Annotated in this window: 55 protein-coding genes and 3 pseudogenes (1 of these 58 only partly in view); 35 read left to right on the top strand and 23 right to left on the bottom strand. The window is 60.5% G+C overall.

Annotation, left to right across the window (positions count from 1 at the left end):
- From TX24_RS28435 to TX24_RS28390, 11 genes and pseudogenes are all read left to right on the top strand, one after another.
- A partial coding sequence (locus TX24_RS28435) for a DNA cytosine methyltransferase (RefSeq protein ID WP_057711928.1) occupies positions 1 to 1,516 on the top strand: 1,516 nt, incomplete at its 5' end.
- Between the two features lie 155 nt (positions 1,517 to 1,671).
- A pseudogene (locus tag TX24_RS28430) lies at positions 1,672 to 1,962 on the top strand (DNA cytosine methyltransferase); the annotation flags it as partial.
- Positions 1,959 to 2,279 carry a hypothetical protein gene (locus TX24_RS28425; protein ID WP_244175945.1) on the top strand — a complete coding sequence of 107 codons (321 nt, stop codon included), beginning with the start codon at positions 1,959 to 1,961 and terminating at the stop codon, positions 2,277 to 2,279. The pseudogene TX24_RS28430 and the gene TX24_RS28425, both read left to right, overlap by 4 nt.
- On the top strand, positions 2,279 to 2,704 hold the full coding sequence (locus tag TX24_RS28420; RefSeq protein ID WP_057711925.1) for a hypothetical protein: 426 nt from the start codon (positions 2,279 to 2,281) through the stop codon (positions 2,702 to 2,704). Before TX24_RS28425 ends, TX24_RS28420 begins: the two co-directional genes overlap by 1 nt.
- Positions 2,701 to 2,874, top strand: coding sequence for a hypothetical protein (locus TX24_RS32230; protein WP_167348435.1), 174 nt, complete (start codon positions 2,701 to 2,703; stop codon positions 2,872 to 2,874). Before TX24_RS28420 ends, TX24_RS32230 begins: the two co-directional genes overlap by 4 nt.
- Positions 2,875 to 2,906: 32 nt before the next feature.
- Positions 2,907 to 3,563: a hypothetical protein gene (locus TX24_RS28415; protein ID WP_057711924.1), complete on the top strand. Its 657-nt coding sequence runs from the start codon at positions 2,907 to 2,909 to the stop codon at positions 3,561 to 3,563.
- Positions 3,564 to 3,614: 51 nt separating this feature from the next.
- Positions 3,615 to 3,845, top strand: coding sequence for a helix-turn-helix transcriptional regulator (locus TX24_RS28410; protein ID WP_057711923.1), 231 nt, complete (start codon positions 3,615 to 3,617; stop codon positions 3,843 to 3,845).
- A 436-nt stretch (positions 3,846 to 4,281) separates the two neighbouring features.
- Positions 4,282 to 4,464, top strand: coding sequence for a type II toxin-antitoxin system HicA family toxin (locus tag TX24_RS28405; RefSeq protein WP_003189411.1), 183 nt, complete (start codon positions 4,282 to 4,284; stop codon positions 4,462 to 4,464).
- A 21-nt stretch (positions 4,465 to 4,485) separates the two neighbouring features.
- The gene (locus tag TX24_RS28400; protein ID WP_003189409.1) at positions 4,486 to 4,896 is read left to right on the top strand and encodes a type II toxin-antitoxin system HicB family antitoxin; all 411 of its coding nucleotides are present in this window, start codon (positions 4,486 to 4,488) and stop codon (positions 4,894 to 4,896) included.
- 147 nt (positions 4,897 to 5,043) lie between these two features.
- Entirely contained in the window at positions 5,044 to 5,313 is a 270-nt protein-coding gene (locus tag TX24_RS28395) for a hypothetical protein (protein WP_244175943.1), read from the top strand.
- A 99-nt stretch (positions 5,314 to 5,412) separates the two neighbouring features.
- Positions 5,413 to 5,946: a methylated-DNA--[protein]-cysteine S-methyltransferase gene (locus TX24_RS28390; RefSeq protein ID WP_057711921.1), complete on the top strand. Its 534-nt coding sequence runs from the start codon at positions 5,413 to 5,415 to the stop codon at positions 5,944 to 5,946.
- A 53-nt stretch (positions 5,947 to 5,999) separates the two neighbouring features.
- On the opposite strand, the gene TX24_RS28385 is transcribed toward TX24_RS28390, so the two are convergent.
- The 3 genes from TX24_RS28385 to fos form a co-directional block, all read right to left on the bottom strand.
- The gene (locus tag TX24_RS28385) at positions 6,000 to 6,527 is read right to left on the bottom strand and encodes a DUF4142 domain-containing protein (RefSeq protein ID WP_003189402.1); all 528 of its coding nucleotides are present in this window, start codon (positions 6,525 to 6,527) and stop codon (positions 6,000 to 6,002) included.
- 119 nt (positions 6,528 to 6,646) lie between these two features.
- Positions 6,647 to 7,288, bottom strand: a complete 642-nt coding sequence (locus TX24_RS28380) for a LysE family translocator (protein ID WP_057711920.1) — start codon at positions 7,286 to 7,288, stop codon at positions 6,647 to 6,649.
- Positions 7,289 to 7,335: 47 nt separating this feature from the next.
- The gene (fos, locus tag TX24_RS28375; RefSeq protein WP_057711919.1) at positions 7,336 to 7,752 is read right to left on the bottom strand and encodes a fosfomycin resistance glutathione transferase; all 417 of its coding nucleotides are present in this window, start codon (positions 7,750 to 7,752) and stop codon (positions 7,336 to 7,338) included.
- Between the two features lie 101 nt (positions 7,753 to 7,853).
- On the opposite strand from fos, the gene TX24_RS28370 reads away from it, so the two are divergent.
- Positions 7,854 to 8,093: a CopG family ribbon-helix-helix protein gene (locus TX24_RS28370; protein WP_032900450.1), complete on the top strand. Its 240-nt coding sequence runs from the start codon at positions 7,854 to 7,856 to the stop codon at positions 8,091 to 8,093.
- Complete coding sequence (locus TX24_RS28365) at positions 8,083 to 8,367, top strand: type II toxin-antitoxin system RelE/ParE family toxin (RefSeq protein ID WP_057711918.1); 285 nt, start codon at positions 8,083 to 8,085, stop codon at positions 8,365 to 8,367. The genes TX24_RS28370 and TX24_RS28365 overlap by 11 nt, the downstream gene beginning before the upstream one ends.
- A 7-nt stretch (positions 8,368 to 8,374) precedes the next feature.
- Here the strand turns inward: TX24_RS28365 and TX24_RS28360 are convergent, their stop codons facing one another.
- Positions 8,375 to 9,280, bottom strand: a complete 906-nt coding sequence (locus TX24_RS28360; protein WP_420865862.1) for a LysR family transcriptional regulator — start codon at positions 9,278 to 9,280, stop codon at positions 8,375 to 8,377.
- Positions 9,281 to 9,357: 77 nt separating this feature from the next.
- On the opposite strand from TX24_RS28360, the gene TX24_RS28355 reads away from it, so the two are divergent.
- Positions 9,358 to 9,834 (top strand): DMT family transporter, encoded by a 477-nt coding sequence (locus TX24_RS28355; protein ID WP_057711916.1) that lies wholly within the window; start codon positions 9,358 to 9,360, stop codon positions 9,832 to 9,834.
- On the opposite strand, the gene TX24_RS28350 is transcribed toward TX24_RS28355, so the two are convergent.
- Positions 9,806 to 10,480, bottom strand: a complete 675-nt coding sequence (locus tag TX24_RS28350) for an NAD(P)H-binding protein (protein ID WP_003189392.1) — start codon at positions 10,478 to 10,480, stop codon at positions 9,806 to 9,808. The genes TX24_RS28355 and TX24_RS28350 overlap by 29 nt on opposite strands.
- Before the next feature lie 690 nt (positions 10,481 to 11,170).
- Positions 11,171 to 12,319: an L-threonine dehydrogenase gene (gene yiaY, locus TX24_RS28345; RefSeq protein ID WP_003189389.1), complete on the bottom strand. Its 1,149-nt coding sequence runs from the start codon at positions 12,317 to 12,319 to the stop codon at positions 11,171 to 11,173.
- Between the two features lie 123 nt (positions 12,320 to 12,442).
- Here yiaY and TX24_RS28340 point away from each other — a divergent pair, with 123 nt between their 5' ends.
- A complete protein-coding gene (locus TX24_RS28340) occupies positions 12,443 to 13,459 on the top strand; it encodes a DUF4917 family protein (protein ID WP_003189387.1) in 1,017 nt (338 codons plus the stop codon).
- A 123-nt stretch (positions 13,460 to 13,582) separates the two neighbouring features.
- Here the strand turns inward: TX24_RS28340 and TX24_RS28335 are convergent, their stop codons facing one another.
- The gene (locus TX24_RS28335; protein WP_057711915.1) at positions 13,583 to 14,110 is read right to left on the bottom strand and encodes a helix-turn-helix domain-containing protein; all 528 of its coding nucleotides are present in this window, start codon (positions 14,108 to 14,110) and stop codon (positions 13,583 to 13,585) included.
- Between the two features lie 160 nt (positions 14,111 to 14,270).
- Between TX24_RS28335 and TX24_RS28330 the strand changes: the two genes are divergently transcribed.
- The 5 genes from TX24_RS28330 (at position 14,271) to TX24_RS28310 (ending at position 20,344) form a co-directional block, all read left to right on the top strand.
- On the top strand, positions 14,271 to 15,053 hold the full coding sequence (locus TX24_RS28330) for an aldolase (RefSeq protein WP_003189384.1): 783 nt from the start codon (positions 14,271 to 14,273) through the stop codon (positions 15,051 to 15,053).
- A 29-nt stretch (positions 15,054 to 15,082) separates the two neighbouring features.
- A complete protein-coding gene (locus TX24_RS28325) occupies positions 15,083 to 15,955 on the top strand; it encodes a dihydrodipicolinate synthase family protein (protein ID WP_057711914.1) in 873 nt (290 codons plus the stop codon).
- Between the two features lie 199 nt (positions 15,956 to 16,154).
- Entirely contained in the window at positions 16,155 to 16,694 is a 540-nt protein-coding gene (locus TX24_RS28320) for an RNA polymerase sigma factor (RefSeq protein ID WP_003189381.1), read from the top strand.
- Positions 16,691 to 17,659, top strand: coding sequence for a FecR family protein (locus tag TX24_RS28315; RefSeq protein WP_003189379.1), 969 nt, complete (start codon positions 16,691 to 16,693; stop codon positions 17,657 to 17,659). The genes TX24_RS28320 and TX24_RS28315 overlap by 4 nt, the downstream gene beginning before the upstream one ends.
- 126 nt (positions 17,660 to 17,785) lie before the next feature.
- On the top strand, positions 17,786 to 20,344 hold the full coding sequence (locus TX24_RS28310) for a TonB-dependent receptor (protein WP_057711913.1): 2,559 nt from the start codon (positions 17,786 to 17,788) through the stop codon (positions 20,342 to 20,344).
- Between the two features lie 621 nt (positions 20,345 to 20,965).
- Here TX24_RS28310 and TX24_RS28305 read toward each other — a convergent pair.
- The 4 genes from TX24_RS28305 to TX24_RS28290 form a co-directional block, all read right to left on the bottom strand.
- A complete protein-coding gene (locus TX24_RS28305; protein ID WP_057711912.1) occupies positions 20,966 to 22,183 on the bottom strand; it encodes a class I SAM-dependent methyltransferase in 1,218 nt (405 codons plus the stop codon).
- Between the two features lie 207 nt (positions 22,184 to 22,390).
- Entirely contained in the window at positions 22,391 to 23,008 is a 618-nt protein-coding gene (locus tag TX24_RS28300; RefSeq protein WP_003189374.1) for a TPM domain-containing protein, read from the bottom strand.
- 31 nt (positions 23,009 to 23,039) lie between these two features.
- Positions 23,040 to 23,768 carry a TPM domain-containing protein gene (locus tag TX24_RS32775; RefSeq protein ID WP_057711911.1) on the bottom strand — a complete coding sequence of 243 codons (729 nt, stop codon included), beginning with the start codon at positions 23,766 to 23,768 and terminating at the stop codon, positions 23,040 to 23,042.
- Positions 23,769 to 23,786: 18 nt separating this feature from the next.
- Positions 23,787 to 24,398 (bottom strand): LemA family protein, encoded by a 612-nt coding sequence (locus tag TX24_RS28290; protein ID WP_057711910.1) that lies wholly within the window; start codon positions 24,396 to 24,398, stop codon positions 23,787 to 23,789.
- 241 nt (positions 24,399 to 24,639) lie between these two features.
- Between TX24_RS28290 and bglX the strand changes: the two genes are divergently transcribed.
- Positions 24,640 to 26,931, top strand: coding sequence for a beta-glucosidase BglX (gene bglX, locus TX24_RS28285; RefSeq protein WP_003189369.1), 2,292 nt, complete (start codon positions 24,640 to 24,642; stop codon positions 26,929 to 26,931).
- A 115-nt stretch (positions 26,932 to 27,046) separates the two neighbouring features.
- Here bglX and TX24_RS28280 read toward each other — a convergent pair whose 3' ends face one another.
- The 6 genes from TX24_RS28280 to TX24_RS28255 all read right to left on the bottom strand — a co-directional run bounded on the left by TX24_RS28280 (position 27,047) and on the right by TX24_RS28255 (position 33,879).
- Positions 27,047 to 28,204 (bottom strand): phospholipase D-like domain-containing protein, encoded by a 1,158-nt coding sequence (locus TX24_RS28280; protein WP_057711909.1) that lies wholly within the window; start codon positions 28,202 to 28,204, stop codon positions 27,047 to 27,049.
- A 1-nt stretch (position 28,205) separates the two neighbouring features.
- Complete coding sequence (locus tag TX24_RS28275) at positions 28,206 to 28,787, bottom strand: YceI family protein (RefSeq protein WP_057711908.1); 582 nt, start codon at positions 28,785 to 28,787, stop codon at positions 28,206 to 28,208.
- A 172-nt stretch (positions 28,788 to 28,959) separates the two neighbouring features.
- Entirely contained in the window at positions 28,960 to 29,718 is a 759-nt protein-coding gene (locus TX24_RS28270; protein ID WP_057711907.1) for a helix-turn-helix domain-containing protein, read from the bottom strand.
- A 63-nt stretch (positions 29,719 to 29,781) separates the two neighbouring features.
- Positions 29,782 to 31,224, bottom strand: a complete 1,443-nt coding sequence (locus TX24_RS28265; RefSeq protein ID WP_057711906.1) for an amidase — start codon at positions 31,222 to 31,224, stop codon at positions 29,782 to 29,784.
- On the bottom strand, positions 31,221 to 32,531 hold the full coding sequence (locus TX24_RS28260) for a citrate-proton symporter (RefSeq protein ID WP_057711905.1): 1,311 nt from the start codon (positions 32,529 to 32,531) through the stop codon (positions 31,221 to 31,223). Before TX24_RS28260 ends, TX24_RS28265 begins: the two co-directional genes overlap by 4 nt.
- 169 nt (positions 32,532 to 32,700) lie before the next feature.
- Complete coding sequence (locus TX24_RS28255) at positions 32,701 to 33,879, bottom strand: M20 aminoacylase family protein (protein ID WP_057711904.1); 1,179 nt, start codon at positions 33,877 to 33,879, stop codon at positions 32,701 to 32,703.
- Positions 33,880 to 34,795: 916 nt separating this feature from the next.
- Between TX24_RS28255 and TX24_RS28250 the strand changes: the two genes are divergently transcribed.
- Complete coding sequence (locus TX24_RS28250) at positions 34,796 to 35,089, top strand: DUF3077 domain-containing protein (protein WP_003189358.1); 294 nt, start codon at positions 34,796 to 34,798, stop codon at positions 35,087 to 35,089.
- Positions 35,090 to 35,271: 182 nt separating this feature from the next.
- Here TX24_RS28250 and TX24_RS28245 read toward each other — a convergent pair whose 3' ends face one another.
- On the bottom strand, positions 35,272 to 35,586 hold the full coding sequence (locus tag TX24_RS28245; RefSeq protein WP_057711903.1) for a hypothetical protein: 315 nt from the start codon (positions 35,584 to 35,586) through the stop codon (positions 35,272 to 35,274).
- Positions 35,583 to 36,656, bottom strand: a complete 1,074-nt coding sequence (locus TX24_RS28240) for a serine hydrolase domain-containing protein (RefSeq protein WP_057711902.1) — start codon at positions 36,654 to 36,656, stop codon at positions 35,583 to 35,585. Before TX24_RS28240 ends, TX24_RS28245 begins: the two co-directional genes overlap by 4 nt.
- A 185-nt stretch (positions 36,657 to 36,841) precedes the next feature.
- Here TX24_RS28240 and olsB point away from each other — a divergent pair, with 185 nt between their 5' ends.
- On the top strand, positions 36,842 to 37,597 hold the full coding sequence (gene olsB, locus TX24_RS28235) for an L-ornithine N(alpha)-acyltransferase (protein ID WP_003189352.1): 756 nt from the start codon (positions 36,842 to 36,844) through the stop codon (positions 37,595 to 37,597).
- The gene (locus TX24_RS28230; RefSeq protein WP_057711901.1) at positions 37,597 to 38,388 is read left to right on the top strand and encodes a lysophospholipid acyltransferase family protein; all 792 of its coding nucleotides are present in this window, start codon (positions 37,597 to 37,599) and stop codon (positions 38,386 to 38,388) included. The genes olsB and TX24_RS28230 overlap by 1 nt, the downstream gene beginning before the upstream one ends.
- Positions 38,389 to 38,507: 119 nt before the next feature.
- Here the strand turns inward: TX24_RS28230 and TX24_RS28225 are convergent, their stop codons facing one another.
- Complete coding sequence (locus TX24_RS28225; RefSeq protein WP_057711900.1) at positions 38,508 to 39,086, bottom strand: acyl carrier protein phosphodiesterase; 579 nt, start codon at positions 39,084 to 39,086, stop codon at positions 38,508 to 38,510.
- A 155-nt stretch (positions 39,087 to 39,241) separates the two neighbouring features.
- Here TX24_RS28225 and TX24_RS28220 point away from each other — a divergent pair, with 155 nt between their 5' ends.
- Genes TX24_RS28220 through TX24_RS28210 form a run of 3 tightly spaced genes read left to right on the top strand, consistent with a single transcriptional unit; the run spans position 39,242 to position 41,821 of the window.
- Positions 39,242 to 39,553, top strand: a complete 312-nt coding sequence (locus tag TX24_RS28220) for an ArsR/SmtB family transcription factor (RefSeq protein ID WP_057711899.1) — start codon at positions 39,242 to 39,244, stop codon at positions 39,551 to 39,553.
- 18 nt (positions 39,554 to 39,571) lie between these two features.
- Positions 39,572 to 40,738, top strand: a complete 1,167-nt coding sequence (locus tag TX24_RS28215; protein ID WP_003189348.1) for an MFS transporter — start codon at positions 39,572 to 39,574, stop codon at positions 40,736 to 40,738.
- Between the two features lie 27 nt (positions 40,739 to 40,765).
- Complete coding sequence (locus tag TX24_RS28210; protein ID WP_057711898.1) at positions 40,766 to 41,821, top strand: alkene reductase; 1,056 nt, start codon at positions 40,766 to 40,768, stop codon at positions 41,819 to 41,821.
- 260 nt (positions 41,822 to 42,081) lie between these two features.
- On the opposite strand, the gene TX24_RS28205 is transcribed toward TX24_RS28210, so the two are convergent.
- Positions 42,082 to 42,714 carry a TetR family transcriptional regulator gene (locus TX24_RS28205; RefSeq protein ID WP_003189343.1) on the bottom strand — a complete coding sequence of 211 codons (633 nt, stop codon included), beginning with the start codon at positions 42,712 to 42,714 and terminating at the stop codon, positions 42,082 to 42,084.
- A 265-nt stretch (positions 42,715 to 42,979) separates the two neighbouring features.
- Between TX24_RS28205 and TX24_RS28200 the strand changes: the two genes are divergently transcribed.
- The 3 genes from TX24_RS28200 to adeC are packed head-to-tail and all read left to right on the top strand — an operon-like array spanning position 42,980 to position 48,747.
- Positions 42,980 to 44,128: an efflux RND transporter periplasmic adaptor subunit gene (locus tag TX24_RS28200; RefSeq protein ID WP_034134944.1), complete on the top strand. Its 1,149-nt coding sequence runs from the start codon at positions 42,980 to 42,982 to the stop codon at positions 44,126 to 44,128.
- 3 nt (positions 44,129 to 44,131) lie between these two features.
- Entirely contained in the window at positions 44,132 to 47,293 is a 3,162-nt protein-coding gene (locus TX24_RS28195; protein WP_057711897.1) for an efflux RND transporter permease subunit, read from the top strand.
- Positions 47,290 to 48,747, top strand: coding sequence for an AdeC/AdeK/OprM family multidrug efflux complex outer membrane factor (adeC, locus tag TX24_RS28190; protein WP_057711896.1), 1,458 nt, complete (start codon positions 47,290 to 47,292; stop codon positions 48,745 to 48,747). The genes TX24_RS28195 and adeC overlap by 4 nt, the downstream gene beginning before the upstream one ends.
- A gap of 82 nt (positions 48,748 to 48,829) precedes the next feature.
- Here the strand turns inward: adeC and TX24_RS28185 are convergent, their stop codons facing one another.
- Entirely contained in the window at positions 48,830 to 49,285 is a 456-nt protein-coding gene (locus TX24_RS28185; RefSeq protein WP_034134941.1) for a hypothetical protein, read from the bottom strand.
- A 251-nt stretch (positions 49,286 to 49,536) separates the two neighbouring features.
- On the opposite strand from TX24_RS28185, the gene TX24_RS28180 reads away from it, so the two are divergent.
- The 3 genes and pseudogenes from TX24_RS28180 to TX24_RS32040 all read left to right on the top strand — a co-directional run.
- On the top strand, positions 49,537 to 50,787 hold the full coding sequence (locus TX24_RS28180) for an OprD family porin (RefSeq protein WP_003189333.1): 1,251 nt from the start codon (positions 49,537 to 49,539) through the stop codon (positions 50,785 to 50,787).
- Between the two features lie 328 nt (positions 50,788 to 51,115).
- Positions 51,116 to 52,615: a M91 family zinc metallopeptidase gene (locus tag TX24_RS28175; protein ID WP_003189329.1), complete on the top strand. Its 1,500-nt coding sequence runs from the start codon at positions 51,116 to 51,118 to the stop codon at positions 52,613 to 52,615.
- A gap of 22 nt (positions 52,616 to 52,637) precedes the next feature.
- Positions 52,638 to 52,775, top strand: a pseudogene (locus TX24_RS32040) (polysaccharide deacetylase family protein); the annotation flags it as partial.
- 131 nt (positions 52,776 to 52,906) lie between these two features.
- Here TX24_RS32040 and TX24_RS31715 read toward each other — a convergent pair.
- Positions 52,907 to 53,083: pseudogene (locus tag TX24_RS31715) on the bottom strand (carboxymuconolactone decarboxylase family protein); the annotation flags it as partial.
- Between the two features lie 209 nt (positions 53,084 to 53,292).
- Here TX24_RS31715 and TX24_RS32035 point away from each other — a divergent pair.
- Both TX24_RS32035 and TX24_RS32770 read left to right on the top strand, forming a co-directional pair.
- Positions 53,293 to 53,868, top strand: coding sequence for a calcium-binding protein (locus TX24_RS32035; RefSeq protein ID WP_157255574.1), 576 nt, complete (start codon positions 53,293 to 53,295; stop codon positions 53,866 to 53,868).
- A gap of 18 nt (positions 53,869 to 53,886) precedes the next feature.
- Positions 53,887 to 54,182 carry the 5' portion of a M91 family zinc metallopeptidase gene (locus tag TX24_RS32770; protein ID WP_003189321.1) on the top strand. It continues 112 nt past the right edge of the window, so the window shows 296 of its 408 coding nt (coding positions 1–296); the start codon lies at positions 53,887 to 53,889; its stop codon lies off the right edge, out of view.

Below are 54,182 nucleotides of genomic sequence, written 5' to 3'. Positions count from 1 at the left end.
AGCTGCAACACAAGCGTGGCACCCGCTGGGCATGCGCGCCGCCTGGTTCGCCGAGATTGAGCAGTTTCCGTCGGCGGTCCTGGCCTACCGCTACCCTGACGTGCCGAACCACGGCGACATGACCAAGCTGGCCGCCCTGGTGCTGGCCGGCAAGATCCCGGCGCCGGACGTGCTGGTCGGCGGCACCCCATGCCAGGCATTTTCGGTCGCCGGTATGCGCGAAGGCCTCACTGACCCGCGCGGCGCACTCACCATCAAATACGTGGAGCTTGCAGATGCAGTTGACTATGTTCGCGCCGGCCAGCGAAAGCCCGCCAGCGTCATCGTCTGGGAGAACGTCCCCGGCGTCCTCAGCGACAAAGGGAACGCCTTCGGATGCTTTCTTGGCGCGCTTGCTGGGGAAGACTGCGAGCTGCAGCCTTCAGGGAAGAAATGGCAGGACGCTGGTTGTGTGTATGGACCCAAAAGAACAATCGCGTGGCGGGTCCTGGACGCCCAATATTTCGGCCTGGCCCAACGACGCCGTCGTGTGTTCGTTGTCGCAAGTGCTCGAGACGGGTTCGATCCCACCGAGGTACTTTTTGAGCGAGAAGGCGTGCGCCGGGATACTGCGCCGCGCCGAGGCCAGGGGCAGGACGTTACCGGAACAGCTCCTTTCGGCCCTGCACAGCGGTTCGGACCAGTCGCAGCCCTAACCGCGAATGGTGTTGGAACATGTGGCGCAGATGACAACCAAGCTCAGGCAGGACATCTGCTTGTCTTCGGCGGGAACGACACCCGTGGGCCAATCGATGTGGCTCCGGCGCGCAATGCATGCGGAAGCGCCAGTGGGCGGATGGATTTTGAAAGCGAGGCATTCGTTGTCACGGGTACGCTTCAAGCCGGCGGCAAAGCAGCCGGTAGCGCTACTCAGCAAGACGCAGAGTCCGGCCTGCTGGTAGTGCACGGCACCCAAGACCCTGGTGTCAGCAACAAACTTGCCTTCGCCCTAGGCAGGAACAACGGCCAGGAAAACGCGGTGCTGGCATTTTCCTGCAAGGATCACGGTGCTGACGCCGGGGCGATCGCCCCTACCCTGCGCGCAATGAACCACTCAGGCAGCCATGCCAACGCCGGCGGCCAGGTCGCTGTATGTATCACCGGCGACATCACCCATACGCTGAAAGCTGAAGGGTTCGATGGGAGCGAGGACGGAACAGGCCGTGGGCAGCCGATAGTTGCATGCCGCGATGTAGCCCAGACCTTGACCAGCAACTACGGCAAGCAAGTCGACAACACAGACTCATCCCTGGGCCCCAACGTTGTGTCTTCCACCAGTGCTGTCCGTCGACTCACTCCCCGCGAGTGCGAACGCCTTCAGGGCATGGCCGACGACTACACGCGCATTCCTTGGCGCGGCAGGGTTCTGGGTTTATGCCCAGACGGCCCCCGCTACAAGGCGATCGGCAACAGCAAGGCCGTTTCTGTGGTTTCCTGGATCGGCAGAAGACTTTTGAAGGCGATGAACAATGGGTGACATCAGGGCATTTACCAACAGGAAGAAGTGGACTGAAGCCGAGATAACTTTGCTCTCGCAAATTTATGAGTCATCCACGCGAAAGACGCTTTCCGAGTCCTTTCCTGGTAGGACGATGTCATCCATTGAAAGCAAAGCCAGCATGCTCTCTATCGCAAAGCCTCGACGGCACCTGGCACCGCCCTTTTACCACCCTGGAACTGGCGGCACTGCAAAGCTTGGTTGAGCCAGAGGAAATGTTTGAGCTGGACGGCCTGAGCGACCAGGCCTGGCGGGAGCGTATCGGTAACGCTGTCCCGCCAGCAGCAGCCGAAGCCATTGCCCACGTGATGGGCACCACCCTATTGCTGGCCGAGGCCGGCGAGACCTTCATGCTCAACAGCATGCCGATATGGGTTCAACCCGTCGCGGTGGCGCTGAGCGTATCCCAGCAGGTGACACCATGAACCCAACAGCATTTAAAGCGCTGGCGGACGCGCTCGACCGCCAGTTCCAGGCGCCCGCGCGCGCTTCCAAACTTCTCCCACCCGTCATGGCCAACGAGCCGCTGCCCGAGCTGGTCATCACCGGCCCTATCAACCGCGTCATGGAGCTGGAGGGCAAGCGCTGGGCCACCGAATTCGTGCAGGCCCTGGGCGCGTCCATCCGCAATCCGAAGGTGGTGGCCAAGGCCATAGCAGACCTGACCCGGTACGCGGCGCAACAACCGGCCAGCGTGGCCAGCGGCGTGAATATCGTTATCGACTTGTTGAAGGAGGCGTGATGAACAAGCCACCACTCGGCGAACGCGCAGTCGCCGCACTGATCCGTTACGAGTCAGCAGCAGCAGAGCTGACCAGGATCAAGAAAGCCATTGTGACCACGCTTGAAAAGTGCCCGATCACCATCGAGGCCTACAAGACTTTCGACGACAAGTCGCCCCTTTGGGACAACAGCCGCGTCAACCACCACCTGCATCAGGCCCTCACCGCAACCGTGAGCGATTACTGCTCTGAGCGCCGCCTTGACCAAGAAGAAATCACGGATCAGCTCACGGGCTGGGATGATGAATCGGAAGGTGCTTGCCCGCACTGCCTTGCAGCCTGGGGTTTGATTCTCGCCAGAAAGGACGCTCGCCAAGAGTTCGGCAACGCGAAACGCCTTGTTCGGGCTATTGGCAAACTGGCCATCAAGGCATCGCAGCCATGACCGCCCTACGCCGCACCACCAAGATACGCGGCGCGCCGATGCGCCCGCTGGATCTGCAAACAATCTGTGACAAGTGCGGGTACTCCCGCGCCCACGGCAACCACGACAAATGCAGCAAGGCCCGGCAGGCGGAAATGGCCGAGCTGCGTGCGCGGGAGAAGCAATCATGAGCACACCAACAAGAGAATCAACTGATTCTGAAATGTCGCGGCTCTACACCGAGCGCGACCAACTGCAGCGTGACCTCAACGAGCGCGACGAACAGTTGCACGACCTGGAGCAGCGGCGCCGTGGGGAGTTCGACGCGGGTCAGGCGGCGGAACGGCGGGCTATGACAGCAACTTCCCTGATCTGTCGGCTTGTAGCCAACTTCGATACCGAAATCGAGTACCACGAAGACGTTGAGCCCAACGATCTGGAGCATGACCAGGTTCTTACTGAAATGCGCGAGTTCTTGGCCGGAAGCAAGCCAGCCGCCCGGCCCCAGGGCGGACCACTGTCAGAGCTTGAAGTGTTGCGCGCAGCGGTGACCGAACTGGAAGCCCTGCGAGACGCCCGGGTTGACGCGAAGCTGTCCCAGGGCGAGCCGGTGGCGCGTGTCGAGATTGGCGCCGACCGGAATGCAGCGCTGACCATCACCGATGACAACTGGCTGCGCTCGCTTAAAGACCGTGGCGCCCACCAGTTGGTGCCGCTCTACGCCGATCAGCCCGCGCCGGTAGCGGTGGTGATGCCTGAGCAATTGATTGCAGCCATTGAGGCTGAGCAGGAACGACTATCCCAGGAAGATTACCTGATGGATTCAGAAGACTGCGTAAAGGTCATCCGCGAAGAAGTAACCCGCCTCAACACCAAGTAACCCCTCCCCCTTCAATCAATCCACCCGGCAACGGCGTGGCGAGGTATTCCCATGGAACAACAACACACCGCCCTGGTGGGCAACAAAGAAGTCCTAAAGATGCTGGGCATGCAAAGCGTGTCGGGCCTGAACAAGCTGCGGGTTCGTGACAAGACGTTCCCGGCGCCGATCAAGAGCAGTGACGCACGGGGCGCCCGGTGCCGCTTCGATCCTGCCGAGGTCGAACAGTGGATCGAGGACAAGAAAGCCGCTCGAAACAAACAAGCCAACGCCGACGAATAAGTGTCGGCACTTCATCACTACGGGGCTGGGCAATCCGCTACAGCCCCAAGCGTTCTGTATGGACGCTTGTATGGTGAAACCATAAAACCTCTTGCAAGCCACGCAATCCGTGAGCAGTCACAAGTCCTCTACCCGCTCCACTCAGATTTGCACTTGCGTCAGAAGGGTTCTGGCGCAGGATGCACAAAAAACCGGTCCTTGGTGACCGGTTTTTTTATACCAATAATTTAGCCTCCAGCGCTCATCTGCTGCTCGGCAGTCGAGCCTGAGGGCGTGAAGCACCTCGTAATACCTCCAAGCGGCGCCATTTCTGTGCGCCCATACACTTCATTCAACACCTATCGAAATCTCGGACATCAACCGTTGGTAGGTAGAGTGTTGATAATTTTATACCAGTGGTTATAGTCTCCACCAACACACACCACAAGGAGGTGATGTGGATAGCCGGTATTTGATAGGACACATCGTTGCAGACGGTTGGTATCTGGTGCGCATCCGAGGTAGCCATCATCACTTCAAGCACCCGACAAAGCCGGGGCTCGTGACGATCCCTCACCCCAAAAAGGACCTGCTGGATAAAACCGCCAAGAGCATTTTGAAACAGGCTCTGCTGAGCTAACCGTCCCTGGAGGGCAAGAGCATGCTTTACCCCATCGCAATTTCAACGGGCGACGCGGACCACGCCTGGGGCGTGGAAGTCCCGGATATTCCTGGCTGTTATTCAGCCGGCGATGATCTGGACGATGCCATGGCCATGGCCCGCGAAGCCATCGAAGGGCACTTCGAGATCCTCGCAGAAGATGGCGCGCCGATCCCCAGCGCGCAGAAAGTCACCGTGCACGCCGCCAACCCTCAGTACGCCGGTTGCACGTGGGCTGTGGTGGACATCGACGTGACCAAATATCTGGGCAAAGCTCAAAAGCTCAACATCACCCTGCCCGGCTATCTGTTGAATCGCATCGATGAGTACGTGTTGAATCATCCACAGGAAAAAAGCCGCTCGGGATTCCTGGCGTCCGCTGCGCTCAAGGTATTGCAACAGGAACGGTAGTTACGCCTAAACAAAATCTTACGGCAAGGACGGCAACACCCCGCGATGATGTAGGCTCATCGGCCAAGAGTTCGGACACATGGCAATGCTGGACACCCAAAAAACACACCCAAGATCATCCTGCGCCAAGTCGTCGGCTGGGTGTTGGTGTTGCCACTGCTGGCCTCGTTTGCAGGGCTGCCCTTTCCTCTCGGATTACTCTTGGAAATAGGCGTGATTGCCGCGTCGGCTTACGGGGTGAGCCTGGCCTGGCGTCATGCGAGCCGCCGCGTGGCAGTATTGGCTTTGATTATCACCCTGCTCAATATCATTTCTGCGTTCATGCTAAGCACTGCATCTGCGCTGAAGGCGCTCTACATAATCTCGTGGCTTTACTGGTACCCCTACTACGCCGATTGGGTTTACTGGAATTTCTAGACGAGCGCAAAATTTGACCGCAAGAAACGTAGTTTCCAGGCACTCTGATGGAACTACAGTGACGTCGTCCCCCTTCACGCCCCTTCAAGGAGCCTGCCGATGACTTACCACTACAAGCTCATGCCTTCCCCCGTCGGTGAGCTCACCCTGGTGGCGCGCGATGGCAAACTCAGCGCCATCCTCTGGGAAGTGGAACGTGCGAATCGCGTACGCCTGGGTGAATTGATCGAGGCCAACGACAGCCCGGTGCTGCGAGAAACCGAACGCCAATTGAAGGAATACTTTGCCGGAACACGTAACCAGTTCGAGCTGGAGCTGGACTTCACGGGCACTGACTTCCAAAAGCAGGTCTGGCAGGCACTGCTGACCATCCCCTTCGGCGAAACCCGCAGCTACAGCCAGATCGCCGAGCAGATCGGCAACCCCAAAGCCGTGCGCGCTGTCGGCGCGGCGAATGGGCGCAACCCCATCTCAATCATTGCGCCCTGCCACCGGGTGATTGGTGCTTCTGGCGGCTTGACCGGTTTCGCGGGCGGGCTGGCGGCCAAGCAGTATTTATTGGCGCTGGAAGGCACCGGTCAGGGGGAACTGGCGTTACAGGCCGCGTCCAGAACGGGCCTGAACTCGGCATAAAAAACGGCGGCTGGATTCTCTCCAACCGCCGTTTTTCATATCAGGCAGCAGCCTCAACCGTCGCCTTGATGGCCCTTGCCATAGGTCGAGGCCAGGGCGCGGGCTTTTTGCAGGCGCTCTTCAAGCTTGGGCAGCGTCTCATCCACCAGTGCCTTTATCTCCGGCACATCCGACGCGGCGCCCTCTTTCTGGAACAAGGCGATGGCGTCTTCGTTCTCCTTGACCTGCTGCGCGGTATAGGCAGCGTCAAACGAATCGCCGTCCTTGAGTTCAGGCATCAGGGTTTCGGCCTTATCAACGATCTTCTCCCGTGGGGCCACAGGCAAATCAAGCTTCTTGGCAATCGCCGCCAAGTGCTGGTTGGCCAGGGTGCGCTCGTTGATGACCTCGATGGTGTAGTCCTTGATCTCTTGGGACGAGGTCTTGGCGTGGGCCATGCGGCTGGTTTCGATATCGGCCATGCCTTTGGCCGAAGCCTGCTCGATGAATTCTGCAGGCGACTGGGCGAAAGCATTGCTGGCGCCGAGGCCCAGCAGCATCGCGAAACTGGCGGTGCGTAACCGGATAGCCATGCGGCTCATGATGGGTTCCTCCAGGGCAAAAATAGGCGCGGGAGTATACTCCTCGCCCTGAATTGGAATTTTCAGGGCGGCAAAGGTTTAGAAAAAACTTCCCTGTGCGACGAACGGCAGTCGTCGCCTCAGGCCGGTTTGCTGCCAAACAGGCCCGGCAATGCGTGCGCCAGGGCATTGAGGGCGAAGCCGATAAACATCACGCCGCAGAGCCTGGTGATGAGAATTTCGTGGCGTTGATACAGCGTCCGCACCCGTTGGGCGCCCACCACACCGATCAGGATCGCGTAGGCCAGCAAGCCACCGATAAAGCTCAGCAGAATAAAGGTCGGCAGCATCGACCAAGTCAACAGCTCGGCCCGGCTGGACAGCAACGCAGTGAAGGTCGCCACGGCCACCGGATACGCCTTGGGGTTGGTCAAGCCAAACAGAATGCCGTGCCAGAACGGATGACGCGCCGCGCCCTGAGGGGCATCGCTGTTGCGGCGTTGGGTGCGGATCGCACGCCAGCCGAGCCAGAACAAATACACCCCGCTGAGTACGCCGAGCACATCAAAGGCACTGCTGCCGACTTCCCGCGCACCGACGATGGCAATCAGCGCCGTGCTGCACCACACCACATCGCCGAGCAAATGACCGCACAAGAATCCTGCCCCGGCACGCCGGCCACGGGCCGCACCGATGCCGAATACGGCCAGGACACCGGGGCCAGGGGTAATGCCGTAGATAAAACCCGAAGCCAGCACGGCGAACAGCAAGGATGGAGTCATGGATAGACGCTCCGACAGACGCTAAAAGGTGATTGATTCTGCATGCTTCACCGCGACGGGTAAAACTTCATTCCAGCATAGGGCTTGGCACGACAGGCTTGCAGGCGCGAGGCCAAATCGCCGACATGAGCCTCCAGCTTATGGCCGTCGGGATCGAGAAAATAAAACGATGCGCCTTCGCTGCGGTTGTCTCGCCACTCCCGTACGCCGGCAGCACGCAGGCGTTCGACCAAGGCAGTGAAATCGGCAGCATCGACAGTGAAGGCATAGTGGGTGTAATCCACCGCCGCATTAGTCGAACGCAACGGGTCGAGCGACAGGCACAGCCAAAGCCCAGGCAGTGAGAGGTAGGCACCGTGGTCCCAGGTTGCGTCGAGCTGCAGGCAGAGCAGGTCGTGATAGAAACTGACGCTGAGCGGCACATCGGTGACGGCCAGGGTCAGGTGGTTGAATCCAGAAAGCATGACTGTTCTCCTTGATCGTCATACGCCTGACGAGCGGGGCAAACCGTGGCGGTAATGACGAGGTAGTATGTTGCACTACACATCACTACATCGAGGTTCATATGTCTGTTATGTCCCTACGTATACCGGAAGACGTCGCCGATACCCTCGCCAGTCTCGCCAAGGCTACCGGTCGCAGCAAATCCTTTCTGGCCGTTGACGCATTACGCGAATACCTGGCCCGCGAAGCCTGGCAAATCGAAGAAATCCAGAAAGCCGTGAAAGAAGCGGATGCGGGGGATTTCGCCACGGCTGCCGAGGTAAAGGCTGTCGCTGATAAATGGCGCGCCAATGCAGGTTGAGTGGCTGAGGGCAGCCCTCAGAAATCATGACGATGAAGCGGCTTATATTGCCGAAGAAAACCCCAAAGCAGCCCATGAATTTGTCCAGGCAATTTTAAGTGGCCTGGAACAGGTCGCCGCGTTTCCCGCGATGGGGAAAGAGGGACGAGTGCCGGGGACCCGAGAGTGGGTCGTGCCTCGATGGCCCTACGTTGTTCCTTACCGAATCCGGGAGGGGCGGCTACAGGTAATGCGGATTTTTCATACCCGACGTCAGCCTCCGAAAGCTTGGTGACGGAACTCTACCCGACCAGCCCCACCAGCCGCGCAATCAACCACTGCAACCCTGCATCCCCACCCCGCCGCGTATGCCAGGCCAGCTCAAAGGCAAACGACGGGATATGAAAGGGCGGTGGCACGGCCAGCAATTGCCGAGCGTCGATATTCAATAAACCCCGGGACGACACCGTCAGAATCAAATCCGTGCCCTGGATCAACTGCGGCGCCACCCCCCAATGCGGCAGGCTGATCGCCACATGGCGGCGTTCACGAATGGCCGTCAGTGCCCGTTCGATTTCCGGTGTGCCGCTGCCGCGCATCTCCAGCAGTACATGGGGGCGCGACAGGTAGCCCGGCAGGTCCAGCACCCCACTTGGCGTAAGGCTGTCGCGGTCGACCAGGCAGGTGTACTGCTCTTCGAACAGCGGCGTGGTGCGCAGTTCGGCGGGCATGTCGGGAAATACACCTGCCGCCAGGTCGAGGTCGCCATTGAGCACACCGTCGACCATGCCTTCGCGGCTAGCCTGGATGATCTGCAAGTCGATACCGGGCGCTTCCTGGCGTAGGACGCGAACCAGGCCGGGTAGGAAAATCGCTGCGCTGTAATCCGACATCGCCACGCGAAAGCGGCGTTTGGCAGAAGTGGGATCAAAACGATTCGGCGTCAATAAGGCCTGCACCTGCGCCAGGGTTTCGGCCAAGGGTGCCGCCAACTCCAAGGCGCGCGCGGTTGGCACCAGTGTGCCGCCCTGACGCATCAGCAGCGGGTCGCCCAGCATATCGCGCAGCCGCGCCAACGCATGGCTGACCGCCGGCTGGCTCAGGTGTAGGCGCTCGGCGGCGCGGGTGACGTGCTGCTCGCTGAGCAAGGCGTCGAGGACCACCAACAGGTTAAGGTCGATGCGGCGCAGATCATTCATCAGCTGCATGCCCAGCATAAGAATTTGGAATTTAAATTTGCTCGACGAATAACCTAGAGTCCAGCAAAACTTCTGGGAGCGTCGAGATGACGGTGTTGCATTGGGTAGGTTTGTTGGCGCTGGCGGTGTTCGCCGGTGCAGTGGTGCCGTTTCAAAGTGCGATCAACGCCAACCTCGGGCGCGGGCTGGGCCATCCTTTGTGGGCCACCTTGGCGTCGTTGCTGGTAAGCATCATCGTGCTGCTGCCGGTGATTGTGGCGCTGCGTTTGCCTCTGCCGAGCCTGGCCTTTATCAACAAGTCACCGTTGTGGATGTGGGCCGGCGGTGCCTTTGGCGTGTGTTTCATTTCATTGGCGCTGATGCTGCTGCCCAAGCTCGGCGCATCAGGCTTCATTGCGCTGGCCATGGCCGGGCAGATCCTCGCCTCGTTACTGCTGGACCATTTCGGCCTGTTCGGCCTGGCGGAACGTCAGCTGACAACCTCGCGAGTACTGGGCGCGCTACTGCTGATCGGTGGCGTGGCGTTGATTCAGTTCAGCGGCGCTCAGCCGCCAGGCGATTAATCTGCGCCTGCTCCACCACCGGCTGCGGCGCGCCTTGGCTGGCCGCCTGCAACATCGCACGGCCGACGGTCTCGGTGCTCACCACCCAGTCCGGCTTTAGTCGCCGCACAAACGAAAGCACCGGCCCGAGCACGCTATAGAAAGATTGATACAACGGCGTCTTCGAACGCACACCGTGCAACGGCTGGATGATCCCCGGACGGAACAGATACACCGCCTTGAACGGCAAGCGCAGCAAGGCATTTTCGGTCTTGCCCTTGACCCGCGCCCACATCGACTTGCCGGCTTCGGAGCTGTCCGTGCCAGCGCCGGACACATAGATAAAGGCCATCTGCGGATTGAGCCGCGCCAGGGTACTGGCCGCCACCAGGGTCAGGTCATAGGTGAGGTGGGTATAGCGCGCTTCTTTCATGCCCGCCGACGAAACACCCAGGCAGAAGAAGCACGCATCAAAACCTTGCAACAGGTTTTCCAGGGGTTGGAAATCCAGCATGTCGCTGTGCAACACCTGGTGCAGCTTGCCGTGCTCCTGGGTCAAGGGCGTGCGGCCCACGGCCACCACTTCCTGCACATCAGGCGCCAGCAGGCACTCGCGCAGCACACCCTGGCCCACCATGCCGGTGGCGCCGAATAACAGAACTCTCATGAAAGGACCTCAGCGGCACGCCGCACGCTTGATGCTTGAATGCATTAGGCGTGTAGCTTAACGCGTGCCGCTGGAGGCTGCGCCTATCAAAACTACACAACTTTGTAAGTTGTCGCAGCCGACGGTAACCACGATGCGAAGCGAGCCGCTCTTGATCTTGATCTGCTTGTGATCTTGATCTCAGGCGCCCCGTTAAACCACGCTGGCCGGAATTCGACAGGGATTTGGGGGGTAAACCGGCAGGGATGCCGGTTTAGCCGCCCCGCGCCATGGATGGCGCGTGGCGGCGGCCCCCCCAAATCACTGGCGGATTACGGGCACACCGAGCCTAAGCGAGGTGCCGAGTGGTGGGGCAAGAGCCTTTTGCTTACTTTTGGCTGGGCCGGCATTCCGGCTCTTTTCAAAAGTGAGCCGCTGTCAGAGCGGAACCCTAGGTGGCCGTTACCGCAGCAATGGATATGTACCCAATCCAACTGTGATGACTGCCAGGCCGCCTTCGCGAGCAAGCCCCCCCCCAGTTGGATTGCGGGGTGTCAGGTAGATTGGCGTCGGCTGTCAGGCCGTCTTCGCAGGCAAGCCAGCTCCCACAGTTTGATCGCGGATAAGCATCGGCTGTCAGGCAGTCACGGGAGCAAGCTCCCTCGCCACAGGTCCAGCGTCGCGCCAACGTTGTGTAGGTACCTATGCCTATCAAAAAGCGCTACGAAAGATCTCCTCAATCTGACGCTGATCCGCCCGCCGAGGGTTAGTCAGCCCGCAGGCATCCTTCAGCGCATTGCTGGCCAGCAACGGAATGTCCTGCAACTTAGCGCCAAGCTCACGCAAACCAGCAGGAATTTCCACGTCTTGGGACAACCGACGAATCGCCGCAATCGCGGCCTGGGCGCCCTCTTCAGCGGTAATGCCCTTGATATCCGCACCAAGAGCCCGGCCCACGTCGCTCAAGCGTTTGGCGCAGACACTGGCGTTGAAGCTTTGTACGTGAGGCAACAACACCGCGTTGCACACACCGTGGGGCAGGTCGTACAAGCCGCCCAATTGGTGGGCCATGGCATGCACAAAACCCAGGGACGCATTGTTGAAGGCCATGCCAGCGAGGAACTGCGCATAGGCCATGTTCTCCCGTGCAGCCTTGTCAGTGCCGTCGCGGACCGCCAGGCGCAAGTTGGCGCTGATCAACTCGATGGCCTTGATCGCGCAGGCGTCGGTGATCGGTGTTGCGGCGGTGGACACGTAGGCTTCGATGGCGTGGGTCAGCGCATCCATGCCCGTGGCGGCGGTGAGGCCCTTGGGCATGCCGACCATCAGGGCCGGGTCGTTGACCGACAGCAGCGGCGTGACGTTGCGATCGACGATGGCCATTTTTACGTGGCGGCTTTCGTCGGTGATGATGCAAAAACGTGTCATCTCGCTAGCCGTGCCAGCCGTGGTGTTGATGGCCACCAGCGGCAGTTGTGGCTTACTCGATTGGTCGACGCCTTCGTAGTCGCCGATACGCCCACCGTTAGTGGCGCACAGTGCGATGCCCTTGGCGCAGTCATGGGGCGAACCGCCGCCCAGGGACACGACGAAATCGCAGGCGCTCTGTTGCAGCAATGCCAGGCCTTTTTCGACGTTTTCCACGCTGGGGTTGGGCTTGGCGCCGTCGTAGATCACCGAGTCGATATCCTGCATCGCCAGCTTCTCGGCGATCATGCCAGCCACACCGGCTTTGGCCAGACCGGCGTCGGTGACGATCAACGCCTTGCCAAAGCCGTAGTTGCGAATGGCGGTCATCGCTTCGTCGAGGCAATCAATGCCCATGATGTTGACGGCGGGGATGAAAAACGTGCTGCTCATGATCGATCCTCAAAGGCTTTATGCCGACAGAATCAACCTGTACCGCGTAGCGCATCTTGATCAGGATCAATGCCGGCTCGTGATAAAGTCACCCCCCAGCCGATTTCGAGTAGACCCGCCGCAATGAAGGATTTCCAGGATATTGACGCCCACCTTGAAGACTGGAGTGCCCTGCGCGCTGCCGTCGACTTCAGCGGGATTCTGATCGGTAACGGCGCCAGCCGCACGATCTGGGAAGACTTCGCCTACGACTCGCTGTTCGAAAACGCCCGTACCGTCGAAGAAAAGCCCCTGACCCCCTCCGAACTCAGCGTGTTCGACGCCTTGCAAACCCGCAGTTTCGAGCAAGCTCTGGGCGCCTTGAAAACCACCAGCCGGGTCAACAAGGCCCTGGCGGTCAGTTCGGCGGCACCGCGTAACCGCTACTACGCGATCAAGGAAGCGCTGATCAACACCATCCATACCGTGCACATTCCCTGGCGCCTGGTGCAGCCGTCGACGCTGGCGACGATCCACGCAGAATTGGCCACCTACGCCACCGTCTTCACCAGTAACTACGACTTGCTCAACTACTGGGCGACCCTGCACGCACCGGGCATCGACGACCTGTTTCGCAGCACCGACTCAAGCTTCGACCTGCGCAATACGCGCACCGACATCACCCGCATCCTGTACCTGCACGGCGGCTTGCACCTGGTGCGCAACCTTGACGGCACGGCGCGCAAATTGCCGTCCACTGACAGCACCCTGCTCAGCAGTTTTGCCATCAATAACACGATCAAAACCCTCGACGATGTGCCGCTGTTCGTCAGTGAAGGCAAGGTGCAGGAGAAGCTCAAAAGTATCCGCAGTTCGGATTATCTGTCGTTCTGTTATGAACAACTGTTGAGCCATGAAGGCGCACTGTGCATCTTCGGCCATGACTTGGGGCCGCAGGATAAACACCTGGTGGATGCTATTGGCCAGGCCAGCATCAGCACCCTGGCGATCTCGGTGTCGGGGCGCAGTGATGGGTTTATTCGTCAGCAGAAGCGGCGATATTCGGAGCTGTTCGAGGGCAGTGGCGTAACGCTGAAGTTCTTTGCGGCGCGTACGCATCCGCTGGGCAATCCGGCACTATCAGTCCCTGTGGAACGCTGATCAAAATGTGGGAGCTGGCTTGCCTGCGATAGCGGCCTGTCTGTTGGCCCATCTGGCACTGATACACCGCTATCGCAGGCAAGCCAGCTCCCACATTGACTGCATTTCAATGAGTAAGAAGGCTCACTCCTCAGCGCTGTGCACCACCACCAGCAACTGCGCCTGCACCTCTCCCACCGAGCGAATCCGGTGGGGTTTCTGCGCGTTGAAATGCAGCGCATCGCCGCGCTCCAGCAGCACGCGCTCGTTCATGAAATCCACTTCAACCTGGCCTTCATGCACGAATAAAAACTCCTCCCCCAGGTGCTCCTTGAAGGTCTTGTCGGTGAACTGCGCCGGTGGGTAGATGATGAACGGCAACAGGCTGCGCTCGCTGACTTGATGAGCCAGCACCGCATAACCCGGCGAGGTGTCGGGCCGCTCGTGGCTGCGCACCAGGCTGTAGCTGTCGAGGCTGACGTTGTCTTCGCTGAACAGCTCTTCGACCTTCACGTTCAATGCCTTGGCCAGTTTCAACGCCGCAGCGATGGAAGGCGTATTGAGCCCGCGCTCGACTTTCGACAGGTAACTCTTGGTCATCCCGGATTTTTCGGCCAGGGATTCCAGGGTCACGCCAAGTTTTTTTCTTAATATTTTCAAGCGGATAGACATTTGCTGCGGTTAATCCATGCAGAAAGCGATGAGACAGGCTTGCCAATGACACAAAGTGTCATATAGCATCTTTAGTGTCATTTGCATTCACCCAACGACCTTGCGAGCAGCGGGCGACCAGCAAATCCGACGTCCATTGAACCACCCAAAGGACACCGATATGGCCAAGACATTAGCACTCCCAAAAGACCAACTGGTCAAGCAAGCACTGAGCCAGATGCAAAACAGCCTGGCAGATAATACGTGGACCGACCGGCAAAAGCTGGCGCTGACCTGTCGAATCCTGTTCGAGTACGGCCACGACTCCGGCCTGGCCGGGCAGATCACCGCACGTGGGCCGGCGCCCGGCACCTACTACACCCAGCAGTTGGGCCTGGGTTTTGACGAAATCACCGCCAGCAACCTGCTGCTGGTCAACGAAGACTTGGAGGTGCTGGAAGGCCACGGCATTCCCAACCCCGCCAACCGTTTTCACACCTGGGTGTACCGCGGTCGACCGGATGTAAACTGCATCATCCACACCCACCCCACGCACATCGCCGCGCTGTCGATGCTGGAAGTACCGCTGCAGGTGTCGCACATGGACCTTTGCCCGCTGTACGAAGACTGCGCGTTCCTGGAAGCCTGGCCCGGCGTGCCGGTGGGCAATGAAGAAGGGGAAATCATCACCACGGCCCTGGGCGACAAGCGCGCCATCCTGCTCTCGCACCACGGGCAGTTGTCCACGGGGGCCAACATCGAAGAAGCCTGCGTGATTGCGCAGTTGATCGAACGGGCTGCCAAGTTGCAGTTGCTGGCGATGTCTGCGGGCACGGTCAAACCGATCCTGCCGGAGCTGGGGCGCGAGGCCCATGACTGGATCTCCAAGCCCAAGCGCCACGGCGCCGCGTTCAACTACTACGCCCGGCAAAACCTGCGCAAGCACGCCGATTGCCTGAACTGATTGCCCCTTTTTCGACCGGAGTTTTCCCCATGTCCAACCCAACCATTCACGGCATCATCGGCTACACCATCACCCCCTTCAGCGCCGACGGCCAACGCGTTGACCTCGACGCCCTCGGGCATTCCATCGACCGCTTGATCAACAGCGGCGTCCACGCCATTGCGCCCTTGGGCAGCACGGGTGAAGGCGCTTACCTGAGCGATGCCGAGTGGGATGAAGTCAGTGCCTACAGCATCAAGAAAGTCGCCAAGCGCGTGCCGACTATTGTCAGCGTGTCCGACCTGACCACCGCCAAGGCCGTGCGTCGCGCCCGCTACGCCGAAGAACACGGCGCCGATGTGGTCATGGTGCTGCCGGCCTCGTACTGGAAACTCAGTGAAGCGGAAATCCTCGCTCACTACGCCGCCATCGGCGACAGCATCGGCGTGCCGATCATGCTCTACAACAACCCGGCCACCAGCGGCACCGACATGTCGGTGGAGCTGATCCTGCGCATCCTCAAGCAGGTCGAGAACGTGACAATGGTCAAGGAGAGCACTGGCGACATCCAGCGCATGCACCAGTTGAAACTGCAAAGTGACGTGCCGTTCTACAACGGCTGCAACCCGCTGGCGCTGGAAGCCTTCGCGGCTGGCGCCAAAGGCTGGTGCACCGCCGCGCCGAACCTGATCCCGCAACTGAACCTGAGCCTGTATCAGGCCGTACTGGCCGATGATTTGAACAAGGCGCGCGAGCTGTTCTACCGACAGTTGCCATTGCTGCAATTCATCCTCGAAGGCGGGCTGCCGGCGACGATCAAGGCCGGGTTGCGCTTGACCGGGCTGGAAGTGGGTAATCCACGCCTGCCGGTATTCCCTCTGGGCGAAGCAGGGATCGAGCAACTGAAAACACTTCTGAAGTAAACCCCCGCCCCTGTAGGAGCGAGCTTGCTCGCGAAGAACGCCAACGATAACGCAGCACATCGGGAGTTCGTGTCGCCTGTTGGTTTTTCGCGAGCAAGCTCGCTCATACAAAAGAGGGCACATTAACAGAGACAAATGACAATAGTTCTCGATATCATTCACGACTTTTCCAAGCCGTGCTTCGTCAAGAAGGATATCCATGTCTCGTCCCCAGCCCGACCCGTCGTCGGCCGATGCCTGTCGCGGGTTTTATGCAGACATTCTGTATTTCCTGCGTAAACGCACGGACAACGCCAGCGACGCGGCGGACATGGCCCAAGATGTGTTTACCCAATGGCTGGGCTACCGCGACCGCGCCAAGGTCGAGCAGCCGCGGGCGTTTCTGTTCCAGATGGCGCGCAACCTGCTGCGCGATCACTGGCGCAAACAGAAGGTACGGCAAACCGCCCACCCTGATCACGCCGAAATGGATGCCGAGCCGGTCACCGACGAGCACAACGACCCCATGGCCGCCGCCCTGCGCCTGCAACGCCTGGAACAGTTGAAAGAAGTCCTCGCCGAACTCTCGCCCCGCCGCCGAGAAGCCCTTATGCTGCACCGCTTCGAAGGCTTGAGCCAGGCACAGATCGCAACGCGCATGGGCATCTCCACCAGCATGGTGGAAAAGCACATCGCCTTTGCCCTGCTGCACTGCAAGCGACGCCTTCAACCCGACACCGGCACGGAGCAGCCAGAATGAACCGCCCGAGCGACACCGACGCGCTGGACAGCCAAGCGAGCGATTGCATCGACGCCCAAGCCGCCAGTTGGTTTGCACGCAACCGCAACGAAGTCAGCCGCGCCGACCGTAAAGCCTTTGCCGCCTGGCAAGCGGTGCCCGCGCACGCGCGCGCCTATGCCGAATTCGAACAGCTGTGGGCCGACCTCGCCCAATTGCAACAACTGAACAAACCGTTGGCACTGCCCAAGCGCAAGCCCAGCCTCTGGCGCCCTGCCCTGGCGGTGGCCGCCGCCGTGCTCTGCGCCGTATTAGCGACCTCCATCGGCGCGCCGCGCGAGCTGTTTCACAGCCAGGTGGCCACCCAAGCCAAGGGCATGCGCACGTTGACTCTGCCCGATGGCAGTACCTTGTATGTGAATGCCAACACCCATATCCGCGTGGACTTCAGCGCCCATCATCGGGTGCTGCACCTGGACACGGGCCAGCTGTATATCGAAGTGGCCGCCGACAAGGAGCGCCCCCTTTACGTGCAAGCCGGCGAGTCGAGCGTACGGGTGGTGGGCACTGCTTTGGATGTGCGCCGCGGGCAGCAACAATTGGTGGTCAGCGTTGCCCATGGCCAGGTCGCTTTCGAGCCAAATGGCAAAAGCCCCGTCACCCTGCTCGGCGCCCAGCAACGCGCCTCCTACAACTACGCCAAAGGCACCGTGCAACACCAAACCCTCAACGCCGAAGAGGTCGCCGATTGGCGCAGCGGGCACTTGTCATTTCGCAATCGCGAACTGGCCAGCCTGATCGACGAGCTGAGCCTGTACCGCCCGCAGACGTCGTTGCAGGTGAGCAAGGCCGTCGCGCAGCTCAAGGTATCGGGCAACCTTGACGTGAATGACCCAGACGCCCTGCTCAAGGCATTACCCGCGTTGTTGCCGGTGAAAACCGTGCTCTCGGCTGACGGCACTATCAGAATCGAGCCGAGCAAATAGGCCGCAACATCACACATGAGAATATTTTGCATTCGCATGTGTGGTTTTTTTTGCCTGCCCCGTCTTCCTCCTGTCTGTGTTTGATACGCACACCTTTTTGGCTATTTAGCCGCTCCGGGGGATTTCATGTTTCGCGCGCCTTGCCACGCTTCGCACCTGTTTCTTCGACCGACACTCATGGCTACGTGCCTGGCCTTGAGCCTCAGCGCCGAAGCCGAGTCGTTCAAGCTGCACCTGCCGGCCCAGTCGCTGGCCACATCCTTGAGCCAGGTGGCCCAGCAGGCGAAAATCCAGCTGCTGTTCGATGAAACCCTGCTCAAGAACGTGCAGGCCCCGGCGCTTAACGGTGACTACACCCCGGAAGTGGCCATTCGCTCCCTGCTCAAAAACGGCGAACTCATCCTGCTCAAGGTCGGCAGTACCTACGTGGTGCGCCCCGATGCGGGTAAAACCACCAGCGGTGGCGCGATCCAGTTGGACACCCTGAGCGTGATCGGCACCGGCAATGAGGTGAACGCCAGCACCGTCAACCGCTCCACCCTGACCCAGGCCGACATCGACCGCTACCAGTCCAATAACATCCCCAGCCTGTTGCAGACCTTGCCCGGTGTCAGCCAGGGCGGCTCCTTGAAACCCGGTGGCCAAACCATCAACATCCGCGGTTTCGGCGATGCCGAAGATGTACCGCTGACCGTCGACGGCGCCACCAAGACGGGCTTTGAGCGTTACCAGCAAGGCACGGTGTTTATCGAGCCCGAGCTGATCAAGCGCATCGAAGTGGAAAAAGGCCCCAACTCGCCTTTCACCGGTAATGGCGGCTTCGGCGGCACGGTCAACATGGTCACCAAGGACGCTCCGGACCTGCTCAAGGACGGCCGCAACAGCGGTGCGATGCTCAAATATGGCTACTCCAGCAACGACCATGAGCAGGTCTACAGCAGTGCCGTGTATGGCCGTACCGACGACGGCCGTTTCGATGCGCTGGCCTACCTGACCCAACGCGACGGCGGCGATATGAAAGTGGCCGCCAAGTTACCCAACGACAACAATGAGTACCCGATCAACCCCCAGCGCCTGCCCAACAGCGCCCAGGATGTGGACGGCAAGCTGTTCAAGGTCAACGCACACTTTACCGATGAGCACAGTGTCGGGCTGTCGTACTCGCGCTCCCACAGCAACCGCTGGACCCCGTTTTCCGCCGCCAGCTACCCCACGCCGCCGACTCAGTTCAACATCGACCGCTACGGCTACGAAGGCGCGTTGAAGCGCTTCCTCGCCCACCGTGACACGGTCGACACCACCTGGTCGGGCAAATATGAATACCAGCCGCTGGACAACCCGCTGGTGGACTTGACCATCAAGTACTCCCAGTCCAACACCGAGCAGACCGATGAGCGTGACGCCACGGCGTTTTTCCAGTTGGCCACTGGCGGGCGCAAGATGGACACCGCCTACACCGACAAGCTCCTGGATATCCGTAACGTCAGCCTGTTCGACACCGGCCCCTTGCAGCATGCCGTGACGGTCGGCGGGCAAATCCGCAAGCACACCCGCGAAACCGAAATGTGGATGCCCGGCGCCATCTACAACACGCCGCGCTACAACTACGGGCACTTCCAGCCGGGCTTCATGCCCCACGGCAAAGTCGATACCAACAGCTTCTTTATCCAGGACGCGGTGACGTTGGGCGATGTGACGATCACACCGTCCCTGCGCTATGACCATGTGCGCAACCGCGGCGAAGGCAACGATGCGCCCTACTACAACAACCCCAACCCGGCAGTGGGTCACGACTACAGCGACCGCACCTACACCGGCTGGTCGCCACGCCTGGCGCTGTTCTGGACCGTGACGCCGAATGTGGGGCTGTTCGCCAACTGGAGCCAGACCTGGCGCGCCCCGGTGATCGACGAACAATACGAAGTGCAGGGTGTGGGCAGCCGCACCGCCACCAGCGTCGACCTGGACCCGGAGCGCATCACCTCCATCACCCTGGGCAACATCACCAGCTTCGACAACCTGATCGCCCAGGACGACAACCTGCAACTGCGCACCACCCTGTTCCACAACAAGGTCGAAGACGAGATCTTCAAGGCCACCGGCGTAGGCTGCCAGAACCAGGCCATCAACGGCGGCAGCATCGCTTCAGCTTGCCCGCCTGGGCCGATGTCCAACTACCGCAATATCGGCAGCCTGACCATCAAGGGCGTTGAGCTCGAATCGATCTACAACTCCACCTACCTGTTTGGCTCGGTGTCGTTCGCCTATGCCAAGGGCCAACACCAAGGCGCCTACACCAACCCTTGGGGCCCGGACGTGGCAGCGCGGGACATCCCGCCGACCAAATGGGTGCTGGTACTGGGCACCCACATCCCGGCCTGGGATGCCCAAGTGGGCTGGATGGGCCAATTCATCGGCGCCACCGACCGCCTGCCCAGCGACAAATACTCCGGCGGCCCAGGCTCCAGCATCGGCGATCTGTTCTACGACCAGTACGGCAACAAGCGCTACAACACCCAGGGCCTGTTCGCCAAATGGACACCGCAGCAGGCGTACCTCAAAGGCACCGAGGTGAACTTCACGGTGGACAACCTGTTCAACAAAAACTTCCGCCCGGCCTTGAGCGGCGACCGGGCGTACACCAAAGGGCGTGATGCGAAGATCAGCGTGACGCGGTTCTTCTAAGCACACACGCATTCCAACTGTGGGAGCGGGCTTGCCTGCGATAGCCATGAGTATCTACACAACGCTGTAACGGTCGACGGTAACCACGATGCGAAGCGAGCCGCTCTTGATCTTGATCTGCTTTTGATCTCAAGCGCCCCGTCAAACCACGCTGGCCGGAATTCGACAGGGATTTGGGGGGTAAACCGGCAGGGATGCCGGTTTAGCCGCCCCGCGCCATGGATGGCGCGTGGCGGCGGCCCCCCAAATCACTGGCGGATTACGGGCACACCGAGCCTAAGCGAGGTGCCGAGTGGTGGGGCAAGAGCGTTTTGCTTACTTTGGCCTGGGCCGGCATCCCGGCTTTTGCAAAGTGAGCCGCCGTCAGGGCGGAACCCTAAGTGGCCGTTACCGCAGCAATGGATATGTACACAATCCAGCTGTGTTGACTGTTAGGCCGCCTTCGCAGGCAAGCCAGCTCCCACAGTTGGATTGTGGGGTGTCAGGTGGATAGGTGTCGGCTGGGAGGCCGCCATCGCAGGCAAGCCAGCTCCCACATTTGGATCGCGGGGCGTCAGGTAGATATGCGCTGGCCGCCGGGGCCGTCACGGGAGCAAGCTCCCACAGCGAACCGCGTCCATTTCAGGCCAGGTAGCCATCCCCGCGCAACAGGGTTTCCAGGCAGTGTTCGGTGATGTGATAGAACGCCTTGAGCTCCTGGATTTTTGCCAGTAGCTGCGCGTTGTCCACAGGCTCGGCACGTTTGACCGCAAGGATCATCTTGTTCTTGTTGGTGTGCTCCAGCGAGATGAACTCGAACACCTTGGTCTCATAGCCACAGGCTTCAAGGAACAACGCACGCAGGCTGTCGGTGACCATTTCCGCCTGCTGGCCCAGGTGCAGGCCGTATTGCAGCATCGGCTTGAGCAACGCCGGGCTCTGGATCTGCAGGCGGATCTGTTTGTGGCAGCACGGCGAACACATGATGATCGACGCACCGGAACGGATGCCGGTGTGGATCGCGTAGTCGGTGGCGATGTCGCAGGCGTGCAAGGCAATCATCACGTCCAGCTCACTGGGCGCCACGCTGCGCACGTCGCCGCATTTGAACACCAGCCCCGGATGCTCCAGGCGTGCGGCGGCGCTGTTGCAGAGGGTGACCATGTCTTCACGCAACTCTACACCGGTGACCTCGCCCTCGGCCTTGAGGGTATTGCGCAGGTAATCGTGAATGGCGAAAGTCAGGTAGCCCTTGCCCGAGCCGAAATCGGCGACCCGCACCGGGCGGTCGAGCTGCAACGGCGACGACGTCAGCGCATGGCTGAACACTTCGATGAACTTGTTGATCTGCTTCCACTTACGCGACATCGAGGGGATCAGCGCCTGCTTGGCGTCGGTCACGCCCAGGTCGGCGAGGAACGGCCGGCTCAGGTCGAGGAAGCGATTTTTTTCACGGTTATGCTCGGCCGAAGGTGCCTCGCGCAGTTGCTGCGGCTTGCTTTTGAACAGCGAGCTTTTGTTCTTCTTGCTGTACTCCAGCTGGGCTTCGTCGGTCAGCGCCAGCAAGTGCGCGTTCTTGAACGAGCTGGGCAACAGCTCGGCAATCGCCGCCACACCGTCGGCCACGGGGAAGTTCTTGGTGATGTCGCGGGTCTTGTAGCGATAGACGAACGACAGGCAAGGCTGGTCCTTGACCACCACCGGCTTGATGATCAGCCGCTGCAACTCGGCTTCCTCACCGACGTACTTGGCCAGCACCAGCTTGATAAAAGCGTTCTGGGCCAAGCTTGCGCTCAACAGTTCGATGAACTGGGCATGATGATCCGGCGCAGGGCGGGCAGGTTGAGCGGTGACGGACATGAACAAAAACGCCTCGGGTAAAGAATGCCGGGCATTTTAGGCGGGATGGGGGTTCAGGGCACGGGGTTATTTGATCAACGGTCAATCAACCCGAATAAGGATGCTGCCTTGTGTGGTAGCTGGCTTGCCTGCGATGCAGGCAACTCGTTTAATCAGGCAAACCGAGGCGATGCCATCGCGGGCAAGCCCGGCTCCCACAGAAAGCAGTTATTCGAGCACGACCAGGCGATTGGGCAGTTCGTTGCGGGTTTGGGTAACGGGCACATGCACCTTGAGCAACTCGCCACAAGCTTCAACGCAGGCGATGAACCCGGCGAGCGTCTGCCCCTGTCTCACCTGCTGAGTAAACGCCTGGACAATGGCGTCCCAATTGCTGTCATCCAGGCGCTTGGAAATCCCGTCATCCACCAGGATCTCCACATACCGCTCGGCCTCGCTGACAAAAATCAGCACCCCGGTGCTGCCCACTGTGTGGTGCAGGTTCTGCTCCAGAAACTGGCGCCGCGCCAGGTTGGACGCACGCCAGTGGCGTACCGAACGCGGAATCAGCCGGGTAGTGACCTTGGGCAAGCGGAACACCAGGCACAGCACAATGAACGTCGCCCACTGCGCCACCAGCAAGGTGTACATGGTCAGGTAGCCCGACAGGTAATGCACCACGCCCGGCACCACCAACGCGATCAAGCTCGCCCACAGCAACGGAATGTAGGCGTAGTCGTCGGCGCGCGCCGCCAGCACGGTGACCAACTCCGCGTCGGTGGTTTTCTCGACCCGGGCGATCGCTTCGGCGACTTGGCGCTGCTCGTGTTCAGTCAGTAATGCCATGGTTGTAGATGCTCTATTCTCGTTATTGTCATTACCAGCTGCCAGAAGCCCCGCCACCGCCAAAGCCACCGCCGCCGCCGCGGAAACCACCGCCACCGCCGCCCCCACCGCCGCCGCGCCCGCTGCTGTTGAGAATCGCCAGCAGGATGGCGCCCACCGGCAAGCCCATGCGATTGCACAACCACAACACGCCGATCAGCAGAATAAACAGGCCGATGGAAAAGCCGGGATTATCCATGGCGAAGTTCGCATCCGCCACATGGGCCGGCACCGCCAACGGCTCCCCGCCCACCACCTGAATCATCGCAGCCACGCCATCGCTGATGCCCTGGCTGAAATTGCCGGCCTTGAACTTGGGCAGGATCACCTGGTTGATGATCACCCAGGATTGCGCATCGGTCAGCACGCCTTCCAGGCCATAGCCGACTTCGATGCGCAACTGGCGGTCATCACGGGAGACGATCAACAGCGCGCCGTTGTCCTTGCCCTTCTGGCCAATGCCCCACTGGCGGCCCAACTGATAACCGTAGTCCTCAATGGGCACGCCTTGCAGGTCAGGCACGGTGACCACCACCAACTGGTCGCCCGAGGTTTGCTCCAGCGCCTGCAATTGCTGGGTCAGTTGCTCGCGCACCGCTGGGTCGATCATCTGCGCGCTGTCTACCACCCGCCCGGTCAGCGCCGGGAAGGTCAGCGCCGCCTGGGCCACGCCCAAGCAGGCCAACAGCCACAGCGCCAGGCCTATCCGTAATAAACGCATCGACACCTCAGTGCAGCCTTATTTGAACTTCACTTGCGGCGCTTTATCGGCATCGGCGCTGGTGGCTTCAAACGTGGCGCGGATCGGCAAGTCGCTGTACATCACGCTGTGCCACAGACGGCCTGGGAAAGTGCGGATCTCGGTGTTGTACGCTTGCACGGTCTGGATGAAATCCCGACGGGCCACGGAGATACGGTTCTCCGTACCTTCAAGCTGGGATTGCAAGGCCAGGAAGTTCTGGTTGGCCTTCAGGTCCGGGTAACGCTCGGACACCACCATCAAACGGCTGAGTGCGCCGCTCAGGCCATCCTGGGCTTGCTGGAACTGCTTGAGTTTCTCGGGGTTGTCCAGGGTGCTGGCATCCACCTGGATCGAGGTGGCCTTGGCCCGCGCTTCAATCACCGCGGTGAGGGTTTCCTGTTCGTGGGCGGCATACGCCTTCACCGTTTCCACCAGGTTGGGGATCAGGTCGGCACGGCGCTGGTACTGGTTCTGCACCTGGCCCCAGGCGGCCTTGGCCTGTTCGTCCAGCGTGGGGATGTTGTTGATGCCGCAACCGCTCAGCACGCTGCTGATCAGTAACAGCGCCGCAGCCTTGAAGCCCCAGCGGTAATGTTGTGCTGCTTGCATGGTGTTTCTCCTGCCCGATCTGATGGAATGTGACGACTAACCCTATAAACCACGCGCTTGGGGCATAATCCGCCACCACTGGAATGCTTCGAGCCAATCAGCTACAAAGATGCCCAGCGCGAAAAAGAGTTCAGAGTGTGCTGCATTTATCTGAACAACACCCGAACAACAATAGACGTTCCCCACATTTTGGCCGACAGCATCGCTTTGAATGCTGCGCAGTAGCCGAAAAAGGATATTCATGAAAAAGCTGTGTTTGCTCGGCCTTGTTGCAACGCTGGCCACCCACCCCGTCTGGGCAGAAACAAAGCCTGCTGCGCTTAACGACAAGGACGCCTTTGTCAGCGACCTGCTCAAGCAAATGACCCTGGATGAGAAGATCGGCCAATTGCGCCTGATCAGCATCGGCCCGGAAATGCCCCGCGAGCTGATCCGCAAGGAAATCGCCGCCGGCCGCATCGGTGGCACGTTCAACTCCATCACCCGCCCGGAAAACCGTCCGATGCAGGACGCGGCCATGCGCAGCCGCTTGAAGATCCCGATGTTCTTCGCCTACGACGTGATCCACGGCCACCGCACCATTTTCCCGATCAGCCTGGCCCTGGCCTCCAGCTGGGACATGGACGCCATCGGCCGCTCCGGGCGCATCGCCGCCCAGGAAGCCGCTGCCGACAGCCTCGACATCACCTTTGCGCCGATGGTCGACATCTCCCGCGACCCACGCTGGGGCCGTACCTCCGAAGGTTTCGGTGAAGACACCTACCTGGTGTCACGCATTGCCGAAGTGATGGTCAAGGCGTTCCAGGGCACCAGCCCCGCGAATGCCGACAGCCTCATGGCCAGCGTCAAGCACTTCGCCCTCTATGGCGCGGTGGAAGGCGGGCGCGACTACAACGTGGTCGACATGAGCCCGGTCAAGATGTACCAGGACTACCTGCCGCCCTACCACGCAGCGATCAAGGCTGGCTCCGGCGGCGTGATGGTGGCGCTCAACTCGATCAATGGCGTGCCTGCCACGGCCAACACCTGGCTGATGAACGACCTGCTGCGCAAGGACTGGGGCTTCAAGGGCCTGACCGTCAGCGACCATGGCGCGATCTTCGAGCTGATCAAGCACGGCGTGGCCAAGGACGGGCGTGAAGCCGCCAAGCTGGCGATCAAGGCCGGCATCGACATGAGCATGAACGACTCGCTGTACGGCAAGGAATTGCCGGGGCTGCTCAAGTCCGGCGAAATCCAGCAGAGCGACATCGACAACGCCGTGCGCGAAGTGCTTGGCGCCAAGTACGACATGGGCCTGTTCAAGGACCCGTACCTGCGCATCGGCAAGGCCGAGGATGACCCGGTCGACACCTACGCCGACAGCCGCCTGCACCGGGCCGAGGCCCGCGACATTGCGCGCCGCAGCCTGGTGTTGCTCAAAAATCACAACGACACCCTGCCGCTGAAAAAATCCGCGACCATTGCCCTGGTCGGCCCGCTGGCCAAGGCCCCCATCGACATGATGGGCAGTTGGGCTGCTGCCGGCCGGCCTGCGCAGTCGGTGACCCTGCTCGACGGCATGAACGCCGTGATCGGCGAAAAAGGCAAAGTGATCTATGCCCGTGGCGCCAACATCACCGGCGACAAGGCAGTGCTCGACTACCTCAACTTCCTCAACTTCGATGCCCCGGAAGTGGTGGACGACCCGCGCCCTGCCCAAGTGCTGATTGACGAAGCGGTGAAGGCGGCGAACAACGCCGACGTTATCGTCGCGGCGGTGGGCGAGTCCCGTGGCATGTCCCACGAGTCATCGAGCCGCACCGACCTGAACATCCCGCAAAGCCAGCGCGACTTGATCAAGGCCCTCAAAGCCACCGGCAAGCCGCTGGTGCTGGTGCTGATGAACGGCCGTCCGCTGTCGATTCTGGAAGAAAACCAACAGGCCGATGCGATCCTGGAAACCTGGTTTTCCGGTACCGAAGGCGGCAACGCCATTGCCGATGTACTGTTCGGCGATTACAACCCATCGGGCAAGCTGCCGATCACCTTCCCTCGCTCCGTTGGGCAGATTCCAACCTACTACAACCACCTGACCATCGGCCGGCCATTCACCCCAGGCAAGCCGGGCAACTACACTTCGCAGTACTTCGATGACACCACAGGCCCGCTGTTTCCCTTTGGTTATGGCCTGAGCTATACCCAGTTCAGCCTGTCGGACATGGCGCTGTCGTCCACCACGCTGAACAAGACCGGCAAGCTCGACGCCAGCGTCACGTTGAAGAACACCGGCAAGGTCGATGGCGAAACGGTTGTGCAGTTGTATATCCAGGACGTGGCCGGTTCGATGATCCGCCCGATCAAGGAGCTGAAGAGCTTCCAGAAGGTCATGCTCAAGGCCGGCGAAGCGCGCACGCTGCACTTCACCATTACCGAAGACGACCTGAAGTTCTACAACAGCCAGCTCAAGTACGCGGCCGAACCGGGTGAGTTCAATGTGCAGATCGGGTTGGACTCCCAGGATGTGCAGCAACAAACCTTCGAACTGCTCTGATCTGAAGCTGTAAACACGGTCTGGGTGGGAGCTGCCTTGCCTGCGATAGCGGTGGAATATTCACCACCGCCATCGCAGGCAAGCCAGCTCCCACATTGGACTTGAGGTGAACCGACTAGCCGCGCCGATCCAGCAGGTTCACCACCAACCGATCAATCCAGCCCCACACCCGCTGCTTTACCCGCCGCCACAATGGCCGCGCCTTCCATGCCTCCAGACTCACCGCCTGGCTCTGGGCAAAGTCCGCTTCGAAACTGCCCACCACCGCCGCCGTCAATCCCGGGTCCAGCGCTTCAAGATTGGCTTCCAGGTTAAAGCGCAAATTCCAGTGGTCGAAATTGCAGGAGCCAATGCTCACCCAATCGTCCACCAGCACCATCTTCAGGTGCAGAAAGCACGGCTGGTATTCGAAGATCTGCACCCCTGAACGCAGCAGACGCGGGTAATAACGGTGCCCGGCGTAACGCACCGACGGGTGATCGGTGCGCGGGCCGGTGAGCAACAGACGTACATCCACACCGCGCCCAGCCGCCCGGCGCAAGGCGCGGCGCACGCTCCAGGTGGGCAGGAAGTACGGGGTCGCCAGCCAGATACGCGATTTGCTGCTGTTCAAGGCACGAATCAACGATTGCAGAATGTCGCGGTGCTGACGCGCATCGGCATACGCAACCCGACCCAGTCCCGGCCCGGTGGCGGGCACCTTGGGCAAGCGGGGCAAACCGAAATGGGTCGCCGGTTTCCATTCACGGCGCGCGGCGTTAGCGTGCCATTGCCGGTCGAACAGGGCCTGCCAGTCCAGCACCAGCGGGCCGCTGATCTGCACCATCACTTCATGCCAGTCGGCGGTGTCTTGGCCCGGCGTCCAGAATTCGTCGGTGACGCCCGTACCACCGACCACGGCGACACGCTGATCAATCAGCAGCAACTTGCGGTGGTCGCGATACAGGTTGCGCATCCAGCGCCGCCAATTCAGGCGGTTGTAAAAGCGCAACTCCACACCGGCATCGGTCAAGCGCTTGCGTAGCCCCAGGGTAAACGCCAGGCTGCCGTAATCATCGAACAGGCAACGCACCTGCACGCCGCGTTCGGCGGCCAGCACCAGTGCCTGCACCATGGCCTCGGCGCAGGCCCCGGCTTCGACCAAGTACAACTCAAGGTCAACCTGCTGCTCGGCCCGGGCGATGCCCACCAGCATCTGCGGGAAGAAATTCGGCCCGTCGATCAGCAATTCGAACTGATTGGCGCTGCGCCATGGGAACACTGCGCCGCTCATGTCAGCGCGCCGTGAAGATCAGCACCGCACCCACCGGCACCGACAAACTGATCGACTTGAGCCCCGCCGCCTTGCGCAAGGTCGCCACACCGGGCGCCAGGTCAAAATCCTCGGCATGCAATACCACAGGCTCAAGGGTTACCACTTGGAAGCGTCGATCATCCAGGCGCGTGGCCAGCAGTTCGGCGCTGTAGGTCTGGGTCTTGCCGTGCAGCGTGACGCTCAGGGGCAGGCGCAATTCCAGCTGCGCGCCGGACGCCAGGTCATTGATGGGTTGCAGATTGATCTGCGCACTGATCTGCGCTTCGGGGAAGGTCTTGATCTCGAACAGCGCTTTACGCATGCGCTCGTCGCGCAACGGAATACCGCTGTTGATCGACTCCAACTCCACTTCCAACTGAGCCGCGCCCTTGGCGTCGACCTTGCCATGCAATACCAGGAAGCGCTGGACTTCAGCCACCTCGGTGTTTTTAGTGGTGACGAAGGACAGGCGTGAGGATTCGTTATCCAGGTACCAGTCGGCGTGGGCGGGCACGGCAGCACAGGTCAGCAGCGCGAAGACCAGAGGTTTGACATTGAACATAAAGACTCATGGGGCAAAAAACCTGGGCGAACCTTAAGCGCAATCTCACAACCGGCGCAAATTCAAATGTGGGAGCTGGCTTGCCTGCGATGGCGGTGTATCAGTGAACCATTTCTCGCCTGGCACACCGCCATCGCAGGCAAGCCAGCTCCCACAGGGTTTTGCGGTGTTTTTAATCCAGCGTTCGCTGCACTTCGCACACCGCCTGTTCAAGGCTGCCCATATGCAAATTCAACACTCGCTCCACCGGCGCCTGATGCATTGGCCAATGCAGCGCCATGCTCCCCACCAGGCGGCCATTGGCGCGCACCGGCAGCGCCACCGCCCGGATCAGGAACGGCAAACGCACAGGATATTCCCAATAGCCCTCGGTACGCTGGCCAAAGCCCTGGTGCTGGGTTTGCTCGCATGCGCGATAGTGCTCGTCTGCCGCCACATGATTACGGCCTGCCAGGCGATGTACTTCTTCGGCCGGCAATTGCGTCAAGCAGGCTTTGCCCATCGCGGAATGGAACAGGCTGGCGTACTGGCCGACGATCTGGCAGTTGTTCGGGTACAGCTTGCGCAACACGCTGGGAATCGCACTCTCCATGACCTCCAGGCGCTCGCCATCGAAGCACGACAAGTCCACCACCAGCCCGGTGCGCTCGCTGAGTTCCAGCAACCAGGGCGCGGCGCTCTCCACCACCTGGCGCTTGAAGCGTTGCTGGGTGTCGCCGAACAAGCGTCGGGTACGCAGGCGGTAACGCCGATCACTCAGGCCCCGATAGACCCAGCCCTGCTCCTGCAAGGTCAGCAACATGCGCGACACCGTGGCCTTGGGCAGGCGCGTGAGGTAGTGCAACTCTTCCAGCCCCAGGGCCTGGTGCTCGCCCAGCAATTCGACGATTGCCAGAGCGCGCTCAACCGAGCGTACGGTGCCTGTCTCCATGTTCGATCTCCCTGTTGCCGGTGGATGATCTTTTTTCACAGCAAGATACAGGCCCGTCAGCGCTCAGCGGGTCGTTGCAAGGCACGCCGGTGGCCGGCGTTGTACCCATTGGGTCAGTTGCTCATGGGCGTAGGCCAATTGCAACACGGCCCTGTCGGCCTGGGCCGGGCCAATGATTTGCAGGCCCATGGGCAGGCCCTGGGGGTTGAAGCCCACGGGGATGCTCATGCTCGGCAAACCGGCGAGGGTCGGGCCGATCACCACTTCCATCCAGCGGTGATAAGTGTCCATTTCACGCCCGCCGACGAGGCGTGGCCACGGCTGTTGTGCATCGAAAGGGAACACCTGGGCAGTGGGCAACAGCAGGAAATCGTAACGTTCGAACAGCTTGCCCAAAGCGCGGTACCACTCACTACGATCCACCGACGCCTGGTAAACCTGCTGGGCACTCAAGCCATGGCCACCCTCCACTTCCCATTGAGCCTCGGGCTTGAGCAGTGCGCGTTTTTGCGGGTTAGCGTAGGCCGCGCCGAGGTTGCCGTGCACCAGCCAATGGCGATGAACCAACCAGCAGCGCCACAGGCGCGCCATGGAAAAGTCCGGTTGGCAGCTGTGCACTTCACAGCCCAACCTGGCGAAATCATCCAGCGCCGCTTCGCACAGGCTCATCACGCCCGCGTCCATCGGCAGATAACCGTTGTAGTCCCCCAGCCAACCAAGGCGTGCGCCCTTGAAGTCGCGCTGCAACGGCTGGCCCAGCACCGCCGGATCGGCCTGGGAGGACAGCGGCGCGCGGGGGTCGTAACCGGCCTGGATGCTCAGCAACCGCGCCACATCCGTGACGCTGCGCCCCATCGGGCCTTCGGTGCCCAGTTGCTGCACGAACAGCTCCGGCATCGGCCCGTGGGGCACCCGCCCTTGGGAGGGGCGCAAGCCGAACACGTTGTTGAACGCCGCCGGGTTGCGCAGCGAGCCCATCATGTCACTGCCGTCGGCCACCGGCAGCATACGCAGCGCCAGGGCCACCGCCGCCCCGCCACTGCTGCCGCCGGCTGCAAGGCGCGGGTCATAGGCATTGCCGGTGGTGCCGAACAGCGTGTTGTAGGTGTGGGAGCCCAGGCCGAACTCCGGCACGTTGGTCTTGCCGATGATGATCGCGCCACTGGCCCGCACCCGCGCCACGCTGATGGCGTCTTCGCCCGGCACATGCTCGGCGAACAACGGTGAGCCCAAGGTGGTGCGCAAGCCCTGGGTGGCCGCCAGGTCCTTGATGGCCTGGGGCATGCCATGCATCCAGCCACGGGAGCGGCCCTGGTCCAACTCACGATCGCACGCCCTCGCCTCGGCCAGCACGGCCTCGCTGTCGCGCAACGACACCAGCGCATTCACGCCGGGGTTAAAGCGCTGGATCTGCGCCAGGTACGCCTGCATCACCTCTTCGCACGACACCTGCCGTCCATGAATGGCCCGCGACAGTTCAGTGGCATCCCAATCAACAATACTCAAGGCTTCACCTCTCTGGAAAACGGCAACGGCTTGCTCGCCCGGGGGGCCTCGCGCATGCAGTAAGTGCCCAGCAGCGTCAGCACGCAGGCGAACAATACATAAAACGAGGGCGCCACCGGCGTGCTCAGCACCTTGCTCAGCCAGGTCACGATCAACGGCGCGAAACCTCCGAACACCATCACCGCCACGTTATAGGCCACCGACACGCCGGTCGAGCGCACCTCGATAGGGAACTGTTCGGCCAATGCCGTCGGCGCTGGCCCGAAGAAGCCCCCAATCGCCGTGCACAACATCACCTGCATCACCAGCAGGCGCTCGATGGACGGCGCGGCGGCCACCCACACATACAAGGGGTAGACCATCACGAAGAAGGCCAGGGTGAATGCCATCAATACCGGCCGCCGCCCCAACCGATCCGAGAGCAGGCCGGACAAGGGGATCACCACGGTCATCAACGCCACCGCAAACATCTGCACCATCAACACCTGATCCAGCGGCAGGCCGAGGTTCTTGTGGGCGAAGGTCGGCATGTTCACCAGCACCACATAAAACGACACCGTCGCGCCGCAGGCCAGGCCCATGGACACCAGGATACTGCGCCGATGCTCGCGCAGCACTTGCATGAGGCTCGGCGCGGGGCCGGTGGCTTGCTTGCGCGCTTCGATAAACTCTTCCGGGTCTTCCATGTGCCGACGAATCCACAACCCCACCGGGCCGATCAACAAGCCCAGCACAAACGGCAGGCGCCAGCCCCACAGGTCGAGGGTTTCGGGCGAAAAGAAATGCGTGACCAGCGCCACCATGGCTGCCCCACCGAACACCGCCAGGCATTGCCCCACCAATTGCCAGGAGCCATACAACCCCTTGCGATGGGCCGGTGCACTTTCCACCAGAAATGCCGTAGCACTCGCGTACTCACCGCCGGTAGCAAACCCCTGCAGCATGCGCGCCACCACGATCAGCAACGGCGCGCCCATGCCGATGGCAGCATAGTTCGGCGCGAAGGCGATCAGCGCGATGGACACGGTCATCAACCGGATAATCAACTGCATCGCCGCCTTGCGGCCTTTGCGGTCGGCGTAGATGCCCAAGAGGATGCCGCCCACCGGGCGCATGAAAAAGCCCACGCCGAAGGTGGCCAGCGCCATCAGCAGCGAGGCGTATTCGTCCTCCGAGGGGAAGAACTGACGAGCGATAGTGCTAGCCAGGAAACCGTAAACGATGAAGTCATACCATTCCAACGCGTTGCCGATCACCGCCGCCACCACTTGGCGGGTGCGGGAAACGCCGGGCTTTAAAGTCTGCATGAGGAACACTCCATTCAACCGATCAGGGAAAGGGTCCAGCGGCAGAAAAAGGCGTTACTGTAGGAGCGAGCTTGCTCGCGAAAAACGCGCAGGCAACACGGGCTACCTCAAAGCGCTGCGTCAGCGTTGACGATTTTCGCGAGCAAGCTCGCTCCTACAAGGGTTTGGGTTAGCCGGCCGGCTTGAGCCAGCTCTCGGCCAGCGCGCCCCAATAGGCGGCGCCGGTCAGCAGGATGTCGTCGTTGAAGTCATAGGCGGGGTTGTGCACCATCGGCCGCGACACGCCGTTGCCGATAAACAAGTAACTGCCGGGGCAGCGTTGCAGCATCCAGGCGAAGTCTTCGCTGCCCATCAGCGTGCGGGTGTTGCCGTCCACCGCATCGGCGCCGAGCAAGGCCACACCGACCTGGCGGGCGAATTCGGTTTCTTCGGCATGGTTGACCAGCACCGGGTAAGCCGGGCGGTGTTCGACCTGCACGGTGCAGCCGAAGCTGGCGGCCTGGGTCTGGATGATCGCGTTGACCCGTTCCAGCATCTGTTCGCGTACCTTGGGGTTAAGTGCGCGCAGGCTCAGGCGCAGCAGGGCTTGCTGGGGAATCACGTTGGCGGCTTGCCCTGCTTGAAGGGCGCCGACCGTGACGACAGCGGCTTCCTGGGTGTCGATATTGCGCGCCACCACCGTTTGCAAGGCCATGACCATACTGGCGGCAGCCACCAGTGGATCGACGGTAAGGTGCGGCATAGAGCCGTGGCCACCGACGCCTTCGAGGGTCACGGTGAGCAGGTCCTGGGAGGCCATCATCGGCCCCCCCCTCAAGCCCAGATGCCCAGCCGGCAAGCCCGGCATATTGTGCATGCCGAACAGCGCCTCACAGGGGAAACGCTCCAGCAAACCGTCCGCCAACATCGCCTCGGCGCCGCCCTGGCCTTCTTCGGCGGGTTGGAAAATCAGGTTCAAGGTGCCGTGAAACTGCCGCGTCGCCGCCAAGTAACGCGCGGCGCCGAGCAACATGGTGGTGTGGCCGTCATGCCCGCAGGCGTGCATGCAGCCGGCATGCTGGCTGGTATAGGCCGCACCGGTGTTTTCGATGATGGGCAAGGCGTCCATGTCGGCGCGAATGCCCAACGTGCGCGAGCTGTTGCCATTGCGCAGCACGCCGACCACACCGGTCTTGCCGATGCCGGTGTGCACCTCATAGCCCCACTCCTTGAGTGACTGTGAGACCAGCGCTGAGGTGCGATTCTCTTCAAAGCCGAGTTCGGGATGGGCGTGGATATCGTGACGCACAGCGTGCAAGTCGCTGGCAACGTCGCTGAGCCAATCCAGAATGTGCTGGTGCGGGCGCATGGTGATTCTCCTCACAGGCGGGTGGTCCCGTTCTTGTTTGCAACACATCGACAGCTAAGCGCGATGTGCGCGTGAGGACAATCAAAGGTGGTTCCACTCTGGGGAACATCAGGGCCGAGCTTTTTTCCGTGAGCCCACACACATCCATAGATGGGAGCTGGCTTGCCTACGATGGCCATAGGTATCTACACAACTTTGGTGCGACGCTGGTCCTGTGGCGAGGGAGCTTGCTCCCGTGACGGAGTGACAGATGACGCAGATCTAGCTGACGCACCGCGATCCAAATGTGGGAGCTGGCTTGCCTGCGATGGCGGCCTGCCAGCCGACACCTATCTACCTGACACCCCGCGATCCAACTGTGAGCGGGCTTGCTCGCGAAGGCGGCCTGACAGGCGACACTGTTATACCGAGTACATATCCATTTCTGCGGTAACGGCCACTTAGGGTTCCGCCCTGACGGCGGCTCACTTTGCAAAAGCGGCAAAGTAAGCAAAACGCTCTTGCCCCACCACTCGGCACCTCGCTTTGGCTCGGTGTGCCCGAACGCAGGCTTGAATCCGTGGGCCGCCGCCGAATTCAAGCCTGTGTTCGGCCAGCGTGGTTTGACGGGGCGCCTAAGATCAAGAGCAAAAGCAGAGCAAGATCAACAGCGGCTCGCTCCGCATCGTGGTTAGCGTCTGCTGCTACAGCCCAGAAAGTTGTGTAGATACCTTTGCTGCGATGGCGGAGTGTCAGCTAAACAGTTGTAACTGCCCCACCGCTACCGGGAGCAAGCTCCCTCGCCACAACAGCTATTTGCCACCGGTTGCGAGGGCGCGTGCATAGGGTTAATCTCTGCGGCGTCGCTGCTCATCAGCGACCGGGCGTGGAATCCCGAGAAAGAAGCTCATTTTGGTTGTACCAAAGGAGCAAGCTTATGCCGTACGAAATACCCTCAGCCGAAACCATCGGCGCTGCCACCTTCGCAGATTGCGGAGAAAACAAAAGCCACCTGAAACTGTTCCGCGTCAACGCCGGGGTTCCGCTTGTGGAAGCCCTCGAACACGCCTCCCACGTGCTCTACTACGCCAAAATGCTCGCGCTTGAAGCGGCCATGGACCCCAAGGCGGAAAAGTTTGCGTTTGCCTCGCATTATCTGGGTGAGATGGGTAAGGCGATCATTGATGACTTGCTGCTGGCGATGCAGCCTGGCAGTCAAACCCTGCTGTAAGTAGTACGCGCCCGGTGCACCGCATCGGGCGCTTGTCTGTATCTCTCTCAATTGCCCATGATCAGCACAAATACGATGTGGGAGCTGGCTTGCCTGCGATGACGGCGGCACAGGCACTCGTGATGTTGACTGACCTGCCGCTATCGCAGGCAAGCCAGCTCCCACAGGGGAATTTGGGTGTGTCAGGGGTTAAGGCGGCAGCCTTGGCGGTTGCCTATCCATCGCGCTGTATGCGTACGCCCCAACCCACTCGCTGTCACTTCACTGCGCTCAGGCGTGTCGATAAACGCACTGATGGGCACGTACTGCTTCACATACCCCAGGCAATACTCCGCAGGGTTGTTCGCCACATACCGACACGAGCAATACTCCTTGGCGGTGTACGCCGCGATGATGTCGGGGAAGGCTTGCAGGTTGACGCGTTCATGCCAAACCCAGCCCAAGAGTGCGATAAATAACACCAGTAAAACGCTGATAAATGGATGACGACGAATCATGAGCGCACCGCCGCCAGCACGCGTTTGAGCAGTTCGTTATGCCGGTAACGGCCATCCCGATCATCGCCGTAGCGCACGATCACCAGGTGTTCGTCGGGCAGCACGTACAGCGCCTGGCCCCAGTGCCCCAGCGCGGCGAAGGTGGTGGCCGGTGCGTCGGGCCAGGGTTGGGGGGCGCCGGTGTTGAGCCACCAATGGCCGCCCGGCACGGCTTCATCCTGGCCGGCTTTGTAGTGGTCGAAGGGCCTGCGATTAAAGGCGACCCAGTCCTTGGGCAGCAGTTGCCGCTCGCCCCAGCGTCCATCCCGCGCCATCAGCAGTCCGACCCGTGCCAGATCGCGGGCCGTGAGGTAGGCATAGGACGACGCGACAAACGTCTCATCGGCATCGGTTTCCCAGGTTGCGTCGCGAATGCCCAGGGGCTGGAACAGCGCGTCCCACGGGTAGGTCATGTAGGCCTTGTGGCCGAGCATGCCCTTGAGCGCAGCGGAGAGGATATTGCTGTCGCCACTGGAATAACGGAAAGCCTGGCCAGGGGCGGCGGCGGCTTCGGTATCCGCTGCGAATTGCGCCATGTCCGTGTGGCCACGGGTGTAAAGCATCGCCACCACCGAAGATTTCAACGGGGCGTACTCGTAGTCTTCCTGCCAATCCAACCCCGAGGCCCAGTGCAGCAGGTCGGCCATGCTCACCTTGGGGTGCTGCTTCATCGGCGGGTAGAAACGTGCGGCGGCGTCGCTGAGTTTGAAGCGGCCTTGCCCATAGGCCACGCCCAGCACGGTAGCCATCAGGCTTTTGCTGACGGACCAGGTGAGGTGCGGTGTGCTCACAGTGGTGGGCGCGGCGTAGCGTTCATAAATGATTTCGCCGTCGCGAATGACCAACAACGCATCGGTGCGAATACCGGTGCGGGTGGCATCGTCGCGGGTTGGGAAAGCGTAGGCGTCCAGGGCATCGACAGCGGGGCCGGCGAGGGCTGTGCCCAGGGCCCACTCCTTATCAGGCCAGATTTCAGCGCGAGCATTCACGGTGACAAACAGCAGGGCAACGCACAACAGGCCTCGGACCATGGACGCAAACTCAAGGAGGGCATTCAAGCCCGCGAGCCTAGCTCACGCCAGTGACAGATTTGCGACAAGGGGGCTGTCATCCAACCGTCACCGTAACTTCATGGAGCTGACACCGAGGCTACATAGCCTGACTTTGGACAACAAAGTCGACTGGCCGCAACCTGGCCGGCACCCGGAGACTCGCTATGACTCAGATCGCCCGCATCAGCGACAAAGGCAATGAACGCCGTCTGCAAGCCGAACGCCTGGTAGGCGCACAGGCATTGCAGGAAGCCCAGGCCCTGCGGTTCAACGTATTCAGCGGCGAATTCAACGCCAAGCTGAAAGGCGCGGAACTGGGTCTGGACATGGATGACTATGATGTTCACTGCAGCCATATCGGCGTGCGGGATTTGAACAGCGGTCGACTCGTCGCCACCACCCGCCTGCTCGACCACCAGGCCGCCAGCACCCTGGGCCGGTTCTACAGCGAAGAAGAATTCAGCCTGCACGGCCTGCTGCACTTGCAGGGCCCGATCCTGGAGATTGGCCGCACCTGCGTCGACCCGGCCTACCGCAATGGCGGCACCATCGCGGTGCTGTGGGGCGAGTTGGCCGAGGTGCTCAACCAGGGTGGCTACAGCTACCTGATGGGCTGCGCAAGCATCCCGATGCACGACGGCGGCATCCAGGCCCACGCGATTATGCAGCGCTTGCGCGAGCGCTACCTGTGCAACGAACACCTGCGCGCCGAACCAAAAAAACCGCTGCCGGCCCTGGACCTGCCGTCCAACGTCATCGCCGAAATGCCGCCGCTGCTCAAGGCCTACATGCGCCTGGGCGCGAAGATCTGCGGCGAGCCGTGCTGGGATGAAGACTTCCAGGTGGCCGACGTGTTTATCCTGCTCAAGCGCGACGAGTTGTGCCCGCGCTACGCGCGCCACTTCAAGGCGGCCATGTGATGAACCGCCTGCGCATTTACGGGCGCATCGCCCGCGTGCTGTTGGTGGTGGGGCTGGGGTTGAGCATGGCCAGTGTGTTCGGCCTGTTCGAGCGCCTGGGCGTGGCTAACTCGATGGTGCGGCGCCAGCGTTGGTCACGCTTCTTTATGGCGCGACTGACCAACGCCCTGCCCTTTCGTGTGACGGTGCACGGCGAGTTGCCGCAAACGCCGATGCTGTGGGTGAGCAATCACGTGTCCTGGACGGACATCCCGTTGCTGGGCATGGTGGCGCCGATGTCGTTTTTGTCCAAGGCCGAGGTGCGTACCTGGCCGGTGGCGGGCTGGTTGGCGGCCAAGGCGGGCAGCCTGTTTATTCGTCGCGGTTCAGGTGACAGCCAACTGATTCGCAAGCAGATGACCCGTCATCTGGAGCAACAGCACCCCTTGCTGATGTTCCCCGAAGGCACCACCACCGACGGTCGCGGCCTGCGCACGTTCCACGGGCGCTTGCTGGCCAGCGCGATCGATGCGGATGTGTCACTGCAGCCGGTAGCGATTCGGTATCTGCGCGACGGCCAGGTCGACCCGCTGGCGCCCTTTATTGGCGATGATGATTTGCTCTCGCACCTGATGCGCTTGTTTTCCAATGACCGCGGCGATGTGGAGATTCATGTGCTCAAGCCGATTGCCTGCGCCGGGCAGGAACGTGCGGCATTGGCGTATCAGGCGCAGCAGGCGGTGCAGAAGGCGTTGTTTGGGCCGGTGCCGGAAGCTGAGCAAGTGTCTGCTCGGCCTGCATTCGCAGCCTGAAGCAATGTGAACACCATCCAAATGTGGGAGCTGGCTTGCCTGCGATGGCGGTGGGTCAGCCACAGCATTCTCAACAGGTAGGCCGCTATCGCAGGCAAGCCAGCTCCCACATTCAGATCTCATGTAGTCAGTTGAGATTGTGCAAACTTCTGCAACTCTGGGTAGAACAGTCGAAAATCCTCACTCAACGGCTCATACAAAACCCGCAACTCCTGCATCGCATACCCTAACTCTTCAGGCTGTGTCAGCCGCCGCGAAATCCCCCGCAGCACCTGGTCCATCACCGCAAACTCGCGGTACGAGCCCAACCAATCATCGGCTGCCATATAGGGTGCGATCTGCGCCAGCCGCCCCGGCAACGCGGGTTCGGCCGCCAACACCCGATACACGTGGGACGTAAAACGCTCCAGGGGCTGGTCGGCATACAGCGCCCAATCGCGCGCCAGGCAATGGTCAAAAAACACATCAAGGACGATCCCGGCATAGCGCCTGCGGGTCTGGCTGAAACGCGACAACGCCTCCCCCACCAAGGGGTGGCTGTCGGTGAACCGGTCGATGGAGCGATGCAGCTGGATCGCCGCTTCGATTTGCGGGCTGAACTGGCCCTGCAGGCGGCCTTTGACGAAGTCGCCATAGAGGCTGCCCAGCAATTGCGCCGGAAGTTGGCCGCCCAGGTGCAGATGTGCGAGATAATTCATGCCGCGCAGTCTACCACTGCCACCTACATATCGTTATAACCCGATATACAGATTCGCTTTGACCTCAGATCAAAATCATATTGGTATATCGGGATATGACGATTTAAAGTTCGCCTCATCGCGATATAACGCTTTACGACACCGAGCACCCTGCCATGTCCATCGACCTCGACGAAATAATAAAAGCCGTGGCGCACCCAGTACGACGAGACATCCTCACCTGGCTCAAAGACCCGAAAGTCCAGTTCCCCGCGCAATTACACAACCACGAATACGGCATCTGCGCCGGGCAGATCGACCAGCGCTGCGGCTTGTCCCAGTCGACCGTGTCGGCCCACCTGGCCACCTTGCAACGGGCGGGGTTGATCAGCAGCCAGAAGGCCGGGCAGTGGCACTTTTTCAAGCGCAACGAGGAAGTGATCCAAGCCTTTCTCACGGCGCTCATCACCGAACTCAGCGCACCGTAATCACCAAGGACACGCCCCATGCCCCTCTCGCTACTCATACTGGCCCTGAGCGCCTTCGCCATCGGCACCACCGAGTTCGTCATCATGGGCTTGCTGCCCGATGTGGCGGCGGACCTGGGTGTGTCGATTCCCGGCGCCGGCTGGCTGGTGACCGGCTACGCCCTGGGCGTGGCCATCGGCGCACCGTTCATGGCACTGGCCACCGCCAAGCTGCCACGCAAGGCGGCGCTGGTAGCGTTGATGGGTATTTTCATTATCGGCAACCTGCTCTGTGCCCTGGCAAGCGACTACAACGTGCTGATGTTTGCTCGTGTGGTCACGGCGTTGTGTCACGGTGCCTTCTTCGGGATTGGTTCAGTGGTGGCGGCCAACCTGGTGCCGGCCAACAAACGTGCGTCGGCGGTGGCGCTGATGTTCACCGGGTTGACCCTGGCGAACGTGCTGGGCGTACCCCTGGGTACGGCGCTGGGCCAGGAAGCCGGCTGGCGCTCGACCTTCTGGGCCGTGACCGTGATTGGCGTGATCGCCTTGATCGGCCTGATTCGCTTCTTGCCCGCCAAGCGTGACGAAGAAAAACTCGATATGCGCGCTGAACTGGCCGCCCTCAAGGGTGCCGGTATCTGGTTGTCACTGAGCATGACCGCGCTGTTTGCCGCGTCCATGTTCACCCTCTTTACCTACGTCGCACCGCTGCTCGGCGATGTCACCGGCGTGTCGCCCAAGGGTGTGACCTGGACCCTGCTGCTGATCGGCCTGGGCCTCACCGTGGGCAACATCATCGGCGGCAAGCTGGCGGACAAACGCCTGGCGGCCACCCTGATCGGCGTGTTCATCAGCATGGCGGTGGTGTCCACGGTGCTGAGCTGGACCAGCATTGCGGTGATACCGACTGAAATCACCCTGTTCCTGTGGGCCACTGCCTCGTTCGCCGCCGTGCCGGCGCTGCAAATCAACGTGGTGACCTTCGGCAAGGCCGCGCCGAACCTGGTGTCCACCTTGAACATCGGCGCCTTCAACATTGGCAACGCCCTCGGCGCCTGGGTCGGCGGCAGCGTGATTGCCCACGGCTTCGGCCTGACCAGCGTGCCGCTGGCCGCCGCGGCGCTGGCGATTCTCGCGCTGCTGGTGACGCTGATCACTTTCCGTCAGGGCGGCAATGCCGACCTGGCCCCCGCGACCCACTGATCAACTTAAAGAGAAGGTGTTTTTTCCATGACGACTATTTTCGATCCGATCACACTGGGCGATGTGCACCTGTCGAACCGCATCATCATGGCGCCGCTGACCCGCTGCCGCGCGGATGCCGGGCGCGTGCCCAATGCGCTGATGGCCGAGTACTACGTGCAACGCGCCTCCGCCGGGCTGATCCTCAGCGAAGCCACTTCCGTGACGCCGATGGGCGTGGGCTACCCGGACACCCCCGGCATCTGGTCCAACGACCAGGTGCGCGGCTGGGCCAACATCACCAAGGCCGTGCATGGCGCGGGCGGCAAGATCTTCCTGCAACTGTGGCACGTCGGCCGCATTTCCCACGAGTCCTACCTGAACGGCGAAACCCCGGTGGCGCCGAGTGCGGTCCAAGCCAAAGGCCACGTCAGCCTGGTTCGCCCCCTGGCCGACTACCCTACCCCGCGCGCCCTGGAAACCGCTGAAATCGCCGACATCGTCGACGCTTACCGCACCGGCGCCGAGAACGCCAAGGCTGCCGGTTTCGACGGCGTGGAAATCCACGGCGCCAACGGCTACCTGCTCGACCAGTTCCTGCAAAGCAGCACCAACCAGCGCACCGACCAGTACGGTGGCTCCCTGGAAAACCGTGCGCGCCTGTTGCTGGAAGTCACCGACGCCGCCATCGAAGTCTGGGGCGCCGGCCGCGTAGGCGTGCACCTGGCACCGCGTGCTGATGCTCATGACATGGGCGACGACAACCTCGCCGAGACCTTCACCTACGTCGCCAGCGAACTGGGCAAGCGCAGCATCGCGTTCATCTGCTCGCGCGAAAAAGAAGGCGCAGACAGCCTTGGCCCACAGCTGAAAAAAGCCTTCGGCGGTGCGTACATCGCCAACGAACGCTTCACCAAAGACAGCGCCAATGCCTGGCTGGCGGCGGGCAAGGCGGACGCAGTGGCCTTCGGTATTCCTTTCATCGCCAACCCGGATCTGCCGGCGCGACTGAAGGCTGATGCACCGTTGAACGAGCCGCACCCGGAAACCTTCTATGGCAAAGGCCCGGTGGGTTATATCGACTACCCGACGCTGCCGATCTAACGTAACCCGCAAACCCAATACTGTAGGAGCGAGCAAGCTCGCTCCTACAGTGTCAGGGGCAAGTCTCCCTCCCACATTTGTGCCCCCTGGAAACATCGCTTCACAGAACGGCAACAATATCGCTACAAAATACTTAGCCGGCTACCTATCAACCGCCCGCCATGCCGTATATAAAGTCATCCCACAAATCAGGCAGAAGGACGATTGACCGTCTTTAGGCTTTACTGTTGACACAACGGGTTGCAATTACGCATTTTGTTTCAATTGCGCAGGCTGGGGCTCAGGCGCAGCATGTCCAGCCCTATATCAGCCCAGCGCTCGGCGTCCTGATGCAGTTCAAAGCTATCGGGGACCAGCAGCCACTGGCCGATCAAACCGTGGATAAAGGCATGTATGCAGACAGCCCCACGGGTGGTGTCGAGATTTTCAGGCAGTTGCCCGCGATTGACCGCGTTACGCAACGTCAGGCTGATACGCAGGTTGCATTCCAGGCTGTGGGTCTGGCGCTGGCGGCGCATGTCGCACATTTCATCGGTGAACTCGCACTTATGAAACAGAATCTCGTTGATGCGCCGGGTTTTCGGGTCCAGGGCCACTTCATGGTAGAGATGAATCAGCAGCTTGCGCATACAGCCCAGCGGGTCGACTTCATCCTCGCTTTCACTCGCCCGGGCCAATTCGTCCAGAGGTTCGTGCAGCGTGTCGAGCAAGGCCTGGAGCAAATCGGACTTATTGCTGAAATGCCAATAGATAGCCCCGCGCGTCACGCCCGCCAGCGCGGCGATATCCGCCAGGGTGGTACGCGCCACGCCACGCTCATAAAAGGCTTGCTCGGCGGCTTGGAGAATCTGGTTGCGCGTTTCCTGAGCTTCCTCTTTGGTGCGACGAACCATGGCAGTAAAACCTCAATCGGGACACTGTGGACGGTACTTGACCGTCATCTGAATAATTGTGGGACGACGCCGTCATGGGCGCCGAACGTACTAGAATCGAGGCTTGCGGCAGTGCTTTGTCAACATTGCGCGAAGCCTGTCAAGAGTTTACAAACAACCATGAACGTAAGTATATTGCGTAGCAAGCTACTTATCCACTCACGGCTTGTTTTTTACCCTTCCACACTTCTTGTGCGCACTCTGCGCGCCTGACCCGAGGATCTTCATGCAACTTAAGCCAGCTGTTACCGCTCTGGTCACTGCCGTCGCCCTGGCATCGCTGCTCAGCGGATGTAAAAAGGAAGAAGCGGCACCGCCCGCTCAAACCCCTCAGGTCGGCGTGGTCACCATTCAACCGCAAGCCTATACCCTGACCACCGAGCTGCCAGGCCGCACCACGGCCTTTCGCATCGCGGAAGTCCGGCCTCAGGTCAACGGCATCATTCTCAAGCGCCTGTTCAAGGAAGGCGCCGACGTGAAGGAAGGGCAACAGCTCTACCAGATCGACCCGTCGGTGTATGAGGCCACCCTGAAAAGCGCACAAGCCAGCCTGTCCCAGACCAAGTCCATCAGCGACCGCTACAAGCAGTTGGTCGATGAACAGGCCGTCAGCCGTCAGGAATACGACACTGCCGTCGCCAACCGCATGACCGCCGAAGCAAACGTTCAAACCGCCCAGATCAACGTGCGCTACACCAAAGTGTTTGCGCCGATCTCCGGGCGTATTGGTCGTTCTTCGGTGACCGAAGGCGCACTGGTCAGCAATGGCCAGGCCGATGCCATGGCCGTGATTCAGCAACTGGACCCGATCTACGTCGACGTCACGCAGTCCTCGGCTGAAATGCTGAAACTGCGCCGCGACCTGGAAAGCGGCCAGCTGGAGAAGGCCGGCGAAAACGCCGCCAAGGTCAAGCTGACCCTGGAAGACGGCACGGCCTACGCCCAGGACGGCAAGCTCGAGTTCTCCGAAGTGTCGGTCGACCAGACCACCGGTTCCGTGACCCTGCGTGCCGTGTTCCCCAACCCTGACCACGTGCTGCTGCCGGGCATGTTCGTACACGCCCAGTTGCTGGCCGGTGTGAACAGCAAGGCCATCCTGGCTCCGCAACAAGGCGTGACCCGTGACCTGCGCGGCATTCCGACGGCGCTGATCGTGAACAAGGACAACAAGGTCGAGCAACGTGAACTGGTTGCCAACCGTACCGCCGGTGCCTACTGGCTGGTGGAAAAAGGCCTCAATGCCGGTGATCGCGTCATCACCGAAGGCTTGCAGTACGTCAAGCCAGGCGCCGAGGTGAAGGTCACGGAAGCCTCCAACGCTAAACCCGCCGGTACTGCCGCAGCGCCTGCTGCCGCTGCTGGTCAAGGGGAGTAATCCATGTCGAAATTTTTTATCGACCGTCCCATTTTCGCCTGGGTAATTGCCCTGGTGATCATGCTGGTCGGGGCACTCTCGATCCTGAAGTTGCCCATCAACCAATACCCGGCCATTGCGCCAACGGCCATTGATATCCAGGTGACCTACCCAGGCGCGTCCGCACAAACCGTGCAGGACACCGTGGTGCAGGTCATCGAGCAACAGCTCAACGGTATCGACAACCTGCGTTATGTCTCCTCGGACAGTAACTCCGACGGCAGCATGACCATCACCGTGACGTTCAACCAGGGTACCAACCCGGATATCGCCCAGGTCCAGGTACAGAACAAGCTGAACCTGGCCACCCCACTGCTGCCGCAAGAAGTGCAGCAACAGGGTATCCGTGTGACCAAGTCGGTGAAGAACTTCCTGATGGTGATCGGTCTGGTGTCGGAAGACGGCAGCATGACCAAGGACGACCTCTCCAACTACATCGTGTCCAACATCCAGGACCCGATCTCCCGTACCGCGGGGGTGGGTGACTTCCAGGTGTTCGGTTCGCAGTACGCCATGCGTATCTGGCTCGACCCGGCCAAACTGAACAACTACCAGCTCACGCCAGTGGACGTCAGCAATGCCATCAAGGCCCAGAACGTGCAGGTGGCCACCGGCCAACTGGGCGGCCTGCCTGCCCTGCCCGGCACCCAGCTGAACGCCACGATCATCGGCAAGACGCGCCTGCAAAGCACCGAGGAATTCGCCAAGATCCTGATGAAGGTGAACACCGACGGCTCCCAGGTTCGCCTGGGTGATGTCGCGCGTATCGAACTGGGCGGCCAGAACTACAGCATCAGTGCACAGTTCAACGGCAAGCCGGCCTCGGGTATGGCGATCAAGCTGGCGGCCGGTGCCAACGCACTGGACACCGGCAAGGCCATCCGCGAAACAGTCAAGTCCCTGGAGCCGTTCTTCCCGCCTGGCATGAAGGCGGTGGTGCCCTATGACACTACGCCGGTCGTGACCGAATCGATCTCCGGTGTGGTTCACACCCTGGTCGAAGCGATCGTGCTGGTGTTCCTGGTGATGTTCCTGTTCCTGCAGAACTTCCGTGCCACCATCATCACCACCATGACCGTACCGGTGGTATTGCTGGGTACCTTCGGGATCATGGCGGCGTGCGGCTTCACCATCAACACCCTGACCATGTTCGGCATGATCCTGGCCATCGGCTTGCTGGTGGACGATGCCATCGTTGTGGTGGAAAACGTCGAACGGGTAATGGCCGAGGAACACCTGTCGCCCAAGGAAGCAACGATCAAGTCCATGGGCCAGATCCAGGGCGCCCTGGTGGGTATTGCCCTGGTACTGTCGGCGGTACTGCTGCCGATGGCATTCTTCGGTGGTTCCACCGGTGTGATCTACCGGCAGTTCTCCATCACCATTGTTTCGGCGATGGCGTTGTCGGTGCTGGTTGCCCTTATCTTTACCCCGGCTTTGTGCGCCACCATGCTCAAGCCGATTGATCCGGAAAAACACGGCCAGCCCAAGCGCGGCTTCTTCGGCTGGTTCAACCGCACCTTCGACAGCGGCGTACTCAAGTACGAGCGCGGCGTGGGTAACATGATCAAGCACAAGATCCCGGCGTTCCTGGTGTATGCGCTGATCCTGGTCGGCATGATCTGGATGTTCACCCGTATTCCAAGCGCGTTCCTGCCTGAGGAAGACCAGGGTGTGATCTTCGCCCAGGTGCAGACACCGGTTGGTGCTTCGGCTGAGCGCACGCAAAAAGTCGTCGACGACATGCGCGCCTTCCTGCTGAACGACAAGGAAGGCGAGCCAGGCGAAGGCAAGGCGGTGAAGTCGGTGTTTACCGTGAACGGCTTCAACTTTGCTGGCCGTGGCCAGAGCTCGGGTCTCGCGTTCGTGATGCTCAAACCGTGGGATGAGCGTGACTCGACCCAATCGGTGTTCGAAGTGGCCAAGCGTGCCCAGGGTTACTTCTTCGGGGCCTTCAAGGACGCCATGGTATTTGCCATCGTGCCACCTTCGGTACTGGAGCTGGGTAACGCCACCGGTTTTGACGTGTTCCTGCAAGACCAGGGTGGCGTCGGCCACGACAAGCTGATGGCTGCACGTAACCAGTTCCTGGGCGCGGCAGCACAGAGCAAGGTGCTGGCCGGCGTACGTCCTAACGGCGTGAACGACGAGCCGCAGTACGAGCTGACCGTTGACGACGAGAAGGCCAGTGCCCAGGGCATCAGCCTCGCGGATATCCAGCAGACCCTGGCCATTGCCTTGGGTGGTAGCTACATCAACGACTTCATCGACCGTGGTCGCGTGAAGAAGGTGTATGTACAAGGTGACGCCGCCAGCCGCATGTCGCCCGAAGACCTGGACAAATGGTACGTGCGCAGCAACGACGGGAAAATGGTGCCGCTGTCGGCCATCTCGTCGGGCCAGTGGATCTACGGTTCGCCCAAGCTTTCGCGATACAACGGTGTAGCGGCGATGGAAATCCTCGGTACCCCGGCACCGGGCTACAGTACCGGTGATGCGATGGCCGAAGTCGAACGCATCGCCAAAGAACTGCCGGCCGGTGTCGGTTACGCCTGGACAGGCCTGTCGTACGAAGAACGCCTTTCCGGTTCCCAGGCGCCAGCACTGTACGCACTGTCGCTGCTGGTCGTGTTCTTGTGCCTGGCGGCGCTGTACGAAAGCTGGTCGATCCCGATCGCGGTGATTCTGGTTGTACCTCTGGGTGTGATCGGTGCACTGATCGCCACCAGCATGCGCGGCTTGTCCAACGACGTGTTCTTCCAGGTGGGCCTGTTGGTGACGGTGGGCCTGGCGGCGAAAAACGCCATTCTCATCGTGGAATTCGCCAAGGAACTGCATGAGCAAGGCAAAGGCATCGTCGAGGCGGCTATCGAAGCGTCCCGTATGCGTCTGCGCCCGATCATCATGACGTCCATGGCGTTCGTGCTCGGCGTACTGCCGCTGGCGATTTCCAGCGGTGCCGGCTCAGGCAGCCAGCACGCGATCGGTACCGGCGTGATCGGCGGTATGATCACCGCCACTGTGCTTGCCATTTTCTGGGTGCCACTGTTCTACGCAACCGTGTCCTCGGCTGGCGAACGCAAAAAGAAAGACACTACTGAAACTCCTAAAGAGGCTGGCCAATGAGCAAGTCGCTACTTTCCCTAGCCGTCACCGCATTCGTGCTCAGTGGCTGCTCGCTGATACCTGACTATCAGCGTCCCGATGCGCCGGTGGCCGCGCAGTTCCCGCAGGGGCCGGCGTATTCGTCGGCCCAGGCGCCGAGCCAGGCCGCTGCCGAGCAAGGCTGGAAGCAGTTTTTCCATGACCCTGCCCTGCAACAGCTGATCCAGACCGCGTTGGTGAACAACCGTGACCTGCGTGTCGCGGCGCTGAACATCGACGCCTATGCGGCGCAGTACCAGATCCAGCGTGCCGACCTGTTCCCGGCTATCTCGGCCACCGGCAACGGCAGCCGCCAGCGCACCCCGGCGAAGCTGTCGCAGACTGGCGAGTCGACTATCTCCAGCCAATACTCGGCTGGCCTGGGGATCAGCTCTTACGAGCTGGACCTGTTCGGCCGCGTGCGCAGCCTCAGTGAAGAAGCGCTGCAAAAGTACTTCGCCACTGAAGAAGCACGGCGCAGCACCCAAATCAGCCTGGTGGCCAGCGTGGCGAATGCCTACCTGACCTGGCAGGCCGACAAGGAGCTGCTCAAGCTGACCCAGGACACCCTGGCCGCGTTCGAGCAAAGCTACAAGCTCACATCGCGCAGCAATGAAGTCGGCGTGGCCTCGGCCCTCGACCTCAGCCAGGCGCGCACCTCGGTGGAAAACGCCCGTGTGCAACTGGCCCGTTACACCCGCCAGGTGGCCCAGGACGAAAACAGCCTGACCCTGCTGCTGGGCACCGGCCTGCCGGCGAATATCGCCAGCAAGCCGCTGTCCGATGACCTGCTCAGCGAAGTGCCGGCCGGGTTGCCATCGGACCTGCTGCAACGTCGTCCCGACATTGTGCAGGCCGAGTACAACCTCAAGGCCGCCAACGCCAATATCGGCGCGGCCCGTGCGGCGTTCTTCCCGAGCATCAGCCTGACGGCCAGTGCCGGTACCGCCAGCCCAACCCTGGGCGGCCTGTTCAAAGGCGGCTCGGGTACCTGGGCGTTTGCCCCGCAGATCAACATCCCGATCTTCAACGCCGGTAGCCTGCGCGCAAGCCTGGACTACTCGAAGATCCAGAAAGAGATCAACGTGGCCAACTACGAGAAGGCCATCCAGACCGGCTTCCAGGAAGTCTCCGACGGCCTCGCCGCGCGTGCGACCTACAAGCAGCAACTGGATGCCCAGCGCGGCTTCGTCGAGGCTAACCAGGATTACTATCGCCTGGCCGAGCGTCGCTACCGCATTGGTGTCGACAGCAACCTGACCTTCCTCGACGCCCAGCGCCAACTGTTCAGTGCCCAGCAATCGCTGATCACCGACCGCCTGGCGCAGCTCACCAGCGAGGTCAACCTGTACAAGGCCCTCGGCGGTGGCTGGAACGAGCAGACCGCGAAGAACGAACCGTTGAAAGAACAGGCACCGCCGTTGAAGTTGTTCTGATAGCGCAGGTGTGAAAAAACCGCTTCCCTAATCGGAAGCGGTTTTTGTATGTCATGCCGTTTTAATCATTATCAAAATAAGTTCATGTATGGATCTCAAGCTTAGAGCATCTGACCTCCATGTCCTTGCCATCATCCGTCGTCCAACCGAATGAAAAACTGGCATGGATTGAGGTCTCGCCAGACCCATCGCTGGAAATGCTTTTGACGCTCAAATTGCCCCAATACTCTTGCGGGGAATACTCGACATCGCTTTCAAGCCCAAACGTGGCACGGATAAGGCCTTCTCCAGGCCCGATGATGTAAGTCATATTCTCCTTCAGCTTGAACGCACGCTCTTGTCCATCACCGTCTGCCTCAAGGGTCAGTTCGTTTTTCGAGCCAGGGTTGCCTTCGATTCCCAACCGAATTCGCAAGTGGTGACCCTCGATGTAGCTCAACTCAAAACTATCGAATTGAATTGGCACCGTCCTGATCAATTCCGCCCTGAACGTATTTGAGGACGTTAAAAACTCACCCATATCTGATCCAAAGCTCATGGAATTCACTCCCTGATCACGTAAAAAAGATACTGTCAGCCTTTTCGAAAATAGGCGTATGAAATCAGAAGATCTACTGTTAACCCTGACAGTAGACAGCTAACCCTGCGCGCCGGAAGCTGACGAGTCGGGCGCATCACAATTACGTTCGATCATCGCCCACAACCCGCCCTCCCCCACTTTCATCGCCCCCGCACCGCCACGCACCATGGCCGCCACCTGCATAAACCCAATAACAACAGGTCCACACCATGAGCACTTTCCAACCGCGCCAGCTGTTGCTGGCGGCTGCTGTCGCCAGTTCTGCGCTGCCCGTTTTCGCCCAGGAGCACGGCTTTCTCGAAGACGCCAGCGCCAATCTCAACCTGCGTAACTTCTTCTTCAACCGCAACTTCACCAACCCGACCAAAGCCCAGGGTGGCGCGCAGGAGTGGACGCAAAGTTTCATCCTCGACGCCAAGTCCGGGTTCACCCAAGGCACAGTCGGTTTTGGTGTGGACGTGCTGGGTTTGTACTCGCTCAAGCTCGATGGCGGGCGTGGCACGGGCGGCACGCAGTTGCTGCCGCTGGACCATGACGGCCGGCCAGCCGATGAGTTTGGTCGACTCGGCGTGGCATTCAAGGCGCGCTTTTCCAAGACTGAGCTGAAGGTGGGCGAATGGATGCCGGTGCTGCCGATTCTGCGTTCCGACGATGGCCGCTCCCTGCCGCAGACCCTGCGTGGCGGGCAGATCACCTCCAAGGAAATCGACGGCCTGACCCTCTATGGCGGCCAATTCCGCGCCAACAGCCCGCGGGACGACGGCAGCATGAGCGACATGTCGATGGTCGGCAAAACCGCCTTCACCTCCGACCGCTTCAATTTCCAGGGCGCCGAATACGCATTCAACGACAAACGCACCCAAGTCGGCGTGTGGAATGCCCAGCTCAAGGACATCTACAGCCAGCAGTTCGTCAACCTGATCCACAGCCAGCCCGTAGGCGACTGGACCCTGGGCGCCAACCTGGGCTTCTTTTACGGCAAGGAAGACGGCAGCGCTCGCGCCGGAGACCTGGACAACAAAACCTGGTCCGGTTTGTTCTCAGCCAGGTACGGCGGCAACACCTTCTACGTCGGCCTGCAAAAACTCACCGGCGACAGTGCCTGGATGCGCGTCAACGGCACCAGTGGCGGCACCCTGGCCAACGACAGCTACAACTCCAGTTATGACAACGCACAGGAAAAATCCTGGCAGGTTCGCCACGACTACAACTTCGCCGCCCTCGGCGTACCGGGCCTGACCCTGATGAACCGCTATATCAGCGGCAGTAACGTGCACACCGGCACCGTCACCGACGGCAAGGAATGGGGCCGCGAGACCGAGGTGGGCTATACGGTGCAGAGCGGCACCCTGAAAAACCTCAACGTGCGCTGGCGCAACTCCAGCATGCGCAGGGATTACAGCAACAACGAGTTCGATGAGAACCGGTTGATCGTCAGCTATCCCATAAGTCTGATGTGAATTCCCATCGGTTTGATAACCAAACGTTCAAGCGCACACGGTGCGACCGTTGTGCGCCTGTGCGCCTGTGCGCTCTTTTATCGCATGCACCCAACTACCTCCAACACCGACTATTCGGTTCCCCCCCATAACGAAAGCCCATTTTCCTACTTGATAAGGCCTATTCAGTCTTCAGAAAACCTGATGCCTACTTACCGTCCTCTGTAGTACTCGGTATCAATCGAGCAGGGAACGATTACCTCGATCGATGCAACTCATTGATCTCCTTGCCTTCAATACAACGAAGGACTGGGCAAGCCACCCTATTTAGCTCAAGAGGTGATCTTCCATGACTACGATAGCCCCGCAAACTGCTCCCCCCGTAACTGCGCCTTCCGCACTTGCAGACAACACTCCACCTCCCGGCGACGACCTCATTCGCCGAAAGACACAGATGCTCGTGGATGACGGTAATCTTAAAGCGAGTGAGGAGGCCATCGAACACCATGGAGACCCCAAGAAGCCAGTGCTCATGGGCAATATCCTGACACTCGAAACGAGTGATAAATCGGACGTCATCCATATTAGTCAGGACCCGAACGGCTCACTGCGTGTAAAGGTAAATGAGCAGGAATACACCTTCAACGGCAATAACCCCTCGCCAAACAGTTCATCATCGGAAGGCATACAACCTCAATTCAGCCTGCACATTAAGAGCGGCGCAGGCAACGACAACATCACCCTGGCCCCTGACGTCACTGTCGACGTAAAGATCGAAGCGGGTGACGGAGATGACACCGTTCAAACCGAAGGGGGGAATCCCGACATTTATGGCGGACGCGGGAACGACACTATTCGCTTGGGTAAAGGCGGCGGCTACGTAGAAGGTAACGACGGTGACGACACGATAATTGGCGGTTCGGGACACTCCGTGATGTACGGGAACAAGGGTAACGATCGTTTGTATGCAGGGCCTGGACCCGCCAACAAAAAAAGCCACCTGGATGGGGGTGAGGGCGACGACCTGTTATACGCTGGCGACGGGCATACGGTGATCAATGGCGGCGACGGTAATGACCAAATAGTTGCTTACGCCAATACCACCGCGTACACGGGGAAGGGATCCGATACCGTTTGGGGCAACCTTACCAAAGCGCGTATTTATGCCCAGAGCAGTGATTACCTGCCAGGCACAGAGCAATCGACTATCACTAGAACGGAGCCGAGCGAAGCGGGTAAAAAAGCTTTTAAAATCGTAGGTACGGATGAGTTCAAACAACGGGTCGAAGATGACCTGGCACTGCTGCGTGCCTCACCTGTGGGGCGCAAAATGCTGGAGGAAATGGATAAAGCGGCTGAGCGAAATGGTGCTCCAGTCACCATCGAAGAAGACAAAAAAGGTGGTTCCAGTTACACGTTCAACAGCAGTGAGCTGCAAAAATTAAGCGAGCAAGAGCGGAAAAAGATCCCTATGGGCGACCCGAAGAGGGGTGGAATAAAAGATGGGGAGCCTGGCGCCCGTGCGGATCAAGGCACAATTAACTATGCGCAGAACTCAATCTTGGCCTTTGAAAACGAGAACATCACCTCTCCAATTGTCGCGTTCTACCATGAAATGGTACACGCCTGGAACGGTGCCAACGGTACTTTTCTGCCAGGCACAGCCGGTGACCCTATGAGTCCAGGCCCTGCCAATGGCGAACCGCAGGCTGTCGGCTTGCCGACTAACGCCCCACCCTTCGACTTCGACAACGATCCCACCACCCCGCCGACGTCCACGAACCCGGCCCCATTCACCGAGAATGCGTTGCGCGAGGAAATGGGACTCCCACCGCGAATGCAATACTGACACAAGAAAGTTGACGTAAACGGTGGTGGTGACCTTCCATGACATCAACCGCTACACCGCGCTGGAACGTGCAGCGCTGGCCCGTACGGTCAAGGCTGTGAACGAGCCGGTGCATCTGCCGGGGGTGTGGAATTGGCTGTGGGATGCTGATTCCCACTAACGCCCTGAACCTGTGACGATCCCCTGTGGGAGCTGGCTTGCCTGCGATAGCAATCTGTCAGTCAGCCCAATATTGACTGGCCCACCGCAATCGCAGGCAAGCCAGCTCCCACAGGAGATCGCATTTCATATTCAGTCTTGTTGGCGGGACTCCACACCCAATTCATCCCACACTGACTCCGCCAGGTGAAACGTCGCATTCGCTGCCGGGATCCCGCAGTAGATCGCACTCTGCATCAGCACTTCCTTGATCTCAGCGCGGGTCACGCCGTTGCTGGCGGCAGCACGCAGGTGCAGTTTCAGCTCTTCAATTCACTCAGGGCGTACGACTGATGGATGTCTTGGCCTTGGCGACACGTAGGGCCGGGAACACTAACCCACGTCAAACGAGCAGGTAACGTTCAATGAACTCAGCGTCCCCCATCGCCCTACCCGTCATTACACCGCCCATCTCACCGGAGGCGCCCCCTCCTCCTGCCACTGGCAGCAGCTACCTGCGATCCAATACAGAGGTGCTGGTGGAGAACGGCAACCTGAAGGTTACCCAGGAAATTCGAACCTCCTACAGAGACCCCAATAACCCGCAACACACTGCCACTATTCTGACGCTGGAAACGGGTGACGCTTCGGACGTTATCCATATCAGCCAGCACGCCGACCGCCGGCTGAGCGTGTCGGTGAATGATCAGACTTACACGCTCAACAATCCGCCCCCCACCTCACACACTTCGCCCGCCAAAGACACGCCAGTGCCGTTCTTAAGCCTGAACACCTTGACCGCTGGGGGCAACGACAACATCACGCTGGACCCCACTGTCACCGCCGCGGTCACGATCCACGCGGGCGATGGCAATGACACGGTTCATGCCAGCAGCGGCACGACCACCGTTTATGGGGGACGTCGCAGAGACCATATCCGATTGGGCAGTGGCGCCGGTTATGCCGAAGGCAACGAGGGTAACGACACCTTGATCGGCGTTACAGGAAACGGGGTGATGTACGGTAACCAGGGCAAGGACGTTTTGTATGCGGGGGCTGGCCCGACGACTAAAAAAAGTTACTTGGATGGCGGTGATGGCAACGACAGACTCTAAGCCAGCAACGGACATACGGTGATAAATGGCGGCAAAGGCAATGACCGGATAGTCGCCCACGACGAAGCGACTATCTACACGGGCAAAGGGTTCGACAGGGTGTGGGCCAACGGTAACGCAGCGCGCATCTACGTCAAAAACGGTGACCGTCTTTCAGATACGGAACAATCGACCATCACCCGGGTGACGCCGACCGATGCCGGTCAGCGAGCGTTTAGCATCGTAGGCTCGGATGTGTTCAAAGAACGGGTCGAAGATGATCTTGAGTTACTCCGCTCCTCGCCTGCGGGGAGAGTCATGCTGGAGGAGATGGA

The organism is Pseudomonas lactis (genome assembly GCF_001439845.1).
Classification (GTDB): Bacteria; Pseudomonadota; Gammaproteobacteria; order Pseudomonadales; family Pseudomonadaceae; genus Aquipseudomonas; species Aquipseudomonas lactis.
The sequence above is the reverse complement of the archived record's forward strand: the minus strand, read 5'-3'. Positions and strand labels throughout refer to the sequence as shown.

Coding starts and splice junctions, on each gene's coding strand:
- TX24_RS28425 (WP_244175945.1), top strand. CDS start 1,959: ATGAACCCAACAGCATTTAAAGCGCTGGCGGACGCGCTCGACCGCCAG.
- TX24_RS28420 (WP_057711925.1), top strand. CDS start 2,279: ATGAACAAGCCACCACTCGGCGAACGCGCAGTCGCCGCACTGATCCGT.
- TX24_RS32230 (WP_167348435.1), top strand. CDS start 2,701: ATGACCGCCCTACGCCGCACCACCAAGATACGCGGCGCGCCGATGCGC.
- TX24_RS28415 (WP_057711924.1), top strand. CDS start 2,907: ATGTCGCGGCTCTACACCGAGCGCGACCAACTGCAGCGTGACCTCAAC.
- TX24_RS28410 (WP_057711923.1), top strand. CDS start 3,615: ATGGAACAACAACACACCGCCCTGGTGGGCAACAAAGAAGTCCTAAAG.
- TX24_RS28400 (WP_003189409.1), top strand. CDS start 4,486: ATGCTTTACCCCATCGCAATTTCAACGGGCGACGCGGACCACGCCTGG.
- TX24_RS28390 (WP_057711921.1), top strand. CDS start 5,413: ATGACTTACCACTACAAGCTCATGCCTTCCCCCGTCGGTGAGCTCACC.
- TX24_RS28385 (WP_003189402.1), bottom strand. CDS start 6,527: ATGAGCCGCATGGCTATCCGGTTACGCACCGCCAGTTTCGCGATGCTG.
- TX24_RS28380 (WP_057711920.1), bottom strand. CDS start 7,288: ATGACTCCATCCTTGCTGTTCGCCGTGCTGGCTTCGGGTTTTATCTAC.
- fos (WP_057711919.1), bottom strand. CDS start 7,752: ATGCTTTCTGGATTCAACCACCTGACCCTGGCCGTCACCGATGTGCCG.
- TX24_RS28370 (WP_032900450.1), top strand. CDS start 7,854: ATGTCTGTTATGTCCCTACGTATACCGGAAGACGTCGCCGATACCCTC.
- TX24_RS28365 (WP_057711918.1), top strand. CDS start 8,083: ATGCAGGTTGAGTGGCTGAGGGCAGCCCTCAGAAATCATGACGATGAA.
- TX24_RS28360 (WP_420865862.1), bottom strand. CDS start 9,280: ATGCAGCTGATGAATGATCTGCGCCGCATCGACCTTAACCTGTTGGTG.
- TX24_RS28355 (WP_057711916.1), top strand. CDS start 9,358: ATGACGGTGTTGCATTGGGTAGGTTTGTTGGCGCTGGCGGTGTTCGCC.
- TX24_RS28350 (WP_003189392.1), bottom strand. CDS start 10,480: ATGAGAGTTCTGTTATTCGGCGCCACCGGCATGGTGGGCCAGGGTGTG.
- yiaY (WP_003189389.1), bottom strand. CDS start 12,319: ATGAGCAGCACGTTTTTCATCCCCGCCGTCAACATCATGGGCATTGAT.
- TX24_RS28340 (WP_003189387.1), top strand. CDS start 12,443: ATGAAGGATTTCCAGGATATTGACGCCCACCTTGAAGACTGGAGTGCC.
- TX24_RS28335 (WP_057711915.1), bottom strand. CDS start 14,110: ATGTCTATCCGCTTGAAAATATTAAGAAAAAAACTTGGCGTGACCCTG.
- TX24_RS28330 (WP_003189384.1), top strand. CDS start 14,271: ATGGCCAAGACATTAGCACTCCCAAAAGACCAACTGGTCAAGCAAGCA.
- TX24_RS28325 (WP_057711914.1), top strand. CDS start 15,083: ATGTCCAACCCAACCATTCACGGCATCATCGGCTACACCATCACCCCC.
- TX24_RS28320 (WP_003189381.1), top strand. CDS start 16,155: ATGTCTCGTCCCCAGCCCGACCCGTCGTCGGCCGATGCCTGTCGCGGG.
- TX24_RS28315 (WP_003189379.1), top strand. CDS start 16,691: ATGAACCGCCCGAGCGACACCGACGCGCTGGACAGCCAAGCGAGCGAT.
- TX24_RS28310 (WP_057711913.1), top strand. CDS start 17,786: ATGTTTCGCGCGCCTTGCCACGCTTCGCACCTGTTTCTTCGACCGACA.
- TX24_RS28305 (WP_057711912.1), bottom strand. CDS start 22,183: ATGTCCGTCACCGCTCAACCTGCCCGCCCTGCGCCGGATCATCATGCC.
- TX24_RS28300 (WP_003189374.1), bottom strand. CDS start 23,008: ATGGCATTACTGACTGAACACGAGCAGCGCCAAGTCGCCGAAGCGATC.
- TX24_RS32775 (WP_057711911.1), bottom strand. CDS start 23,768: ATGCGTTTATTACGGATAGGCCTGGCGCTGTGGCTGTTGGCCTGCTTG.
- TX24_RS28290 (WP_057711910.1), bottom strand. CDS start 24,398: ATGCAAGCAGCACAACATTACCGCTGGGGCTTCAAGGCTGCGGCGCTG.
- bglX (WP_003189369.1), top strand. CDS start 24,640: ATGAAAAAGCTGTGTTTGCTCGGCCTTGTTGCAACGCTGGCCACCCAC.
- TX24_RS28280 (WP_057711909.1), bottom strand. CDS start 28,204: ATGAGCGGCGCAGTGTTCCCATGGCGCAGCGCCAATCAGTTCGAATTG.
- TX24_RS28275 (WP_057711908.1), bottom strand. CDS start 28,787: ATGTTCAATGTCAAACCTCTGGTCTTCGCGCTGCTGACCTGTGCTGCC.
- TX24_RS28270 (WP_057711907.1), bottom strand. CDS start 29,718: ATGGAGACAGGCACCGTACGCTCGGTTGAGCGCGCTCTGGCAATCGTC.
- TX24_RS28260 (WP_057711905.1), bottom strand. CDS start 32,531: ATGCAGACTTTAAAGCCCGGCGTTTCCCGCACCCGCCAAGTGGTGGCG.
- TX24_RS28255 (WP_057711904.1), bottom strand. CDS start 33,879: ATGCGCCCGCACCAGCACATTCTGGATTGGCTCAGCGACGTTGCCAGC.
- TX24_RS28250 (WP_003189358.1), top strand. CDS start 34,796: ATGCCGTACGAAATACCCTCAGCCGAAACCATCGGCGCTGCCACCTTC.
- TX24_RS28245 (WP_057711903.1), bottom strand. CDS start 35,586: ATGATTCGTCGTCATCCATTTATCAGCGTTTTACTGGTGTTATTTATC.
- TX24_RS28240 (WP_057711902.1), bottom strand. CDS start 36,656: ATGGTCCGAGGCCTGTTGTGCGTTGCCCTGCTGTTTGTCACCGTGAAT.
- olsB (WP_003189352.1), top strand. CDS start 36,842: ATGACTCAGATCGCCCGCATCAGCGACAAAGGCAATGAACGCCGTCTG.
- TX24_RS28230 (WP_057711901.1), top strand. CDS start 37,597: ATGAACCGCCTGCGCATTTACGGGCGCATCGCCCGCGTGCTGTTGGTG.
- TX24_RS28225 (WP_057711900.1), bottom strand. CDS start 39,086: ATGAATTATCTCGCACATCTGCACCTGGGCGGCCAACTTCCGGCGCAA.
- TX24_RS28220 (WP_057711899.1), top strand. CDS start 39,242: ATGTCCATCGACCTCGACGAAATAATAAAAGCCGTGGCGCACCCAGTA.
- TX24_RS28215 (WP_003189348.1), top strand. CDS start 39,572: ATGCCCCTCTCGCTACTCATACTGGCCCTGAGCGCCTTCGCCATCGGC.
- TX24_RS28210 (WP_057711898.1), top strand. CDS start 40,766: ATGACGACTATTTTCGATCCGATCACACTGGGCGATGTGCACCTGTCG.
- TX24_RS28205 (WP_003189343.1), bottom strand. CDS start 42,714: ATGGTTCGTCGCACCAAAGAGGAAGCTCAGGAAACGCGCAACCAGATT.
- TX24_RS28200 (WP_034134944.1), top strand. CDS start 42,980: ATGCAACTTAAGCCAGCTGTTACCGCTCTGGTCACTGCCGTCGCCCTG.
- TX24_RS28195 (WP_057711897.1), top strand. CDS start 44,132: ATGTCGAAATTTTTTATCGACCGTCCCATTTTCGCCTGGGTAATTGCC.
- adeC (WP_057711896.1), top strand. CDS start 47,290: ATGAGCAAGTCGCTACTTTCCCTAGCCGTCACCGCATTCGTGCTCAGT.
- TX24_RS28185 (WP_034134941.1), bottom strand. CDS start 49,285: ATGAGCTTTGGATCAGATATGGGTGAGTTTTTAACGTCCTCAAATACG.
- TX24_RS28180 (WP_003189333.1), top strand. CDS start 49,537: ATGAGCACTTTCCAACCGCGCCAGCTGTTGCTGGCGGCTGCTGTCGCC.
- TX24_RS28175 (WP_003189329.1), top strand. CDS start 51,116: ATGACTACGATAGCCCCGCAAACTGCTCCCCCCGTAACTGCGCCTTCC.